This window comes from Pseudomonas sp. DSV-1 (assembly GCF_035830915.1).
Classification (GTDB): domain Bacteria; phylum Pseudomonadota; class Gammaproteobacteria; order Pseudomonadales; family Pseudomonadaceae; genus Aquipseudomonas.
On record NZ_JAYMYG010000001.1, the window covers coordinates 3,188,452 to 3,244,200 of the forward strand.

The 55,749-nt window shown below is 57.1% G+C and carries 58 protein-coding genes, 1 tRNA gene and 4 pseudogenes (2 of these 63 cut by a window edge); 28 read left to right on the forward strand and 35 right to left on the reverse strand.

Annotated elements, in window-relative coordinates; genetic code table 11:
* From VSQ83_RS14855 to VSQ83_RS14865, 3 genes and pseudogenes are all read left to right on the forward strand, one after another.
* A protein-coding gene (locus VSQ83_RS14855) for an MBOAT family O-acyltransferase (protein ID WP_326427724.1) crosses the window boundary here: on the forward strand, positions 1-362 show its 3' portion. 1,141 nt of this gene lie to the left of the window's left edge; only the last 362 of its 1,503 coding nucleotides appear in the window; its start codon lies beyond the left edge, outside the window; the stop codon is at positions 360-362.
* Positions 363-574: 212 nt separating this feature from the next.
* Positions 575-1,426, forward strand: a complete 852-nt coding sequence (locus tag VSQ83_RS14860) for a hypothetical protein (RefSeq protein WP_326427116.1) — start codon at positions 575-577, stop codon at positions 1,424-1,426.
* 66 nt (positions 1,427-1,492) lie between these two features.
* A pseudogene (locus tag VSQ83_RS14865) lies at positions 1,493-2,304 on the forward strand (integrase core domain-containing protein); the annotation flags it as partial.
* A gap of 852 nt (positions 2,305-3,156) precedes the next feature.
* Here the strand turns inward: VSQ83_RS14865 and VSQ83_RS14870 are convergent.
* Positions 3,157-3,405 carry a hypothetical protein gene (locus tag VSQ83_RS14870; protein WP_326427117.1) on the reverse strand — a complete coding sequence of 83 codons (249 nt, stop codon included), beginning with the start codon at positions 3,403-3,405 and terminating at the stop codon, positions 3,157-3,159.
* A gap of 619 nt (positions 3,406-4,024) precedes the next feature.
* Between VSQ83_RS14870 and bcsZ the strand changes: the two genes are divergently transcribed.
* The 4 genes from bcsZ to VSQ83_RS14890 are packed head-to-tail and all read left to right on the forward strand — an operon-like array spanning position 4,025 to position 10,373.
* Complete coding sequence (gene bcsZ, locus VSQ83_RS14875; RefSeq protein ID WP_326427118.1) at positions 4,025-5,221, forward strand: cellulose synthase complex periplasmic endoglucanase BcsZ; 1,197 nt, start codon at positions 4,025-4,027, stop codon at positions 5,219-5,221.
* Positions 5,203-9,027: a cellulose biosynthesis protein BcsC gene (locus VSQ83_RS14880; protein WP_326427119.1), complete on the forward strand. Its 3,825-nt coding sequence runs from the start codon at positions 5,203-5,205 to the stop codon at positions 9,025-9,027. Before bcsZ ends, VSQ83_RS14880 begins: the two co-directional genes overlap by 19 nt.
* A gap of 15 nt (positions 9,028-9,042) precedes the next feature.
* Positions 9,043-9,708 (forward strand): SGNH/GDSL hydrolase family protein, encoded by a 666-nt coding sequence (locus VSQ83_RS14885; protein WP_326427120.1) that lies wholly within the window; start codon positions 9,043-9,045, stop codon positions 9,706-9,708.
* Positions 9,708-10,373 carry a cell division protein FtsQ gene (locus VSQ83_RS14890; protein ID WP_326427121.1) on the forward strand — a complete coding sequence of 222 codons (666 nt, stop codon included), beginning with the start codon at positions 9,708-9,710 and terminating at the stop codon, positions 10,371-10,373. The genes VSQ83_RS14885 and VSQ83_RS14890 overlap by 1 nt, the downstream gene beginning before the upstream one ends.
* A gap of 56 nt (positions 10,374-10,429) precedes the next feature.
* Here VSQ83_RS14890 and VSQ83_RS14895 read toward each other — a convergent pair.
* The 8 genes and pseudogenes from VSQ83_RS14895 to VSQ83_RS14930 all read right to left on the reverse strand — a co-directional run.
* Positions 10,430-10,543 (reverse strand): annotated as a pseudogene (locus tag VSQ83_RS14895) (DNA adenine methylase); the annotation flags it as partial.
* Between the two features lie 150 nt (positions 10,544-10,693).
* Positions 10,694-11,218 (reverse strand): lysis system i-spanin subunit Rz, encoded by a 525-nt coding sequence (locus VSQ83_RS14900; RefSeq protein WP_326427122.1) that lies wholly within the window; start codon positions 11,216-11,218, stop codon positions 10,694-10,696.
* A pseudogene (locus VSQ83_RS14905) lies at positions 11,215-11,749 on the reverse strand (glycoside hydrolase family 19 protein). Before VSQ83_RS14905 ends, VSQ83_RS14900 begins: the two are co-directional and overlap by 4 nt.
* Before the next feature lie 57 nt (positions 11,750-11,806).
* Positions 11,807-12,850, reverse strand: coding sequence for a phage late control D family protein (locus tag VSQ83_RS14910; protein WP_326427123.1), 1,044 nt, complete (start codon positions 12,848-12,850; stop codon positions 11,807-11,809).
* A 74-nt stretch (positions 12,851-12,924) separates the two neighbouring features.
* Positions 12,925-13,131, reverse strand: a complete 207-nt coding sequence (locus tag VSQ83_RS14915; RefSeq protein ID WP_326427124.1) for a tail protein X — start codon at positions 13,129-13,131, stop codon at positions 12,925-12,927.
* A complete protein-coding gene (locus VSQ83_RS14920) occupies positions 13,106-13,951 on the reverse strand; it encodes a phage tail protein (protein ID WP_326427125.1) in 846 nt (281 codons plus the stop codon). The genes VSQ83_RS14915 and VSQ83_RS14920 overlap by 26 nt, the downstream gene beginning before the upstream one ends.
* Positions 13,952-13,960: 9 nt before the next feature.
* A complete protein-coding gene (locus tag VSQ83_RS14925) occupies positions 13,961-14,536 on the reverse strand; it encodes a hypothetical protein (protein WP_326427126.1) in 576 nt (191 codons plus the stop codon).
* A 7-nt stretch (positions 14,537-14,543) separates the two neighbouring features.
* Positions 14,544-15,050, reverse strand: a complete 507-nt coding sequence (locus VSQ83_RS14930; RefSeq protein WP_326427749.1) for a hypothetical protein — start codon at positions 15,048-15,050, stop codon at positions 14,544-14,546.
* Here VSQ83_RS14930 and VSQ83_RS14935 point away from each other — a divergent pair.
* A pseudogene (locus VSQ83_RS14935) lies at positions 14,961-15,323 on the forward strand (integrase); the annotation flags it as partial. The gene VSQ83_RS14930 and the pseudogene VSQ83_RS14935 overlap by 90 nt on opposite strands.
* Before the next feature lie 87 nt (positions 15,324-15,410).
* Here the strand turns inward: VSQ83_RS14935 and VSQ83_RS14940 are convergent.
* From VSQ83_RS14940 to thrS, 9 genes are all read right to left on the reverse strand, one after another.
* A tRNA-Pro gene (locus VSQ83_RS14940) sits at positions 15,411-15,487 on the reverse strand.
* A gap of 79 nt (positions 15,488-15,566) precedes the next feature.
* A complete protein-coding gene (locus VSQ83_RS14945) occupies positions 15,567-15,923 on the reverse strand; it encodes a MerR family transcriptional regulator (protein ID WP_019829202.1) in 357 nt (118 codons plus the stop codon).
* On the reverse strand, positions 15,904-16,206 hold the full coding sequence (gene ihfA, locus VSQ83_RS14950) for an integration host factor subunit alpha (RefSeq protein ID WP_002553164.1): 303 nt from the start codon (positions 16,204-16,206) through the stop codon (positions 15,904-15,906). The genes VSQ83_RS14945 and ihfA overlap by 20 nt, the downstream gene beginning before the upstream one ends.
* Positions 16,207-16,209: 3 nt before the next feature.
* On the reverse strand, positions 16,210-18,588 hold the full coding sequence (gene pheT, locus VSQ83_RS14955; RefSeq protein ID WP_326427127.1) for a phenylalanine--tRNA ligase subunit beta: 2,379 nt from the start codon (positions 18,586-18,588) through the stop codon (positions 16,210-16,212).
* A gap of 26 nt (positions 18,589-18,614) precedes the next feature.
* Positions 18,615-19,631, reverse strand: coding sequence for a phenylalanine--tRNA ligase subunit alpha (gene pheS / locus VSQ83_RS14960; protein ID WP_019829200.1), 1,017 nt, complete (start codon positions 19,629-19,631; stop codon positions 18,615-18,617).
* A gap of 109 nt (positions 19,632-19,740) precedes the next feature.
* A complete protein-coding gene (gene rplT, locus VSQ83_RS14965) occupies positions 19,741-20,097 on the reverse strand; it encodes a 50S ribosomal protein L20 (protein ID WP_003442184.1) in 357 nt (118 codons plus the stop codon).
* A gap of 28 nt (positions 20,098-20,125) precedes the next feature.
* The gene (gene rpmI / locus VSQ83_RS14970) at positions 20,126-20,320 is read right to left on the reverse strand and encodes a 50S ribosomal protein L35 (RefSeq protein WP_003442181.1); all 195 of its coding nucleotides are present in this window, start codon (positions 20,318-20,320) and stop codon (positions 20,126-20,128) included.
* A 59-nt stretch (positions 20,321-20,379) separates the two neighbouring features.
* Positions 20,380-20,931, reverse strand: coding sequence for a translation initiation factor IF-3 (gene infC, locus VSQ83_RS14975; protein ID WP_171970586.1), 552 nt, complete (start codon positions 20,929-20,931; stop codon positions 20,380-20,382).
* The gene (gene thrS, locus VSQ83_RS14980) at positions 20,931-22,853 is read right to left on the reverse strand and encodes a threonine--tRNA ligase (protein WP_326397700.1); all 1,923 of its coding nucleotides are present in this window, start codon (positions 22,851-22,853) and stop codon (positions 20,931-20,933) included. The genes infC and thrS overlap by 1 nt, the downstream gene beginning before the upstream one ends.
* Positions 22,854-23,217: 364 nt before the next feature.
* Here thrS and VSQ83_RS14985 point away from each other — a divergent pair, with 364 nt between their 5' ends.
* Positions 23,218-23,520 (forward strand): hypothetical protein, encoded by a 303-nt coding sequence (locus VSQ83_RS14985; RefSeq protein WP_133076153.1) that lies wholly within the window; start codon positions 23,218-23,220, stop codon positions 23,518-23,520.
* Between the two features lie 293 nt (positions 23,521-23,813).
* A complete protein-coding gene (locus tag VSQ83_RS14990; RefSeq protein WP_003179963.1) occupies positions 23,814-24,026 on the forward strand; it encodes a cold-shock protein in 213 nt (70 codons plus the stop codon).
* A gap of 73 nt (positions 24,027-24,099) precedes the next feature.
* Here VSQ83_RS14990 and VSQ83_RS14995 read toward each other — a convergent pair whose 3' ends face one another.
* Both VSQ83_RS14995 and VSQ83_RS15000 read right to left on the reverse strand, forming a co-directional pair.
* Positions 24,100-24,408, reverse strand: a complete 309-nt coding sequence (locus VSQ83_RS14995; RefSeq protein ID WP_133076152.1) for an I78 family peptidase inhibitor — start codon at positions 24,406-24,408, stop codon at positions 24,100-24,102.
* Positions 24,409-24,567: 159 nt separating this feature from the next.
* On the reverse strand, positions 24,568-24,873 hold the full coding sequence (locus VSQ83_RS15000) for a hypothetical protein (protein ID WP_133076151.1): 306 nt from the start codon (positions 24,871-24,873) through the stop codon (positions 24,568-24,570).
* A gap of 165 nt (positions 24,874-25,038) precedes the next feature.
* Here VSQ83_RS15000 and VSQ83_RS15005 point away from each other — a divergent pair, with 165 nt between their 5' ends.
* Positions 25,039-25,239 (forward strand): hypothetical protein, encoded by a 201-nt coding sequence (locus VSQ83_RS15005; protein ID WP_019829192.1) that lies wholly within the window; start codon positions 25,039-25,041, stop codon positions 25,237-25,239.
* 17 nt (positions 25,240-25,256) lie between these two features.
* On the opposite strand, the gene VSQ83_RS15010 is transcribed toward VSQ83_RS15005, so the two are convergent.
* The 7 genes from VSQ83_RS15010 to VSQ83_RS15040 are packed head-to-tail and all read right to left on the reverse strand — an operon-like array spanning position 25,257 to position 32,218.
* Complete coding sequence (locus VSQ83_RS15010; RefSeq protein ID WP_219261075.1) at positions 25,257-26,285, reverse strand: nucleoside hydrolase; 1,029 nt, start codon at positions 26,283-26,285, stop codon at positions 25,257-25,259.
* A 23-nt stretch (positions 26,286-26,308) separates the two neighbouring features.
* Positions 26,309-26,713 carry a D-ribose pyranase gene (rbsD, locus tag VSQ83_RS15015; protein ID WP_133076149.1) on the reverse strand — a complete coding sequence of 135 codons (405 nt, stop codon included), beginning with the start codon at positions 26,711-26,713 and terminating at the stop codon, positions 26,309-26,311.
* Complete coding sequence (gene rbsK, locus VSQ83_RS15020) at positions 26,710-27,630, reverse strand: ribokinase (protein ID WP_326427128.1); 921 nt, start codon at positions 27,628-27,630, stop codon at positions 26,710-26,712. The genes rbsD and rbsK overlap by 4 nt, the downstream gene beginning before the upstream one ends.
* A 10-nt stretch (positions 27,631-27,640) precedes the next feature.
* Positions 27,641-28,675: a LacI family DNA-binding transcriptional regulator gene (locus VSQ83_RS15025; protein WP_326397696.1), complete on the reverse strand. Its 1,035-nt coding sequence runs from the start codon at positions 28,673-28,675 to the stop codon at positions 27,641-27,643.
* A 3-nt stretch (positions 28,676-28,678) separates the two neighbouring features.
* The gene (locus tag VSQ83_RS15030; protein WP_326427129.1) at positions 28,679-29,656 is read right to left on the reverse strand and encodes an ABC transporter permease; all 978 of its coding nucleotides are present in this window, start codon (positions 29,654-29,656) and stop codon (positions 28,679-28,681) included.
* A complete protein-coding gene (locus tag VSQ83_RS15035; RefSeq protein ID WP_326427130.1) occupies positions 29,653-31,209 on the reverse strand; it encodes a sugar ABC transporter ATP-binding protein in 1,557 nt (518 codons plus the stop codon). The genes VSQ83_RS15030 and VSQ83_RS15035 overlap by 4 nt, the downstream gene beginning before the upstream one ends.
* Before the next feature lie 55 nt (positions 31,210-31,264).
* Entirely contained in the window at positions 31,265-32,218 is a 954-nt protein-coding gene (locus VSQ83_RS15040; protein WP_133076144.1) for a sugar ABC transporter substrate-binding protein, read from the reverse strand.
* Positions 32,219-32,659: 441 nt separating this feature from the next.
* Between VSQ83_RS15040 and VSQ83_RS15045 the strand changes: the two genes are divergently transcribed.
* From VSQ83_RS15045 to lpxO, 8 genes are all read left to right on the forward strand, one after another.
* On the forward strand, positions 32,660-33,742 hold the full coding sequence (locus tag VSQ83_RS15045; RefSeq protein ID WP_133076143.1) for an asparaginase: 1,083 nt from the start codon (positions 32,660-32,662) through the stop codon (positions 33,740-33,742).
* A gap of 174 nt (positions 33,743-33,916) precedes the next feature.
* A complete protein-coding gene (locus tag VSQ83_RS15050) occupies positions 33,917-34,168 on the forward strand; it encodes a DUF1654 domain-containing protein (RefSeq protein WP_326427131.1) in 252 nt (83 codons plus the stop codon).
* Between the two features lie 4 nt (positions 34,169-34,172).
* Positions 34,173-34,862: an endonuclease I family protein gene (locus VSQ83_RS15055; RefSeq protein ID WP_326427132.1), complete on the forward strand. Its 690-nt coding sequence runs from the start codon at positions 34,173-34,175 to the stop codon at positions 34,860-34,862.
* 158 nt (positions 34,863-35,020) lie between these two features.
* On the forward strand, positions 35,021-35,734 hold the full coding sequence (locus VSQ83_RS15060; protein ID WP_133076139.1) for a GntR family transcriptional regulator: 714 nt from the start codon (positions 35,021-35,023) through the stop codon (positions 35,732-35,734).
* Complete coding sequence (locus VSQ83_RS15065) at positions 35,731-36,735, forward strand: ADP-ribosylglycohydrolase family protein (RefSeq protein WP_219261071.1); 1,005 nt, start codon at positions 35,731-35,733, stop codon at positions 36,733-36,735. Before VSQ83_RS15060 ends, VSQ83_RS15065 begins: the two co-directional genes overlap by 4 nt.
* Positions 36,736-36,831: 96 nt before the next feature.
* Positions 36,832-38,295, forward strand: coding sequence for a purine-cytosine permease family protein (locus tag VSQ83_RS15070; RefSeq protein WP_133076135.1), 1,464 nt, complete (start codon positions 36,832-36,834; stop codon positions 38,293-38,295).
* Positions 38,288-39,241 (forward strand): PfkB family carbohydrate kinase, encoded by a 954-nt coding sequence (locus tag VSQ83_RS15075; RefSeq protein ID WP_133076134.1) that lies wholly within the window; start codon positions 38,288-38,290, stop codon positions 39,239-39,241. Before VSQ83_RS15070 ends, VSQ83_RS15075 begins: the two co-directional genes overlap by 8 nt.
* Positions 39,242-39,409: 168 nt before the next feature.
* Positions 39,410-40,309 (forward strand): lipid A hydroxylase LpxO, encoded by a 900-nt coding sequence (lpxO, locus tag VSQ83_RS15080; protein WP_326427133.1) that lies wholly within the window; start codon positions 39,410-39,412, stop codon positions 40,307-40,309.
* Between the two features lie 17 nt (positions 40,310-40,326).
* Here the strand turns inward: lpxO and copD are convergent, their stop codons facing one another.
* Together copD and copC are read right to left on the reverse strand one after the other, a co-directional pair.
* The gene (gene copD, locus VSQ83_RS15085; protein WP_326427725.1) at positions 40,327-41,178 is read right to left on the reverse strand and encodes a copper homeostasis membrane protein CopD; all 852 of its coding nucleotides are present in this window, start codon (positions 41,176-41,178) and stop codon (positions 40,327-40,329) included.
* A 4-nt stretch (positions 41,179-41,182) separates the two neighbouring features.
* Complete coding sequence (gene copC, locus VSQ83_RS15090; protein ID WP_219261068.1) at positions 41,183-41,557, reverse strand: copper homeostasis periplasmic binding protein CopC; 375 nt, start codon at positions 41,555-41,557, stop codon at positions 41,183-41,185.
* A 117-nt stretch (positions 41,558-41,674) separates the two neighbouring features.
* Between copC and VSQ83_RS15095 the strand changes: the two genes are divergently transcribed.
* Positions 41,675-42,220, forward strand: coding sequence for a histidine phosphatase family protein (locus VSQ83_RS15095; RefSeq protein ID WP_133076129.1), 546 nt, complete (start codon positions 41,675-41,677; stop codon positions 42,218-42,220).
* A gap of 1 nt (position 42,221) precedes the next feature.
* Here the strand turns inward: VSQ83_RS15095 and bkdR are convergent, their stop codons facing one another.
* A complete protein-coding gene (bkdR, locus tag VSQ83_RS15100; protein ID WP_016781430.1) occupies positions 42,222-42,710 on the reverse strand; it encodes a Bkd operon transcriptional regulator BkdR in 489 nt (162 codons plus the stop codon).
* A gap of 206 nt (positions 42,711-42,916) precedes the next feature.
* Between bkdR and VSQ83_RS15105 the strand changes: the two genes are divergently transcribed.
* The 7 genes from VSQ83_RS15105 to VSQ83_RS15135 all read left to right on the forward strand — a co-directional run bounded on the left by VSQ83_RS15105 (position 42,917) and on the right by VSQ83_RS15135 (position 50,309).
* The gene (locus tag VSQ83_RS15105; RefSeq protein WP_133076128.1) at positions 42,917-44,149 is read left to right on the forward strand and encodes a 3-methyl-2-oxobutanoate dehydrogenase (2-methylpropanoyl-transferring) subunit alpha; all 1,233 of its coding nucleotides are present in this window, start codon (positions 42,917-42,919) and stop codon (positions 44,147-44,149) included.
* A gap of 4 nt (positions 44,150-44,153) precedes the next feature.
* The gene (locus VSQ83_RS15110; protein ID WP_019826497.1) at positions 44,154-45,209 is read left to right on the forward strand and encodes an alpha-ketoacid dehydrogenase subunit beta; all 1,056 of its coding nucleotides are present in this window, start codon (positions 44,154-44,156) and stop codon (positions 45,207-45,209) included.
* A complete protein-coding gene (locus VSQ83_RS15115; RefSeq protein WP_219261066.1) occupies positions 45,210-46,499 on the forward strand; it encodes a dihydrolipoamide acetyltransferase family protein in 1,290 nt (429 codons plus the stop codon).
* A gap of 2 nt (positions 46,500-46,501) precedes the next feature.
* Positions 46,502-47,890 carry a dihydrolipoyl dehydrogenase gene (gene lpdA / locus VSQ83_RS15120; RefSeq protein ID WP_133076125.1) on the forward strand — a complete coding sequence of 463 codons (1,389 nt, stop codon included), beginning with the start codon at positions 46,502-46,504 and terminating at the stop codon, positions 47,888-47,890.
* A 241-nt stretch (positions 47,891-48,131) separates the two neighbouring features.
* A complete protein-coding gene (locus VSQ83_RS15125; protein ID WP_133076123.1) occupies positions 48,132-49,514 on the forward strand; it encodes a nucleobase:cation symporter-2 family protein in 1,383 nt (460 codons plus the stop codon).
* Between the two features lie 158 nt (positions 49,515-49,672).
* On the forward strand, positions 49,673-49,933 hold the full coding sequence (locus tag VSQ83_RS15130; RefSeq protein ID WP_133076122.1) for a helix-turn-helix domain-containing protein: 261 nt from the start codon (positions 49,673-49,675) through the stop codon (positions 49,931-49,933).
* Between the two features lie 43 nt (positions 49,934-49,976).
* Positions 49,977-50,309, forward strand: a complete 333-nt coding sequence (locus tag VSQ83_RS15135) for a DUF6388 family protein (RefSeq protein ID WP_326427134.1) — start codon at positions 49,977-49,979, stop codon at positions 50,307-50,309.
* A gap of 104 nt (positions 50,310-50,413) precedes the next feature.
* Here VSQ83_RS15135 and VSQ83_RS15140 read toward each other — a convergent pair whose 3' ends face one another.
* From VSQ83_RS15140 to VSQ83_RS15160, 5 genes are read right to left on the reverse strand one after another with little or no spacing between them, the layout of a single operon-like run.
* Complete coding sequence (locus VSQ83_RS15140) at positions 50,414-51,004, reverse strand: ATP-binding cassette domain-containing protein (RefSeq protein WP_133076119.1); 591 nt, start codon at positions 51,002-51,004, stop codon at positions 50,414-50,416.
* Complete coding sequence (locus VSQ83_RS15145) at positions 50,997-51,788, reverse strand: ATP-binding cassette domain-containing protein (protein WP_326427135.1); 792 nt, start codon at positions 51,786-51,788, stop codon at positions 50,997-50,999. The genes VSQ83_RS15140 and VSQ83_RS15145 overlap by 8 nt, the downstream gene beginning before the upstream one ends.
* On the reverse strand, positions 51,788-52,594 hold the full coding sequence (locus VSQ83_RS15150) for an ABC transporter permease (protein ID WP_133076117.1): 807 nt from the start codon (positions 52,592-52,594) through the stop codon (positions 51,788-51,790). The genes VSQ83_RS15145 and VSQ83_RS15150 overlap by 1 nt, the downstream gene beginning before the upstream one ends.
* Positions 52,591-53,574 carry an ABC transporter permease gene (locus VSQ83_RS15155; protein ID WP_326397684.1) on the reverse strand — a complete coding sequence of 328 codons (984 nt, stop codon included), beginning with the start codon at positions 53,572-53,574 and terminating at the stop codon, positions 52,591-52,593. Before VSQ83_RS15155 ends, VSQ83_RS15150 begins: the two co-directional genes overlap by 4 nt.
* Entirely contained in the window at positions 53,559-55,139 is a 1,581-nt protein-coding gene (locus VSQ83_RS15160; protein WP_326427136.1) for an ABC transporter substrate-binding protein, read from the reverse strand. The genes VSQ83_RS15155 and VSQ83_RS15160 overlap by 16 nt, the downstream gene beginning before the upstream one ends.
* Before the next feature lie 252 nt (positions 55,140-55,391).
* Here VSQ83_RS15160 and VSQ83_RS15165 point away from each other — a divergent pair, with 252 nt between their 5' ends.
* Positions 55,392-55,749: the 5' portion of a hypothetical protein gene (locus VSQ83_RS15165; protein ID WP_133076113.1), read on the forward strand. Its footprint extends 134 nt past the window's final position; the window shows 358 of its 492 coding nt (coding positions 1-358); its start codon is at positions 55,392-55,394; its stop codon lies beyond the right edge, outside the window.

Sequence of the window (55,749 nt, forward strand, 5' to 3'; positions counted from 1 at the left end):
TGGTTGTGATCGCATGGGTGTTCTTTCGCGCTGACACCATTCATTCCGCAGAGGTGATCATTACTGCAATGGCCGGCCTACAGGATGCGGTTTCTTGGGAAACCGTATTCAATACATTGAGCGCACATACATTTATCGGCTACCTGACCGTCTCACTGGTAATAATCTGGGTATTCCCCAACACTTACGAAATACTGAACCTTTTAGAGAAAAACATCACAGTAGATGATCACGAAAGACGGAGAACCAGTTCAATGGTGAGTGTGACCGCCGGGGTAATTTGCGTTGCGCTAATAGGCACCAGTCTACTGTCTACCTTCGGAACAAATGTCATCAGCCCATTCTTATATTTCCAATTCTAACCATGAACCCATATAGATCTTTCGCTTTATCCGTGGCCGGCGCATCAGTGATAGCGTTCGGCGCCTACTACTGCGCATTCGTTTACCAGCTTGGCGCACCCATCCCGGCCTCCTACGATGTGGCGAACTGGATATCCCTAAAGGAAAACACCGCCCAAAACACTGCGGGGCGCCGCGTTCTTCTCGTCGGTGATTCAAGTGGAGTTTTCGGAATGGATAGCCCGCAACTGGAAAAGGAGCTTGGGCGACCTGTCGTCAACATGACATTGCATGGCGGGCTACCGCTGGATTGGATAACAAATTTTGCCGAGCGTAACGTCAGATCTGGCGATATCGTAATTATGCCCCTGGCATGGCCTTACTACTTTCGTGACTTCGATACACCGGAAGACTGGATGATTGATCAAATCGTCGCTTGGGACAGGGATTACTTTGATTCAATGAGCCTGTTGAAAAAGCTCAAGTACTTATCAGCGGTTAACCCCCAACGCCTGTACGACAATTTAAAAATCAAGATCAAAGCCAAAAAAACACTAAAAAACTTTCCGCTGCGGAAAATTCTATCGCCGCAAGAAGCGCTAAAGCAATATCAAGAACAGCATGGTGGATCGACCACCCAATTCTCGTACAGCTACCTGAACATGAATAAATATGGTGACATGTTAAACACCTGTGGCAACGTCACATCTGCCATAAGCAGCCTTCAAGTAGCACCAGACTCAAAAGTCAATACAAAAGCCCTACAACTCCTGAAGGAAACGGCTACAAATATTGCCAGCCTTGGCGGGACTTTATATATAGTACCGTCTATCACAGTATCAGATTCACAGTCGCAACAACCCCATTATGAGCAAGCCCTTAACAGCATGTTAAATCAGGTAAAGGCGTCGGGTGTAAACGTATTAGGAGAGGCCAAGGAGTTTTATTTCCCTCCTGAAGCCTTTTTTGATACGAACTTCCATCTAAATTGTTCTTATCGAAGTGCCCGTACCAAAGCCCTTGCGAACATCCTGAAGCCTGAACTGAAAGATGTTGCGGGTACTAACGCGCCCGCTGGATTGTAAAGCGGCAGGTAATCCCCCTGAAAAAGTACTCATCATAAGTAGAATTTTCCCCTGACCGGATCAAGGAAATTTTGCGTGAAGACATCGCGGCGACGAGAGATGGCGCAGGAAGCAGTTCGCTCAGGTCGGTGAAGCATCAAATTATCGTGCCTGGCTTTCAGGGTTAGCCTCTCGCGCTATCGTTTACTGCCGCGTTTGGCGCCAAAAAACGCCGAGATCTCCGATAAACTGATTCAGCCCACGTAGAACCAGCGTACTGGGGATTTCGCTTGTGCTTTATGTACCTGATCAACGTGAGAGGCTATCGCTGCAACCACAAGCGGGTATATCGGATTTACCGCGAGCTGGAACTAAATCTGCGTATCAAAAAGCCTAAGGCACTGGCCGTTCCCGAGGCGACTAACCAGTGCAGATCGATGAGCTTCATGCACGATCAATTAGCGGACGGAAGCAGCTTTCTGGTTTTCAATCTGATTGATGACTTCAACCGGGAAGCCCTGAGTATGAAAATTGATTTGTCGCTCCCCTCTGAGCGCGTAGTGCGGGCATTGGATCAGGTTATCGAATGGTGCGGAAAACCACAGGAAATCCGCAGTAATAATGGCCCCGACTTTATTAGCGCCAACCTCACTGGCTAGGCCGAGAAACAGGGTATTCGTTTGGAAAATATTCAGCCAGAGAACCCGCAGCAGCAAAATGCTTACGTCGAACGCTATAACCGGACGGTACGCTAAGACTGGCTTGGCCATTACTTGTTTGAATCGATAGCTGAAGTTCAGGACTATGGGACGAGTTGGATCTGGACATACAATCACGAGCGCCCGAATATGGCTCTTGGAGGAATAACCCCCAAACAGAAATTGGCCCAGGTGGCCTGACCTCTACATATGGCGAATGCTAAAAATGGGGGGGATTACCTACAAAGGCCTCAAAATGCGGACTCAAAACAACGCTGCTGTACATGCAACTCTCCCATGTGATTCACCTGACTACCAATAGGGAGTAATTTTCAGAGCAGCTGCGTTCAAGTCGCATCGATGAACGGCAGCCAACAGCCACGCTCATCGAGAAGCCGCCACCCTCTTCAGAGATGGGTGTGACCAAGAAAGTACGGCATAACCACGAATTCATAGCAGCCCACGAATCGGGGGGGATTTAGTGGTTTTTTTTCGCAGGCATGAAAAAGCCCAACCTGTGAAGATTGGGCTAAGTCATTGAAAAATATGGTCGGGACGGAGTGATTCGAACACTCGCCCCCTAGCACCCCATGCTCTCTCGTAGAAACTCATAAGCTATTGTAATTAATAGAAAAATACAATTTTGTATGATGGCAAAATGTCCAGCTATTCGTGCTTAGGCAAACGGTAATCCGTGGCCTGCAGGCTGGGTTTTGCGCAGATTTCAGCGGGCCGTCATGCTAGAAACAGCCCCAAGCACTGCTGCTAGTTATGTTTGGCTTCAGTGTTGCTGTAGCAAAATTAAAGCAGCCAGTGAAACTTAGTTGAAACTGCTACCTAAGCGCTCTCCCCCGATCCGTGCAATCAAAGATTGTGCGAAGTTGGAGAATTGGCTCAAAGCTGATCCTAAGAAGGATCTTAGTGACCGTCATTACGCCCGTCAGATGGCCGGTAATCCGTGACACCCAGGTAGCAAAGGTCAAGACCGCCAAAGGCGACCACTCAGCCCCGTACTCGACGGGTTTTTTTCTGCGTTTCAGTCGCAGTGACGACTCATAGTTCAACCGCAAAGCCTCGTACGCCGAGCCCTTCGGCAAAGTGACCAACCGCCGTCAGGCTGGCCCAGGTACGAATCGCCTCCCGCCTCGACCGTACCAGAATCAGGCGGGCGTGCGGCCCGCCCAGACGAACTGAAAACGTCCATTTCGTCCGGCTCGCATCGCGCCCAACGACAAACTCCCGAACGGCGTTCTGCGGCACCAGGTGCTGCAGCGCGTCTTCGTGAATCCCTTCGCCGATCACAGCAGCAGCGCCTGTACCCGCGCCTGCGCGGTGTCTTCAAATAACAGGTACAGGCTTTCAATCTCCGCCGGCTTAAGCGCTTCCAGCGCCTCTCCAGTTTCCACAGTGAAGCGCAAGCCTTATCGATTTTTAATCGGCGGCGCCGCCATTCGCATCGATCAGTGATGCAGCCTCATCTACGGTGTGACGCATGATGTCGCTCCGTCATATGACTCATCACTATATCGTCTTGGGCGCGTTAGGTGAGGGGGGCCGATTCAGTTCATATTCTGACAGCGTGTGCATTTACCCTCGGATAATAGTCATAAAAATGGCGATTATCCGTTCATCGGATTGATTTAATCTAAATTATTCAAAATAATGGCACAATCATTTTGATATCACGGGCTGTGTCCGATAGCATATAACTAGAAATACAAGGTCAAGCTATCGTCGACCTTTTTTCGTCTTAAAACTGTAAATCGGGTGAGTAGGGGTAGTGAGTGAGACCAGCAGATGACATTTCAACACTATTTAACAAGCTGGGTGCCAACCCGCCCCACCGCTTCAGCTTGGACATGGCCGAGGTGACCAACCTGATCTACTTGTCGCTGCGTGCTCGTGCAAAACGGTGGTTAGCATGAGCCCGCTGGGTAGTTTGGCCCTGGTAGCACTCGGCACGGTGATGTTTGCAGGCAATGCGCAGTCGCAAACCTGCGACTGGCCGCTGTGGCAGAACTACGCCAAGCGCTTCGTGCAGGACGATGGACGGGTACTGAACTCGTCCATGAAACCCAGCGAAAGCAGCTCGGAAGGGCAGTCCTATGCGATGTTCTTCGCCCTAGTCGGCAACGATCGTGAAAGCTTCGATAAGCTGTGGACCTGGACCAAGGCCAACATGTCGGGCTCTGACATCAGCCAGAACCTACCCGGTTGGTTGTGGGGCAAGAAAGCCGATAGCACTTGGGGCGTCATCGACCAGAACTCCGCCAGCGACGCTGATTTGTGGATGGCCTACGCGTTGCTCGAAGCGGCTCGCGTGTGGAGTGCACCGCAGTACCGCACCGACGCGCAATTGTTGTTGGCCAACGTTGAACGCAACCTAATCGTGCGTGTGCCAGGCCTGGGCAAGATGCTGCTGCCAGGCCCGGAGGGCTACGTGCATGCGGGCGGTTTGTGGCGTTTCAATCCGAGCTATCAAGTACTTGCACATCTGCGTCGCTTCCAGAAAGAGCGGCCGAACGGCGGTTGGAGCGAAGTCGCCGAAAGCAACGCGCGGATGCTTGCTGACAGCGCCAGCAACCCCCATGGCCTCGCGGCCAACTGGGTCGGCTACCGCGCCACCAGCGCCAACACCGGGCTGTTTGTGGTTGACCCGTTCTCCGATGATCTGGGCAGCTACGATGCGATCCGCACTTATATGTGGGCCGGCATGACCGCCAAGGGCGATCCATTAGCCGCGCCGATGTTCAAATCACTGGGCGGTATTTCACGCGCGACGGCTGCATCGGCTAGTGGCTTTCCACCGGAAAAAATCCACGTCCTGACCGGTGAAGTCGAGAAAAACAACGGCTACACGCCGATGGGGTTCGCGGCTGCCACCCTTATTTTCTTCCAAGCCCGCGGCGAAACCGCCCTAGCGCAGCGGCAAAAGGACAAGGTCGACGAGGCGCTCACCAAAGCCCTGGATCCTTCGGCTCCAGACAGTGCGCAGCCGATCTACTACGACTACATGCTCAGCCTGTTCAGCCAGGGCTTTACCGATCATAAGTACCGTTTTGAACAAGACGGTATGGTCAAACTTTCCTGGGAGGCCGAGTGCGCCGTCACACGCTAGCCATTGCCATTTTCGCTGCCTTAGCCTCGACCACCAGCTTTGCTGAAACCAGCGACCCGCAATCCCTGCTGATCGAGCAGGGCTATTACTGGCAGACTAAAAAGAACCCCGAACGCGCCCTCGAAACGTGGCAGAAACTGCTGCGCCTGAGCCCTGATCAGCCAGATGCGTTGAGCGGTATCGGCCTGATCCAGGTGCAACAGAACCGCCCGGCTGAGGCGCAGAAGTACCTGGCCCGCTTGCAAGCGTTGAGCCCAATACCGCGCCAGGCCTTGCAGCTGGAGCAAGACATCACCGTTGCCGTTCCCGACAACGCAAAGTTGCTCGAGCAGGCTCGTGAACTGGGTGAGCCGGAAGCCGAGCGTGAACAAGCAGTGGCCTTGTACCGCAAGATTTTCCAGCACCGCCAGCCTCAAGGTTTGATCGCCCGTGAGTATTACAACACCCTTGGTTTTACCGCCAAAGGTACCAATGAGGCCATCGTCGGTCTGCAGCGCCTGAGCCGTGAGCGTCCCAATGATCCAATCGTTGCGCTATTCCTCGCCAAGCATCTGGCGCGCAACCAAGCCACGCGGCCTGACGGTATTCGTGCCCTGGCCAAGCTGGCATCGAACAACGATGTGGGTGGTAACGCCGATGAGACCTGGCGCTTTGCGCTGATCTGGCTCGGCCCGCCGAAGCCGGACCAGGTGTCGCTGTTCCAACAGTACCTCACCGCGCATCCGGATGACGCCGAGATTCGTGCGCTGATGAACAAAGGGATCACCATAGGTAAAGGTGGCGGTACATGGCAGCGTGATCCACAGATGACCAAGGCCTTCAAGGCGCTGGATGACGGCGATCTGAAAACTGTCGAGCTATTACTGACCGCGCGCCTTGCGCAAAAACCCAATGACGTGGATGCCCTTGGTGGAATGGGCGTGTTGCGCCAACAACAAAAGCGTTACAGCGAAGCGGAAAGCTACCTTGTCCAAGCCTCGCACTTGCCCGGCGGTGCCGCGTGGAAATCCGCCCTGAATGACGTGCGCTATTGGAACCTGATCAGCCAGAGCCGTGACGCACAGCGCGTCGGCCACAGCGCTCAGGCCCGTGACCTAGTGGCCCAAGCCGAACGCCTGAATCCTGGCCTGCCTGGCGCGGCTGTCACGTTGGCGGGTTTCCAATTCCAGGACAATCAGTTCGATGCTGCCGAAACCGGCTACCGCAAGGTGCTGGCCAGTCATCCAGAGGACCTGGATGCCTTGAGTGGCTTGATCAACGTGCTGTCCCAATCGGGCCAGCCGGATAAAGCTTTGAAGCTGATCGATTCGGTGTCTCCGACCCAGCGCGCGAAGTTCGCACCTAGCGTGAAAATCAACGCATTGCGCGCCACACAGATTGGCAAACTGGCCGAGCAACGCGGTGATGTAAAAGGCGCACAAGCCGCCTATCGTCAGGCCCTCGATGCAGATCCGGAAAGCCCTTGGACGCGTTTTGCCCTGTCGCGCATGTACCTGCGCGACGGCCAGATCCGCAACGCACGTGCCTTGATCGACGGCTTACTCAAGACTCAACCCAACGAGCCGGATGCGCTGTACACCAGCGCCATGTTGTTGGCGCAATTGAGCGAGTGGGATCAGGCCGAGACCACTTTAGGGCGTATCCCTACGGCGCAGCGCACGGCGGACATGAACGAGCTCGCGGTGGATATCGCGCTGCACCAGCAGACCGGCGTCGCCATCGAAACCGCTCGCCGTGGCCAGCGCCCGGAAGCCTTGGCGTTGCTGGGGCATTCTGAACCGCTGACCCGCAATAAGCCTGAGCGTGTGGCTGTGCTGGCCGCCGCTTATGTGGACGTCGGCGCTGTGCAGTATGGCTTAAACATGATGCAGAATGCGGTTGAAAACAACACCAACCCTACCTCCGACCAGAAACTGCTGTATGCCAACGTACTGCTCAAGGCCAACAAATACAGCGAGGCGGGCGAGATCCTACGCGAAGTACAGGGCCAGCCTTTAACCGAAACCGGGCGCCAGCGCTACGACGACTTGATCTACCTGTACCGGGTCAAGCAGGCCGATGCCCTGCGCGCGAAGAACGACCTAGTGGCCGCCTACGACATGCTGTCCCCGGCACTGGCCCAGCGTCCCAACGACGCTCTGGGCGTTGGAGCCCTGGCGCGGATGTATGCCGCCAGCGGTAATGGCAAGAAGGCCATTGAGCTGTATACGCCGCTGATCCAGCAGAACCCGAACAACGCACACCTGCAACTTGGCCTGGCGGACATCGCCCTGAAGGTTAATGACCGCGGCTTGGCACAAAGCGCCAGTGATAAGGCGCTGGCTCTGGAACCGGGTAACCCGGAGATCCTGACGTCGGCCGCACGCATCTATCAAGGCCTGGGCAAGAACAGCGAAGCCTCTGAATTGCTGCGAAAGGCCCTAGCGATTGAAACCGCGATGAAAGCCAAGACCCAGGTAGCCCAGGCTGACGCCTCAAGTACTTCGTACAACCCGTTCGTGGGTGTGCTAGGCCAGCGTCGCCAGGTTAATAACCTGACGGTTTCTGGCACCATACCGCCACCGATCGACGCGCCGACCAAGTCCGTGGCGTCCAACGATCTGAGCGACCCGTTTGTGCCACCGTCGAACATTGCTTCTATCGACAACTCCGAGCTGAGCCCGGCGCGCCGAGCACTGGATAACATACTTCGCGACCGGACCGATTACGTGGTGCAGGGTTTGAGCGTACGTAGCAACAACGGCGAGAAAGGCTTGAGCAAAATCACTGATGTTGAAGCTCCGTTTGAAGCGCGGATGCCGGTGGGAAATAACACCTTAGCGCTGCGGGTGACGCCGGTGCATTTGACGTCTGGTGCGGTAAAAGGTTTCGGAGCGCAGCGCTTTGGCGGTGGGACCAATGATGATCTGGGTAAGCAAAGCGACAGCGGCGTCGGGTTTGCGATCGCTGTAGAGAATCCTGATCAAGGGTTGAAGGCGGATCTGGGGGTCAGCCCGATAGGTTTTACTTACCATACATTGATCGGTGGCGTGAGTGTTGCGCGACCGTTTGAGGCGAATTCGAACTTCCGCTACGGCGCGAATATTTCTCGCCGCCCAGTGACCGACAGTATGACCTCATTCGCCGGCTCAGAAGATAAGCGCACTGGTGAAAAATGGGGCGGTGTGACCGCTAACGGCGGTCGTGGAGAGTTGAGCTACGACAACCAAGAGCTGGGTGTTTATGGCTATGCCTCGTTACATGAAATGCTTGGTAACAACGTAGAGGACAATACCCGTCTGGAACTGGGCAGCGGCATCTACTGGTATCTGCGCAATACCCAACAGAACACTCTGACCTTGGGCATCAGTGGTTCGGTGATGGGGTTCAAGGAAAACCAGGGTTATTACACCTACGGTCATGGCGGTTACTTCAGCCCGCAACGTTTCTTCTCTCTAGGCGTACCGATCCGTTGGGCCCAGAGCTTCGACCGTTTCAGCTACCAAGTAAAAACTTCGGTAGGCGTGCAGCATATCGAACAAGATGGCGTCGATTACTTCCCGGGGCACAGCGATCTTCAAGACAGCCAGACCGTGGGTAATCGCACCTATGCCAGCGACAGCAAAACCGGCCTCGGCTACAGCCTCAACGCTGCCGCCGAATACCGCCTCAGCTCGCTGTTCTACTTGGGTGCAGAACTCGTTGTCGACAACGCCCAGGACTACCGCCAGTACGTCGGCAGTGCTTATCTGCGCTATTTGTTCGAAGACCTGAGCGGGCCTATGCCATTGCCGGTCAGTCCCTACCGGGCCCCTTATTCCAACTGATTAATAGGAGCATTAATGCCTGTTTCTGCGATTGCCGGCCTAACCATGCTGGTATTGGGCGAAAGTCATATGAGTTTTCCCAATTCGTTGCTCGACCCGCTGCAAGACAACCTCACCAAGCAAGGCGCAGTGGTTCACTCCATCGGTGCCTGCGGTGCAGGTGCGGCGGATTGGATTGTGCCGAAAAAAGTCGAATGCGGCGGCGAACGTACGCCCACCGGCAAGGCCGTGATCTATGGCAAGAACGCCATGAGCACCACGCCGATCCAAGAGCTGATCGCCAAAGACAAACCCGACGTGGTTGTGTTGATCATCGGCGACACCATGGGCTCCTACACCAACCCGGTATTCCCTAAAGCCTGGGCCTGGAAAAGCGTGACGTCGCTGACCAAGGCCATCGCTGAAACCGGCACCAAATGCGTGTGGGTAGGCCCGCCATGGGGCAGGGTCGGCTCCCAGTACAAGAAAGACGACACTCGTACCAAGCTGATGTCGTCGTTCCTGGCCAGTAACGTGGCACCGTGCGCATACATCGACTCGCTGACCTTCTCCAAGCCGGGCGAGTGGATCACCACCGACGGCCAGCATTTAACTATCGACGGTTATCAGAAGTGGGCCAAGGCGATCGGTACTGCCCTAGGTGACCTGCCACCATCGGCCTATGTTAAAGGAAGTAAATAATGAAACGGATATCTGTGGGCCTGTTGACTTTGCTAGCTAGCGTCAGTGCCTACAGTGCCGACATCCCGTTGTACCCGACTGGTCCAGAGCAAGACGCGGCGTTCCTGCGGTTTGTCAACGCCACCCTCGGTGAGTTGAAGCTGGTGGCGGACGGCTCCAAGGCCAACCTGGTGTTGAGCGGTGACAAAGCAGTGTCGGAGTTCCTGCCGGTGGTCGGTGGCGACAAACCGATCAAAGGCGTGTTGAGCAGGGCTGGCAAAAACACAGACTTCTCCGTGAAAGTGGCGCATGGCGAATTCGCCACAGTGTTTGCACTGGCCGACGCTAAGGGTGCCATGCGCCAATTGGTGGTACGCGAAGTTCCAGACGACTTCAATGCGCTCAAGGCTTCCCTGGCGTTTATCAATGCCGACGCCACCTGTGCCGATGCCGGTCTGGAAGCCGTGGCGCAAAAAGCTGAGCTGTTCAAAAAGGTCGCTGAAGGTGCATTGCAGCGGCGTATGATCAACCCGGTGGAGTTGTCAGTGCAGCTCAAGTGCGCCGGTGCGCCGGTGGACCAGCCGCTGACGCTCACCCTTAAGGCGGGCGGGCGCTACAGCGTGTTGGCCGTTCCTTCAGACAAGGGCTCGAAGTTGCTGTTCGCCTCTGACGCACTCGTTAACTGATCGAGCCCAACACTACCATATGGCCATGTCGTCCATCGTACACGGTGTAATTGCTAACTCGCGCCACCGGCGAAGACTTCGACGTAACATTCGTGGGGTGGGAACAGGGGAATAAGGCGGTCGGCCAGACGGCGTTTGCCGCCCATCCAAGGAATGATGGGTGAAGACATAATGTGCAAGACCTTTTCTGTATGGATTGACAGGTGCTAGGCTCGCTCCGCTTTGTGCACGAAGCAGGAGCCTTGACTGGGCTTGCAGGAATTGTCTGCGGGTTTGGTGGCCGGACTGGATGTTGACGCATCCAGCTTCGGCCGCTCCTTTTACTTTGTGCCTGATACTTCTTTGGCATAGGCCTGACAGGCCTGCAGCGCGATCAATCCTTGGTCGCCGTCGCCGGTGATTCCGATAATTCGTTGAGCATGCGCTGGGTCAAGTTGGGCTCTACGGGCGCCATAAACCACACCGCCGGCGCCGGTGGTAGTTTGCACTGCATCACAACCAGTTCCGGCGGCGTCGAGTTTGACTGACAACCGCAGGTCAGCAGTAGCAAGGCGATCACGCAGGCGTGCCTGTTTAGTTTTTTCATCAGTAAGGGTTCTGTAATGGGCTTGGTCGCTGGCTGCCAGCCATTGCTCCAGGGCAAGGCGCTTGCCCTGCTCCGCCAGATTTTGTGCGGAATTGGCATTGGCTAGATTGGTTCGCTCGGTTTGGTGGTCAGCTTCTTTGGCGGCCAACTGCTGACCGTAGGCGTTAGCCTGCCAAGCCCATGCGGCCCATGCGCTGCCAGCCATCAGGGCAAGGTTGACCAGCAGCACCCCGCCCCACTTCACAGCATCGATCTTCACGCCAACACCTTGAGCGCACGGGCATACAGCGCCTGACGATCCTCCGCGCCATTCTGGCCACCATTGATGCGCTGAGTGATCTGGTCGAACCGGCCAGCGTCAGCCAAGGTGTTGAGCCCCCTGCTCGCCCAGAACCATGCCGCCGACATACAGGCGTGCTGTGGCTTCTCCAGCAGCTCGGGCTGCTTAATCAGATCAATGCCCAGCGCTTCGCCGCACGCCATGTAGTTTGCCCGACCGGTGATTTGGATCAGACCACGCCCTCGGTACTTGGAGCCGTCGCCCGCCACGGTATTACCCAGGTCTTTGCGGCCTTCATATCTGGCTTGGGCGGCCGTTGGCCCCCAGATTTCTTTGACGTATTTCAGTTGGCCAGACTCGTGGCGCAATTTGCGCTATAAACGCGGCCACGCGCTTGGAGCCAATGATCTGGTAACGCACCATCGCGGCGTTGAGTACCGGCACAAAAACGCTGGCAACTGGACCAGCGTTGGGGAGAATCTGCAGGAGTTGTTGCTGGGTAATCGACATAAGTGGCCCTTACGAAAAAACCCGCACAAGGCGGGTTGTATGAGGTCGGTTTGGGGGTTACAGCTCGATGACTTGTAGCGGCGCCTTAACCTTGGCTTTCTTGCCTTTGGCCTTGGCTTTGCCCTGTTTCCCGGCATTGCATTCGACGGTGGTACTCCAGCCGCTTTGGGTGAAGACCTGCTCGACCGAGTCCACCAGGTACTCGCCATCAAGACCGGTTTTAAAGCCTTGGGCGTTGATGCTGCGCTCGGCAAACAGGTCGGTGCGCCCGGGCATTTCCAGACGCACCGCAGCGGTGGAGCGGTTGAAAGCGGATAGTCGGGCCTTGGCCGCTTGTTCGGCGGCTGTTTTGTTGGGGTATATATGGCGATCGGTATGTACAGGCGGTAGTCCGACCGGAGCGTCTTCGTTGTCCAAGGTAATGATGGCCAACTTTCCGGTTTTCTTGTTTTGATGCTTGGTGCTGACCGCTTTGTGGGTGCTGCGATCCGCGAGGCGGAATTGCCAGCGGCTTACATCGCTACGGGTCAGGGTGATCGCCCCCAGTGCCTTGCCGCTTGCGCTCTGTCCGGCCTGGCGTTGCAAGACCAATAGCTTGCCGTCGGCCACTTTGGCCGTGCAGTCGTATTGCTTTGCCAGCCGGGTGATAAAGTTAAAGTCCGATTCGCTGAGTTGGTCAGCCCGGGGCACCGTGGTGGTCACCGGACAAACTGGAGACCAACCATTACGCGCGGCCACGTCCTTGACGATGCTGGCCAAGCTGACGTTCTCCCAACTACCGCTGCGGGTGGATTTACCGCTGCCCCGCATGTCGCTGGCCTTGCCCCGGATTACCAGTGTGTCCGGAGGGCCGGACAGCTCTACCTCATCCACGGTGTAACGCCCAAGGCGGGTCAGAGCGGTACCGCTGTAACCGAGAAACACCTCGATACTGGCCCCGCGACTTGGCAGTGATACTGCGCTATCGCGGTCATCGATACGCAGCTCAAAGTCGTCTGACTCCATACCGGGTTTGTCCGTTGTCCGCAGTAACAGCAGGCGGTCATTAATCAGCGAGGTGATGTCTGCACCGTCTGCGACGAGGCGAAAGGTTGGTGTCATAGGTAAATACCAAGCAAAAAAAACTCGCCTGATAGGGCGAGCTAAAAATAAGCGTTACGCGTAACGAAAGATGATTAGCTCCACAGCATCACCACCTCATTACTCGGGGCTGGCAGATCCGGTAAGTAGATAACCACCCCTGCCCTATACGGCTGCACCTCATCGGCCAGCCCTTGATTGGCATCGAGCACAGTTTCTACTGTGCCGTTGAGGTGGCCGTAATACTGCTGGCAGATCGTGTCGAGCACGTCGCCGCTAGCGGTTCTGCAGGTCGTCGCCATAACGTAAAAACTCTAGGGTAAAGGCTTGTTTGCGCGGGATGCCGCCTTGCAGGAAGGCGCCCTGCTCTTCTTCGATGCTTTTCAGGCACCAGTTGCCCAGGACGTCGCCGTATCCGGTGGTCAGGCCCAGCGGCTGCAGTTCGCCGCCGATACTGCGTAGTGTGTCCAATTGCTTGAGCCCGCCTTTGAAGCCCGGGTAAATCGAGCCTTTGAGCTTGATCCGCTCTTCGCCCATGCCGATGGCTTGTTGTTCTGGTCGACGCGTCAGGCGCTCTTGCGATGCCCAGCGAAAATCGGTCGTGCGACTCAGTTCCTCAAAGGCGGCTGTGTCCAGGTTGAAGTAGTAGGGTTGTGATTGCGGTTTGAACGGCTGGATGATCAGCAGGTACGGGAACGGTTTTACCGCTTCGGCGGCCGGGGTGGTGTCCGCCCCAAAAGCTCCGGTCGGAATAATGTTGGCCAGCGACGGGCTGATGTTGCCTGCAATGTTATTGATCGCCGTAGCGGCCCTGCCCACTTGTTCTTGGAGCACGCCGAGGCGTTCTTCAATGAGCGACGCCGCCCGTGTGGCCTTGTTGTAGGTGGCCACCACTGTCCCGACCTTGGACTGGGCCGCACTGATCCCGCGTATCAGGCGCTGAACCTTGGCTCCCGTCTCAGCGCTGACAAAGGGTAGATCGTCCAGTCCGTTGGCGGCACCAGTGATCTCGTTGATGGCGCCATTGACCGGGCCAAGCATACCGTCAAGGCTACGGCGTCCGGTTTCGCCTGCGGCTGTAAGGTAGCTCAACCCCAACTGCAGCTGCGCCATATAGGCCATGTACGCTCCTTACCCCACATGCGGGGCGTCATATAAGTTACGGCTCGACATCTGCTGGCCGATTTGTTCCATCTGCCGCTGCAGGTGCGGTTGGAGTTCCCGGGCCAGTGCGGCCGGGTCTTTGACATCGCCTTTCACGGTGATTTGAAGCGGCGCATTGATGTCGATTTTCTGATCGATCTTTGGCGGTTCGACTTTGAGCACCGGCTCAACTTTCGGTGGCATGGCCAGTGGCCCCGTGGCTGACGCGCTGGAAAACGAACGCACGACATCCCCCATATTGGTTGCCCCCGGCAAGCCACGGGTTAAGCGCGGATCAAATGCCTGTGCATTGACTGTGGGTGCCGACGTTTTTTGATCCACTGAACCGAACCACGATTTACCCAGGCTCGCGCCGATGGACTCACCGCCCATGCTGCCGAGAATGCCGCCGACTACCCCGCCAATTGCGGTACCCAGCACCGGTACTACGGAGCCGATGGCAGCACCTGCAGCCGCTCCGGCCATATTCCCTGCTGCAGCACCGTAGCCTTCGGCCTGGGCGTCCTGCGTTTCGGCATTTTGGTAGGTGTCGAGCAAACGCATGCCGCCTTCAAATAGCGCAGCGCCGGGGATTGGGCGGACGAGGTCCGCCACCTGCCCGACGCGTGCCGTTGCGGTTACCTGCGCAACTGCGCCGACGGCCACATCTGCCTGCAGCGCCACCCGCCCCATAACCACCTATGGCCGCCGCGTTGACCAAAAACACCTTCTGCGGCCCCGACTCCTCACCTTCGCCGGTGCTGGCTTCTCGGAACACGTCCAGCACCTTGAGCCCAACATCAACCGGGTTAAAGCCCTTACCCTCGCCCTCTCCACTGTCCCCGTCCTTTTTGCCACCTAGCGCCTTCAGTCCAATTTCAGCCAGAGCCAGCACTTTCGAGCCTTTGATGTCCGGTGCGCTGTTGCCAGCATCTTCGGCGTTGGTGACAAAGACTCTCTGCACCGCATTACTGTCACGACCACCCAAGACAACATCGCCTCCCCTTTCCTGATTCATCGCAAGCCGCAACGACTGCTGCAGAAGCAGGCGTAGGCGCAAGCGCAGACCAAAGAGCATTGGACGAAGGTTCAGGATCGCTTTCTAACGCGCTCTTTTAAAGAGGCGCGGGAACTTGCTGGCTGTTATGCGGATTGGAAAGAAGAGGAAATGCCGGGTTTTCACGAAGTGCGCGCGCTGTCGCTGCACCTGTACAAAAGAGCCGGTAAAGATGGTCAGGCTATTGCGGGCCATGCCAGCGAGACCATGACCAAGAACTACCAGAAAGACCACGCCGATGTGATCTGGTCGGATGCGGTTCCGGACCTGAATATCAGCGAAATCACTGGATAGTTTTGCGCGCATTTTGCGCCAGTTTTGCGCAGGCCAGAAACGAGAAAGGGGATCAAGCACCTAAGTACTTGATCCCCTTACAGAATATGGTCGGGACGGAGTGATTCGAACACTCGACCCCTAGCACCCCATGCTAGTGCGCTACCGGACTGCGCTACGCCCCGACTAGGCGTTACAACTTGCTAGTACGTCGAGAAATATACCTTAAGCTTTTGAAATACGAAAGTATTTTAAACGCTGTAGTTACTTTCTAAGGACCAGCAAAACATCTTCCAACTCGGAAATGGTTTGGCGAATTAATTGCTTGTACTGGGTGGTGTCATCTTTGGCTTCATCCCCAGAGAGTCGCAAGCGCGCTCCTCCAATGGTGAACCCTTGATCGTAAAGCAGTGCACGAATTTGCCGGATCATCAGCACATCCTGACGCTGATAATACCGGCGATTTCCGCGACGTTTCACAGGGTTGAGTTGAGGAAACTCTTGCTCCCAATAGCGCAGCACGTGCGGTTTTACCGCACAGAGCTCGCTGACTTCGCCAATGGCGAAGTAGCGTTTGCCTGGGATCGGCGGGAGCTCGTCGTTATGACTTGGTTCCAGCATAAGCCTCTACTCGGGCCTTCAACTTCTGCCCTGGACGAAAAGTGACTACACGGCGAGCCGTGATCGGGATTTCTTCTCCCGTTTTCGGATTGCGGCCTGGCCGCTGTCGCTTGTCACGCAGATCAAAATTGCCAAAACCTGACAATTTGACTTGCTCGTTGTCTTCAAGAGCGTGCCTGATTTCTTCGAAAAACAATTCCACCAATTCTTTGGCTTCTCGTTTATTCAGGCCCAACTCTTCATAAAGACGTTCCGCCATTTCAGCTTTCGTCAGAGCCCCCATACGTCACTTCCTTAACGTGGCGTTCAACCTTTTTTCAAGCGAGGTGAGAATATTTTGCGTCGTGGCGTTCACCTCATCGTCATTAAGAGTGCGCGATGGATGCTGCCAGGTCAAGCCAACTGCAAGGCTTTTTCTATGCGGATCAATACCTTTACCCTGGTAAACGTCAAATAACCTTAGCTCCGTGAGCCACTCGCCTGCATTTTCACGAATTACATCCAGTACAGCACTGGCTGCAACGTCACGATCGGCCAACAACGCCAAGTCACGACGCACTTCAGGAAAGCGCGATAACTCATGGAATTTAGGCATTTTACCTAGCGCCACTTCAGCCAAAACCAGCTCGAAGACAAACACTGGCCGATCAAGGCCGAGGTTTTTTGACAGCTCCGGATGAATGGCACCGACATAGCCGACTTCTCGACCATCACGTTCAATACGAGCGGTCTGGCCTGGGTGTAGTGCAGGATGCTTTCCTGGCACGAAACTGAATGAATCCAGTGCACCAGCAAAACCCAAAACAGCCTCTACATCCGCTTTGACGTCAAAGAAGTCAACGACTTCGCGCCCTTGCGCCCAACCCTCAGGAAGACGACTGCCGCAAACTACACCTGCGAGCATCGGCTCTTGCTTAAGACCTTCAAGCTGACCTACAAAACGTAAACCACTTTCGAACAGGCGAACGCGATCTTGCTGACGATTCAGGTTGTGCTGCAATGACTTGACCAAGCCTGGCCACAACGAGGCGCGCATAGCTGCCATGTCGTTTGAGATCGGGTTTGCCAGCAACAGTGGCTCAACACCCGGGCTGAACAGTTCGAACTGTTTCGGGTCGATGAAACTGTAAGTAATCGCTTCCTGATAACCACGCGCTACCAGCAGACGACGCAGCTCAGGCAGGTCGCTGCGTGCTTCAGCCTTGGCTTGCGGTGCAAGTCGGGCCTGCGGATAACGAACCGGCAGGCGGTTGTAGCCGTACAGGCGGGCCAGCTCTTCGATCAGGTCAACTTCCAGGCTGATATCAAAGCGATGACTAGGCACTTCTACGCGCCACTGCCCTTCACCTTCCGCGGTAATAGTCAGGCCCAAGGCGCTGAGCAGTTGCTCAACTTCCGCCAAGTCCATTTCCATGCCCAGCATCTGGCTGATACGAGCCGCACGCAAAGTGATCGGCGCAATCGATGGCAGATACTGCTCATTCACGGTTTCGATGATCGGGCCGGCTTCGCCGCCAGTGATCTCCAGCAGCAGGCCAGTAGCGCGTTCCATCGCTTCACGGGCCAGCTTCCAGTCAACGCCACGCTCGTAGCGGTGCGAAGCGTCAGTGTGCAAACCGTATGAGCGGGCCTTGCCAGCGACAGCAATCTGATCAAAGAAAGCACTTTCAAGGAAGACATCGCGGGTTTTGGCTGTTACACCGCTGTGTTCGCCACCCATTACACCTGCAATCGCCAAGGCACGGGCATGGTCTGCAATCACCAGTGTGTCGCTACGCAGGGAAACTTCCTGGCCGTCGAGCAAAACCAGCTTCTCGCCTTCTTCAGCCATGCGCACACGAATGCCGCCATTGATTTCGGCAAGGTCAAACGCATGCAACGGTTGGCCCAGTTCCAGCATCACATAATTGGTGACGTCGACAGCCGCATCGATGCTGCGCACATCGGCGCGGCGCAAACGCTCAACCATCCACAGCGGCGTTGGCCGGGACAGGTCAACGTTGCGGATTACACGCCCCAGGTAACGCGGGCAAGCAGCAGGAGCCAGAACCTCGACAGAACGGACTTCGTCATGTTCAGCCGGTACAACAGCCACAACAGGGCGAGTCACTGGTGCCGCGTACAAAGCGCCGACTTCACGAGCAAGACCTGCAAGCGAGAGGCAGTCACCTCGGTTAGGGGTCAGATCTACTTCAATACTGGCGTCTTCGAGGCTCAGGTAAACCCGAATATCTTCACCCACTGGAGCATCTGCAGGCAGCTCCATCAGGCCGTCGTTGCCTTCACCCACCTGCAGCTCTGCTTGCGAGCACAACATGCCGTTTGACTCGACACCACGCAGTTTGGCTTTCTTGATTTTGAAGTCGCCTGGCAGCTGGGCGCCGATCATGGCGAACGGAATCTTCAGGCCTGGACGCACGTTAGGCGCGCCACAAACCACCTGAAAAGTCTCAGAACCATTGCTGACCTGGCAAACACGCAGCTTGTCGGCATCGGGGTGCTGCTCAGTGCTCAGCACCTCGCCCACGACCACACCACTGAATACACCGGCGGCCGGCGAAACGCTGTCGACCTCAAGACCGGCCATCGACAGACGAGCAACCAGCTCGTCGCGACCTACCTGCGGGTTTACCCAACCACGCAGCCATTGTTCACTGAATTTCATCCTGCTCTCCTAAGAATTCGTTACGACTAGCGAAATTGCGCGAGGAACCGCAAGTCGTTGTCGAAGAACAGACGCAAGTCATTCACGCCGTAACGCAGCATCGCCAGACGCTCAACGCCCATACCGAAGGCAAAGCCCGAAAACTCTTCCGGATCGATTCCGGACATGCGCAGCACGTTCGGGTGAACCATGCCGCAGCCCATGACTTCCAGCCAGCCCGTCTGCTTGCAGACACGGCAACCTTTGCCGCTGCACATCACGCATTCCATATCCACTTCAGCGGAAGGCTCTGTGAACGGGAAGTACGACGGACGGAAGCGCACGGCCAGTTCTTTTTCGAAGAACACCCGCAAGAACTCTTCGATAGTCCCTTTCAGGTCCGCGAAGTTGATATCGCGATCTACCAGCAGGCCTTCAACCTGGTGAAACATCGGCGAGTGGGTGATATCGGAGTCGCTACGATACACACGGCCCGGGCAGACAATGCGGATCGGCGGCTGCTGCGATTCCATGGTGCGGACCTGTACCGGCGAGGTATGGGTGCGCAACAACATGTTTGCATTGAAATAGAAGGTGTCATGCATCGACCGGGCCGGGTGATGGCCTGGGATGTTGAGCGCTTCAAAGTTGTGATAGTCGTCTTCGACCTCAGGGCCTTCGGCAATGCCGTAGCCAATATGTGTGAAGAACTGCTCGATACGCTCCAGAGTCCGGGTAACCGGATGCAGACCGCCTGAGGTCTGGCCACGACCAGGCAGGGTCACGTCAATGGACTCGGCAGACAGTTTGGCGGCTAGATCAGCCTCTTCAAACAGTGCCTTGCGTGCATTGAGAACCTCTGTGACACGCTCCTTGGCAACGTTGATCAGGGCACCCACCTGCGGACGCTCTTCTGCCGGCAGATTGCCCAAGGTCTTCATCACCTGAGTCAATTCACCCTTTTTGCCAAGGTATTGAACCCGGATTTGCTCCAGGGCATTGATATCTTCAGCGCTTTGCACAGCCTCTAGTGCTTGAGAGACCAGCGCATCCAGGTTTTCCATGTACAGACTCCAGATACAAAATAGGGGAAGAGCTTGAAGGCTCTTCCCCTATTTAAGACGTTTAGCACCTGGGCTCACACAGGCAAGCCCAGGTGAATGTCGGGGATACTTAAGCCAAGGTGGCTTTAGCTTTCTCGACAATCGCAGCAAACGCCGCTTTTTCGTTCACTGCCAGATCAGACAGAACCTTACGGTCGATCTCAATGGAAGCTTTTTTCAGGCCGGCGATGAAACGGCTGTAAGACAGACCGTTGATACGTGCACCAGCGTTGATACGAGCGATCCACAGAGCGCGGAACTGACGTTTTTTCTGACGACGGTCACGGTAGGCGTATTGGCCTGCCTTGATTACCGCTTGCTTGGCAACACGGAATACGCGTGAGCGTGCGCCGTAGTAGCCTTTAGCCAGTTTCAGAATTTTTTTGTGACGTTTACGGGCGACAACGCCACGCTTTACACGAGCCATGAGTTACTTCCTCTATTCTTGACCGAAATTAGCAAAGGCGCAGCATGCGCTTCACTTTTGCCACGTCAGACGGATGCAGCAAGCTGCTACCGCGCAATTGACGCTTACGCTTAGTCGACATTTTGGTCAGGATGTGGCTCTTGAAAGCGTGCTTGTGCTTGATGCCGTTAGCAGTTTTCAGAAACCGCTTAGCAGCACCACTCTTAGTTTTCATCTTTGGCATGTTCGGTACTCCGCATTCAGTTGATAAACATAATCAAAAGGCCTGCCGTGCCCTAGTGATTACTTCTTCTTTTTCGGGGCGATGACCATAATCAGTTGGCGTCCTTCCATCTTAGGATGCTGTTCGACGGTCCCGTATTCAAGCAGGTCACCTTCAACCCGCTTCAACAGTTCCATACCCAGCTCCTGGTGGGCCATCTCACGGCCGCGGAATCGTAAAGATACCTTGGCCCTGTCCCCATCACTCAGGAAACGTACCAGGTTGCGCAGTTTTACCTGGTAATCCCCTTCCTCCGTCCCTGGACGAAACTTGATTTCTTTAACCTGGATCTGTTTCTGGTTTTTCTTTGCAGCGGCAACCTGTTTCTTCTTTTCGAAGATAGATTTGCCGTAGTCCATCAGCTTGCAAACTGGGGGTACTGCATCAGCGGAAATTTCCACCAAATCCAGTTTGGCCTCTTCAGCTTTAAGAAGCGCGTCTTCAATTGACACAATCCCAAGCTGCTCGCCTTCAGCCCCAATTAACCGAACCTCGCGTGCCGAGATATTCTCGTTGATCGGGGCTTTCGGTGCAGCTCGTTTATCTTGTCTCATTTCACGCTTAATAATAATTACTCCGAATCATGGCGACCACGCCGGGAAACCGCTTGTGCGAGGAATTCAGCGAATTGCGCGACGGGCATCGAGCCCAGGTCAGCACCTTCACGTGTACGCACAGCGACAGTCTGCATCTCGACTTCCCGATCTCCGATAACCAAGAGATAAGGAACCTTGAGCAAAGTATGCTCGCGGATTTTAAAGCCGATCTTTTCATTTCTCAAGTCAGACTTGGCACGAAATCCGCTCTGATTGAGAGTTTTTTCAACTTCAGCAGCAAAATCTGCCTGTTTATCAGTGATATTCATGATCACTGCCTGAGTCGGCGCTAGCCACGCAGGGAACGCACCTTCGTAATGCTCAATCAGAATTCCGATGAAGCGTTCGAACGATCCGAGGATCGCACGGTGCAGCATAACGGGTTGCTTGCGACTGTTGTCTTCAGACACATATTCTGCGCCAAGACGGATCGGCAGGTTGAAATCGAGCTGCAGGGTACCACATTGCCAGACACGACCCAGACAATCTTTCAGAGAAAATTCAATCTTGGGCCCGTAAAAGGCACCCTCGCCCGGCTGCAAATCATAAGCCAGGCCAGCGCTATCAAGGGCTGAAGCCAATGCGCTTTCAGCGCGATCCCACAGTTCATCAGAACCAACGCGCTTTTCAGGACGCGTCGACAGTTTGAGCTCAATGTCCTTGAACCCGAAGTCTGCGTAGACATCCAGCGTCAGCTTGATAAAGGCAGCAGACTCAGCCTGCATCTGTTCTTCGGTGCAGAAAATATGCGCATCGTCCTGCGTAAAGCCTCGAACACGCATGATGCCGTGCAAGGCACCCGACGGCTCATTACGATGGCAAGCGCCAAATTCCGCCAGACGCAGTGGCAGCTCACGGTAGCTTTTCAGGCCCTGATTGAACACTTGCACGTGGCAAGGGCAGTTCATCGGCTTGATCGCGTAATCGCGGCTTTCCGACTGAGTCGTAAACATGTTGTCGGCGTAGTTGGCCCAGTGCCCGGACTTTTCCCACAAGCTGCGATCTACTACCTGGGGAGTCTTGATCTCCAGATAACCGTTTTCGCGCTGCACTTTGCGCATGTACTGCTCAAGCACCTGATAAAGCGTCCAGCCATTAGGGTGCCAGAACACCATGCCCGGAGCTTCTTCCTGGGTGTGGAACAGACCAAGACGCTTGCCGATTTTACGGTGATCGCGCTTTTCAGCTTCTTCAATGCGCAGGACGTATGCCGCCAGCTGCTTCTTGTCAGCCCAGGCAGTGCCGTAGATACGTTGCAGCTGCTCGTTTTTCGCATCGCCACGCCAGTAGGCGCCCGACAGCTTGGTCAGCTTGAACGACTTCAGGAAGCGAGTGTTCGGGACGTGAGGCCCGCGGCACATGTCGACGTACTCTTCGTGAAAGTACAGACCCATGGCCTGTTCGTTCGGCATGTCTTCGATCAAGCGCAGCTTGTAGTCTTCACCACGAGCGGCAAACATCTCGATCACTTCGGCACGCGGAGTCACTTTCTTGATGACGTCGTAATCTTTTTCGATCAGCAGCTGCATGCGCTTTTCGATTGCAGCCATGTCATCCGGAGTAAACGGACGCTCATAAGCGATATCGTAATAAAAACCTTCGTCGATAACCGGACCGATCACCATTTTGGCCGTCGGAAACAGTTGCTTGACTGCATGGCCAACCAAGTGGGCGCAAGAGTGGCGAATAATCTCCAGCCCCTCTTCATCCTTGGGCGTGATGATTTGCAGGGTGGCGTCGTTTTCAATCAGATCGCAGGCATCCACCAGCTTGCCGTTGACCTTGCCGGCCACGGTAGCTTTAGCCAGGCCAGCGCCAATCGAAGCGGCGACCTCGGCAACTGATACTGGATGATCGAAAGAGCGTTGACTGCCGTCGGGAAGAGTAATAGTTGGCATGGCGCCTCCTCTCCTAGTGGTGACCCCTACCAAAGGTCACGTGGGTTGGGATGAGCCAGTACGCGATTCGGTGGTATGCCTGCCTCACAGTGGCAGGAGCCTTGCGGCCAACCTAAAACCGAACCAGAGTGACTGGAGTTCAAATCAATAAGGTTAATGGCATTGCCCTGCAACTCTGAGAGCATGCAAACACACAAAATAGCCAAGGGCGGCATGCTAGCACAGATGCACGCGCCCTGTTATACGCACTGCCCTGCATCCAAAATAAAGGGAGGTTTTTTACAGATGGGTGAACTTGAGCTGCACTAACCTCTCAGATACTCAGTGATACACACTCGGTTTTAATGCTTACAAGGAGCATCTTATGCGCATGATCCGCTTACTCGCCTTCGCAGCACCTTTGGCAATGCTGTTACCCCTGAGCGCCCAGGCCGACAACTGGCCAGCCGGCGCAAAAAAAGACTACATGAAGGACTGCGTAGCGGCGGCAAGCCAAAGCGTCGACGTAAAGACAGCCCAACAGCATTGCGCATGCGGAGCGGACAAGTTGTCCGAGAAGTTTTCGACTGCCGAAATCCAGCAACTGATGAGCAAGACAACCCAGCCGAGCGCAGAGCTTAGAACCAAAGCTCTGGATGCAATACAGGCCTGTCGAGCCACTAAATAGCCCTCATTCCCATGACGAATCGGGACCTGATTGAGGGCAAAACAGGCCTAAAAACCTGTTTTGCGTAAAAAACATGCATTCGGGCGTGCTTTTTTTTTAAGTGTTTTCAACCCTCAACCCCCCGTAAAACGGGGGTTTCGAGAGTTTTGAACAGTAAAAGAAAACGAACATTGCAGCAATCTTCAGCTCAGGGGGGCTCCCAAAGCGCACATTTCGACTATGATACCTCGGTGTGCCCAGTTGGCCTGAGCAGCACAGTACTACTGAAAATATAAGTTTCTTGGAGATACACCATGTCTAATCGCCAAACCGGCACCGTAAAATGGTTCAACGATGAAAAAGGCTTCGGCTTCATCACTCCTCAAGGTGGCGGTGACGACCTGTTCGTACACTTCAAAGCTATCGAAAGCGACGGTTTCAAAAGCCTGAAAGAAGGCCAAACCGTTTCCTTCGTGGCTGAGAAAGGCCAAAAGGGTATGCAAGCTGCACAGGTTCGTCCGGAGTAAATCTCCCTCGAACAAAAAAACCCCGTCCATGTGACGGGGTTTTTTATGCCTGAAACAAAGCCAGCCGTGCTGCTTAGCCGCAGTTCACGCGGGTAATGACTGCATTGTCGTCAGTATTAAGATTCAAGCGGTCCGAGCGATACTCGAGCGTCATGATGTCGTGCGGTGACAAGAGGCGTGCATTCTGCGCTCCCGCCTTGACACGAGCCTGCTCCAGGAGCTGCGCCGACGCTTTTTGGCCAATCACAAATGCTGCAGCTTTAGCATCGCAACGACTATGCCCTGCCTCAGTGACGGGGTCCTTATCCGAATTCGACGTGCTGCACCCTGACAGCGCTACGACCGCCAACAACGAACCCAATGACACTAGCTTCCAAGACATGAAGCCTCCTTAAAATAAATAGTCCGAACCCTTGCGACAGCTATATCGCAATTAGGTTTCATGGTGCCTGATAGCATCTTCTGATTGCTCAACGCACGAACAAGTGTGCCCGAGCAGGCATTTAACGCGCACACCCAATCATTGCCAAATATGTGGGAATCAGTACACATCAATGTAGTCAAATGGCGGATTAGGCCAATTGTCTTTAAGGGCATTGGAGATCTGCATCACCCAGACCTCATCACTTGCCGCAACTTTCCCGACATAGCCTGAACCTGCCGCCCATGTCTCCAGCCTGAAAAGCAGCCCGTCGATGTCTACACCGCCCACCACACCCGATGAAATGTAGGCAATACCCGCCTTGGTCACGCGCAACTGCGTATGTGCATCGTCACTGGCCGAAGCCAGTAACTGACGTACAGCAGCAAGGGTTAAACCTTCAGGGTCGTTAAGATCAATTTGCATGGCCTGCACCACTCTTGAAAAGTGCAAGTGTGGCATGCAGCATGGATCTCATGGGAAAGTTGAGGCCTCAAAATATCAGTCACACTATTTACGGTGGTCTCGTGATAGCTTCGGGACGACTTTTTGCTAAAATCTCTTTCCCACGCCCCTTATCATGAGCACCCAATGACAACAGTCAGCATCGATGCAGATATCAAGGCCAAATGGCATCAAGGGCAATGTTCCTACAGCCCTGGCAGCCCTGAAGAGCTGGCCATCATCGGCATCGACCTTTTAGTCAAGGAGCTTGGGACAGAGGCTGCCCGAGCTTTTGTCAGCCAGGTTTTCGAAAAGTACAAACCGACTGAACTGTCGAAACTGACCTGACACTGCGCCCCGTCAAATCACTTCAACCGGCCCAGGCGCGTCGTCAGCAAATCGAAAAAACCTTGCGCGTCGCCGTTCTCGACCCAAAAGGCGTTTTTGGGTTGGTTCAAGGTGTTGTACCAGTCAGCAATTGTCTGACCAAAGGTGGGGCCTTCACGGGTATCCACGACCAGATTGACCTCACGCCCGGAAAACAGCCCCGGATTCAGCAGGTAGGCAATAACACTGGCATCGTGGACAGGCCCACCCGGCAATCCGTAGTGCGCCATATCCCCTTTGACATATTCATTCAGAATATCGCCGACCAGTTTTCCAGCCGTATTGCCCAACGCCGCGATCTGCTTGAGACGGGCCTCGCTGGTCAGAATCTTGTGCGTCACATCAAGTGGCACATAGGTCAGTTTCACACCGCTCTTCAACACTACCTCTGCAGCATGGGGATCAGCATAAAGGTTGAACTCGGCGACCGGAGTAATGTTGCCCCCGTTGAAGTGAGCGCCGCCCATGACCACGACTTCCTTGATTCCCCGAGTAATGTCAGGCGCCTGGATCAAGGCCAGCGCCAGGTTTGTCTGTGGGCCGAGCATGGCGATGGTCACACTGCCAGGCTTGGCAGCACGCAGTGTCTCGATCAGGTAGTTAACCGCATTGGCTGGCTCAAGCCCTTTTGCAGGCTCATGGACAGGCACACCTGTCACACCTTCCTGACCATGAATGTTCTCGGCATAAATCGGGGAACGCACCAAAGGCTTGGGCGCCCCGGCATAAACAGGCACGTCTTCACGCCCTGCCCACTCCCGGGCCAGACGGGCATTACGCGAAGTCTTGTCCAGCCGCACATTACCGGCCACGGTTGTGATTGCCCGCACATTCAGTTGCTCGGGCGAAGCCAGGGCCAACAGCAGCGCAACAACATCGTCAGCACCGGGATCGGTATCGATAATCAAATCAATCGTGTCTGCGGCTTGAACACTTGAGATCGTGATGGCGGACAAGAAAAGGACACTCCTTAGCAATGGCTGAACAATCTGTTTAAAGCGCGACACGACCAACTCCCTGTAAAAATCATTCAAAAGGTTACGCCTGAGACCAGGGCAATATTGCTATACGGACGACACTCTCCAGTACGAACGATCACTTTTGCCTGCAAGCACAGCTCCTTGAAAGCGCTGTGAGTAAGCGTAAGCCTCGAACCCAACTCGCCCGCACTGGCAAGCGCCTCGATGCACATGAGAGCCGGACAAGGTGCGAGCAGTAGCTCACTGGCCAACACATGGCTTTGCACCTGCATCTCGCTGAGCAAGGTACGCAAGGTACTGGCGACATCCGGAATGCCCTGGGTCAGAGCCAGATCAATCAGCTCTACCCCCTTGGGCACCGGCAATCCGGCATCTGCAATGACCACGATGTCGCCATGCCCAAGCGAAGCAACAAGCCGCGACAAAGCAATATTAAGCAGGGGTGTTTTTTTCATGGTGTGGCAAAGCCCTGGACATCACGCAATGAGGGAATGGAAGGCTGAGCGCCCGCACGGGTTACCGACAAGGCTGCAGCGACTTGAGCAAAGCGAATGGCGTCGTCTTGATCCATGCCCGCCGCCAACCCGGCAGAAAATGCCCCGACAAATGTATCGCCTGCCGCCGTGGCATCCACCGCTTCAACCTTGGGAGCAGCAAAGTGCGCAACACGCTGCGCACTGACAAACAGGGCGCCCTTGGCCCCCAGGGTCACAATCACCTTGCGCGCCCCAAACTCGACCAACCGGCGAGCAGCCAGTTCCGCCGATTCAAGTGAGTCGACGGTCACGCCACTCAGCGCCCAGGCTTCACTTTCATTGGGAATCAGATAATCGATGGCGCCGTACCAGTGCTTGGGCAACGGACCACTCGCAGGCGCGGGATTAAGAATCACGATTTTATCCAGTTCTCGCCCACGACCAAGGACGCAGCCGACAGTCTCCATCGGCACTTCAAGCTGACAAACAAGTACTTTCGCGCCTTGCAGCACCTGATCACACGCCTTGATATCTTCAGGTTCAAGACAACCATTGGCTCCCGCCACGACCACAATCGTGTTCTGGCTGCCGGCATCGACCGTTATCAGCGCCACACCGCTTGCAGTACCGGGCACGGTGCGTACGGCCAGGCAATCAATCCGGTCAGCCAGCAGCCCTTCACGCAACTGCACGCCATAGGCGTCACCACCGAGACACCCGACCATGGCCACGCGGGCCCCCAGGCGCGAAGCGGCCACCGCCTGGTTCGCGCCCTTGCCTCCGTGCACGGTGCCAAAAGACTGCCCGAAAACCGTTTCTCCCGGGCGAGGCAGTCTCTCGGTACGCGTGACCAGATCCATGTTCAGACTGCCAACCACCACTACATTTGCTTGCATGTATCGGCACTCATCCATTGATATTTTGGGGATACTTAAAAGGTGCCTCGACATAGGCTCTGGTGGACTCTCGCAACACGATGTCAGGCTTCACGATCCGCTGCTCTACCGCTCGCTCGGGCGATGCAATGCGGCGCAGCAAGAGTTGTGCTGCCATTTCGCCCAATTGCAGAATCGACTGCCCGACCGTCGTCAACGACGGATAGACATAACGACTCATCTGCACATCATCAAAGCCAATGACCGACAACTGTTCCGGCACCCGGATGTTGCGCTCCGCTGCGGCCCGCAATACACCAATCCCCATCATGTCGTTGCAGGCAAAGATAGCCGTGGGCCGATTGTGCTCCAACAGGCCGACAGCGGCCTGATAGCCACCCACACTGCTGAAGTCGCTCTCGACCATCCAGCGCTCATCCGCGATCACACCCGCCTCTGCCAAGGCCCGCAGATACCCGGCCGTGCGCAGCTGCGCTACACGGGTGATTGCCGGCCCACCAATACAGGCAATGGCACGGTGCCCCAGGTCGAGCAGGTGACGTGTAGCCAGATACGCCCCAAGCTCGTGATCGATTCGCACCAGATCAGCCTCGACACCCTCAAGGCTGCGGTCGACGATGACCATCGGCGTTCGAACCCCGACCAGCCCGCTTGCCATGCCCAAGTCGCCACCGGCAGAAGCGACCACCAGGCCGTCCACCCGTTTTTCAAGCAGTACCCGCAGGTAATTGCGCTGCTTCTCAGGATCGTCGTCGCAGTTGCACAAAATCACGCAGTAATTGTTGCGCTCGCAGTAGTCCTCAATCCCACGCGCCAACTCGGCAAAGTACGGATTCAGGCTATTGGCAACCAACAGACCGATAGTCGCCGTGGTTTTAGCTTTCAACGAGCGCGCTACAGCGCTGGGGACATAGTCGAGGCGCGCGATGGCCTCCTCGACCTTCAAGCGAACCGGCTCGCTCACTGGGCGCGTTTTATTCAGAACATGGGAAACCGTCGTGTACGAAATGCCCGCCATTGCCGCGACATCTTTAATAGTTGCCATCGCTTAGTTCCGTCGCTGTGCACGTTGACTGCGGTAGGTGTCCAATACCACTGCTATCACTATGACAGCACCGGTAATGATACGCTTCGTAGGCTCAGTCGCGCCGATTTGAGCGAGTCCTGCGGCCAATACCGAAATAATCAGCACACCGAAAAAAGTACTGATGACCGAGCCACGCCCGCCCATCAGACTCGTACCACCGATCACCACCGCCGCAATAACCTGCAACTCAAGACCCGAGCCGGCATTGGGATCCGCAGCCTCCAGCCGGGAGATCTGGAACAGCGCCGCAACCCCTGCCAGTAATCCCATCACGCTGAAGACCAGGATCTTGTAGGGCTTGGGATTGATACCGGCCAGACGCACTGCTTCTTCGTTGGTCCCGATGCCTATCAGGTAGCGACCAAACACCGTGCGTGTCAGTACCGCTTGAGCAATCACGATAATCAGCAATGCAATGATGAACGAGGGCGAAATCCCGAAGGCAACCGGGTTCGAAAGCCAGGCGAAAGCATCACCTATATAGGCTGTGCGCGAACCTGTCATTTGATAGGCCGCACCCCGGGCCATCTCCAGCACCCCCAGCGACACAATAAAAGAGGGGATTTTCCAGGCCACCGTAATTGAGCCCGTAATCGTACCCGCAAGGGCTGCACACCCCATGCCCAGCAACGCGGCAGGCATCACGCCCCAGCCCCAGCCCAGAATCGCGACACTGACCGCTGACGCGGCCAGGGCCAATACCGACCCAACCGACAAATCGATGCCGCCGATAATCAATACAAGCGTCATGCCCACAGACAGCACCATCAAATCCGGGATCTGATTGGCCAGGGTGCTCAACGTGTCATAGGAGAAAAAGTGATCACTGAGGCTGGAGAACAGAATAATCATGGCCAGCAAGGCGCCCGCCAATCCCAGATATGTGCCCGTTCCGTAATAGTTGTGTGCATTTTTTTGCGGCACGAGGGTGGCTTTCATGAGGCTTCCTTTGGCGCGGCTTCTGCGAGCAACGCATCTCGTTTTTGATAACCGGCAAAGGCTGCTGCCAGTAACTGTTCCTGGCTCCAGCTGTCACGCTCGAAGGTATCTATCAGACGCCCCGCAGACAGCACGCCGATGCGATCACAGATCAACATCAATTCTCGAAGGTCGCTCGACACCACGACCAGCGCCTTGCCTTTGCGCGTCAACTCGCCCAACAGTCGGTAAATATCGAACTTGGCACCGATGTCGATACCGCGAGTGGGTTCATCAAACAGCAGGACCGTACAATCGCGCTCCAGCCAGCGGCCAATAACCACTTTCTGCTGGTTGCCGCCGGACAATTGCGACACCACTTGTTCCGGGCCGCTGCTGCGGATCCTCATTGCGTCGATCTGGCGCCGGGCCAGCGCGGCTTCCTGCTGACCATTCACCACCCCCGTGCTGGAGATACTGTGCATGTTGCCCAGGCTGATGTTGGCACTGATCGACTGGGCCAATAGCAAGCCCTCGCCCTTGCGGTCCTCCGTAATCAGGGCGATACCCTGCTTCACGGCATCAGCCGGCGAGCGGATACTGACCACCCGCGTCGGCGAGCCCACCGCCACGGTACCGCTATCGGGCAGGTCAGCACCGTAGATCAATCGCAAAAGCTCGGTGCGCCCTGCCCCGATCAGTCCCGAAATACCAAATATTTCACCCTGTCTTACTTCAAACGAGACATCTTGAACCTTGTTCGAGCGGCCGATCCCACTCACTTTGAGGGCCGTTTCACCCAATGTGCGCGGCCCCAAATCCAGTTGGTCTCCCAACTCACGGCCCACCATCAGATTGACCAGTTGCTCGCTGCTGTAATCGGCAATGGGTTCGACACAGACCAGACAACCGTCGCGCAGTACGGCAATCCGCTGCGCTACACGCGCCAGCTCTTCAAGTCGATGGGAGATGTACACAATCGCCACGCCGCGGGCCTGAAGCCGTTCGATTTGCACAAACAGCATTTCAACTTCACGGGCCGTGAGCATCGCGGTGGGCTCATCCAGGATCAGGACATGACAGTCCCCAATCAGGTTGCGGGCGATTTCGACCATTTGCTGGTGGCCAATCCCCAGCTCCCCGACCAGGGTGTCGGGATCTATCGCCTCCAGCCCCACCTGGGCCATGGCCTCAATGGCCGACGTGCGTAATTGCTTGCGGCTGATCCACCCCATGCGGCTGGGCAGGTTATCCAGAAACAGATTTTCCGCCACTGTCAGTGTGGGCAGCAGGTTCAGCTCCTGCATGACCATGCGCACGCCCTGCTTCTCGGCGTGGGAGCGACTGCCAGGGGCATAGGCCTGGCCATTGAATTGCATCTGACCGAGAGTCGGAACTTCCAGGCCACCGATAATTTTCGACAGGGTGCTTTTTCCGGCGCCATTTTCACCCGTCAAGGCCAGCACTTCGCCGCGATACAGCGACAGATCGATATCGGCCAGCACCGCCTGCTGTGTGTACGTTTTACCAATCCCGCTGACCGTGAGGACCACGCCGGCATCAGGAGCAGACATATCATTTCTCCCGGCACCCGCCCTATCGGACGGGTGCCTGCGACACCGAGTGGAATTACTTGTTGATGACCAGTTCGACAGGGGTATCGATGACACCGTCCTTCAGGTTTTCAACCGGCTCTTTCTTGACCAGCTTGAGCGCGGTTTCAATGCCAAAAACCGCCTGCTTGGCTGCAGCCTGGTCGGCCGTGGCTAGCACCCGGCCATCTTTGAGCATCGGTTTTATCGCATCGATATTGTCATAGCCGACCACTTGAACCTTGCCGACCTTGCCTGCTGCACGGATGGCCGACACCGCGCCCAGTGCCATGCTGTCATTACCCGCGAGGATGGCCTTGAGGTTGGGGTACTCGCTGAGCATGCCTGCCGCGACCTTGTTGCCACCGTCGATTTCCCAGTTACCCGACTGCACCGGCACAATTTTCATACCGGCGGCGGTCATGGCGTCCTTGAAACCTGCCGTGCGCATTTGTGCATTGGTGGTGGTCGATACACCCTCAATGATCCCTACTTCATCGCCCGCCTGGAGTTTTGTCGCCAGGTACTCACCCACTTCACGGGCGCCCTGGCGGTTGTTTGGCCCCACAAACGGCACGTCGATGCCTTTGCTTTTCAACACGTCGGGGTCCAGCTGGTTGTCAATGTTGACCACCACGATCCCGCGGTCCTTGGCTTTCTTGATGGCCGATACCAAAGCCTTGGAGTCCGCCGGTGCAATCACCAGCGCATCGACCTTGGCGATGATCATCTGATTGATGATGTCGATCTGGCCTGCTGTGTCGGTTTCGTTCTTGATCCCGTTGGAGACCAGGTCGAAACTGGCCGCATGGGCTTTTTGATAGTCCTCACCACCCTTTTGCATCGTGACAAAGAACTCGTTTGCCAACGACTTCATCACCAGCCCGACTTTGGGTTTTTCAGGCGTATCCGCATAAGCGACAGGGAGGGTAAGGGATGCCGCAGCCAGCATGGCGACAGCGAGGAGGCGTCCAGCAAATGGCAGCTTCATGGAAGTAACTCCGATCTTATGATTATTGTGAGCAACGTCCTGCTCGCGCTACGCCTGACTGCCAAAAGCCGTGTGACTGGCAATAGGTCATGATTCATGAACCTGCCAGGGCTGGTTCAAAAAACGCCGCGCAAACGTTTGCTTGAACCTCACTATGGAAAGCCGGCTGTTATTTGTCAATGTGAAAAAAGGACGATGCCAGACCGGCGGTCATTCGAATCTCCGAACGCAAAAACCTTTTTTGTTCGGGAAACCGTACCAATTCAATACAAAAAATTTCATGCGTTTATTTTTACCTTATAAATCAACGGCTTATCATAGATGCCGAGCGAGCGTGTACTGGCATAAATAATGCTCCCCTACACCGCTCACGGCCAATGGATCACTTGTGCCGTGTTTAGTGTGCGAACACCGGCACACTCACTAATAAGAGAAAAAACAATGAAAAATGCTGTGTTGAAAACCATCGTTCCGGGCGCACTGGCCCTTCTGCTTGCACTGCCAACGATTGCTCAGGCGCAAGAAACCGCCACCAAGCCCAATGTCGTCATTCTTGCTACAGGCGGCACCATTGCCGGTGCAGGCGCAAGCGCTGCAAACAGCGCAACGTACACCGCTGCCAAAGTGGGTATCGACAAACTGATTGCCGGTGTTCCCGAGCTGAGCCAACTGGCAAACGTTCGTGGCGAGCAGGTGATGCAAATTGCATCCGAGAGCATCACCAACGAAAACCTGCTGCAATTGGGCCGCCGTGTAGCCGAGCTGGCTGACAGCGATGATGTCGACGGCATCGTTATCACCCACGGCACCGACACCCTGGAAGAAACCGCTTACTTCCTGAACCTGGTCGAAAAAACCGACAAGCCAATCGTCGTGGTCGGCTCCATGCGTCCGGGCACCGCCATGTCGGCTGACGGCATGCTGAACCTGTACAACGCCGTTGCCGTTGCCGGCAGTAAAGACGCCCGTGGCAAAGGCGTACTGGTCACCATGAACGACGAAATCCAGTCCGGCCGTGATGTCAGCAAATCCATCAACATCAAGACCGAAGCATTCAAGAGCCCTTGGGGCCCACTGGGCATGGTCGTTGAAGGCAAATCCTACTGGTTCCGCTTGCCAGCCAAGCGTCACACCATGGATTCGGAATTCGACATTAAAGACATCAAGAGCCTGCCAAACGTAGGCATCGCCTACTCCTATGGCAACGTCGATGACACCGCCTACAAGGCATTGGCACAATCCGGCGCCAAAGCCATCATCCACGCGGGCACCGGCAACGGTTCGGTATCTTCCCGCGTTGTTCCGGCCTTGCAAGCACTGCGCAAGGATGGCGTACAGATCATTCGCTCTTCCCACGTAAACAACGGCGGGTTCGTACTGCGTAACGCAGAACAGCCTGACGACAAAAACGATTGGGTTGTAGCCCACGACCTGAACCCACAGAAAGCCCGCATCCTGGCGATGGTCGCACTGACCAAGACCCAGGACAGCAAAGAGCTGCAGCGGATGTTCTGGGAGTACTGAGTCGCACGCGTCAGCGCTCGCGGTTTGAACTCGAAAAGGCCGTCTCCCCCCGGGAGGCGGCCTTTTTATTTGGCGCTGAATAACCACCGGATGTACCCGCCCGCGCACCAAACAGTTGCCAAATCTTACACAGTTAAATACTGTATGCGCATACAGCACACCAAGGATCGCATCATGGCTAAAAAAGCGGCGAAAGCGCCTACCCTACCGAGCCCCTACGAAATCTTCGGCGCACGCATACAAAAAATCATCAGTTCGCCCAAAGCCCAAAAAGACAAAATGGCGGTGCTTGATCGACTCGAAGGCGACAATCCCGAGTTCTGGGAACGCCTGCTGGAAGAAATTTCCGAAAACGACAACGTCACCGTTGCCCATCGCGATGATGGCAGCGTCAATATTTTCTGGACCGTGCTTGAGGAAGACTGAGTCAATGAGGTTTTGTTTACTGGCACTGGTCAGTCTTTTTACCGTTGCAAGCGCACATGCTGCTGCCCCACAAACCTTCAGCGAAGCCAAAAAAGTCGCCTGGAAACTCTACGCACCCCAGTCCACCGAGTTTTACTGCGGTTGCAAATACAACGGCAACCGCATCGACCTGAAAGCCTGCGGCTACGTCCCACGCAAAAATGCCAACCGTGCTGCTCGTATCGAGTGGGAACATATCGTTCCTGCCTGGCAAATCGGTCATCAGCGCCAGTGCTGGCAAAGTGGCGGGCGGAAAAACTGCACCCGTCACGACCCTGTATTCAAAGTGGCCGAAGCTGACCTGCACAACCTGGTGCCCAGCATTGGCGAGGTTAACGGGGATAGAAGCAACTTCAGCTTTGGCTGGCTGCCCGAGAAAAAGGGCCAGTATGGTTCGTGCCTGACACAGGTCGATTTCAAATCCAAAAAGGTCATGCCCCGCCCCAACATTCGCGGCATGATCGCTCGTACCTACTTCTACATGAGCAAGCGCTATAACTTGCGCCTTTCAAAGCAGGACCGGCAGCTCTACGAAGCCTGGGACAAGTCCTATCCCGTTCAGTCCTGGGAGCGTCAGCGCAATCAGGCGGTGGCATGCGTGATGGGTCGCGGCAACGAGTTCGTTGGCCCGGTCAACCTCAAGGCCTGTGGCTGAAACCCCTCTGCTCGACTGCAACAGCCTTGAGCCCTGATGTCAGCGCAGGCTCAAGGCGTTTCTCCTGCCATTGAATGTCCACCAACAGCCAATGAATTATGGCTTTTTCAGGGGGGCGCACATTGCCGAACCTGCATTGCTGAGCTATTACTTGCGGGATGATCAAACAGGTTCGATTTACTAAAAAACAACGGGTGGTCGACGAACTCGTCCATCGTATCGAAAGCGGGCTCCTGGCAGACGGACATCTGCTACCGGGAGAAGACCAATTAGCTCAAGAACTGCGGGTCAGCCACAGCACGTTGCGCGCAGCACTGGCCGAACTGGAAAGGCGAAAATATATCGCTACGCGAACAGAAGGCGGCGCCATCGTCACGTATGACGGTATTACGCTGGACCAAAACAACGGCTGGACCCAGGCGCTGGCCAATACGGGCGCCCGCATCCACACAGAACTGCTTCGACTTGAGGCCATCGAGCGCCCGGATCTGCTCCATCAATTGGGCTTGAGTCAGTTTGTCATCCTGGAGCGACGACGCCGTCGGGACGATGGCACCGCGATTTCGCTGGAGCGCTCCTTCATGCCCGCCACGGGCGGCCTGGAAGGCCTGCCACGAGTAGGGCTGATCGACGACTCGCTCACCATCACCCTGGCGGCCTACGGCTTTGTCGGCGACCGGGGCGATCAATGGATTGGCGCCGAACCTCTCAATGAAGAAGACGCGCTATTGCTTGGACGCCCTGCCGGAACCGTTTTCCTCAAGGCCCTGCGCACCACTTACGACCGCCACGGACGTTTCATGGAACTGGTCGAAAGCTGGCTTGATCCGGTGCACTTTCGCATGTACCACTCGTTTGGAACGCCCACATGACGCCCACTGACCGGGCGCTTGGCGCGTTTTACGGCCTGGCACTGGGTGACGCACTGGGCATGCCGACCCAGTCATTCAGTCGGGGGCAGATTGTGGCCCGGTTCGGGCACATCACGACACTTGAAAACGCCCCGGCCGATCAACCCATTGCGCCGGGCATGGTGGCGGGCTCAATCACCGACGACACCGAGCAAGCCATTCTGGTGGCGCAATTACTGGTGGAAGGCAAAGGCAGCATTGACCCCGACCAGCTTGCCCGGCGCCTGATCAGTTGGGAGTCCGCCATGCAGGCCAAAGGCTCTCAAGACCTGCTCGGGCCCTCCACCAAGCGCGCGATAGAGATGATCCTCGCGGGCCACAGCCCCGAAGAGTCAGGCCGCTACGGCACCACCAACGGCGCCGCCATGCGAATCGCCCCGGTGGGTATCGCCAGCGATATTTCCCATCCGGAACGTTTTATCAAAACCGTTATTCAGGCGTGCCAGGTCACTCACAACACCAGTCTGGGGATTGCCAGCGCAGCCGCCGTCGCCGCCGTGGTCTCCAGCGGGATCAATGGCAAAAAACTGGAGCACGCCCTCAATGCGGGCACCGAAATGGCGTTCATCGCCGAGCATCACGGCCACTGGGTTGCGGGCGGCCGCATGGGCCCGCGCATTCGCTGGGCCAGACACGCAAGTACCGAGTGCAACCCTGACAATATTGGCGACTTGTTGTATGACGTGATCGGCACATCAGTCGCATCCCAGGAATCTGTCGTCGCAGCGTTCGCCCTCGCACAGCGCGTGGCAAACGCCAGCATGAGCAGTTTTGACGCCCTGTGCATGGCCGCCAGCCTTGGCGGCGACACCGACACCATTGCCGCCATTCTCGGCGCCATGCTGGGCGCCTGTGGTGGTCTGGATCATTGGCCAGCGGCGCTGATCGAACAGATCACCGAGGTCAACAGCCTGCAACTGGAACCGTTGGTCCACCAACTGCTGGCCCTTCGTAACCCATAAGCAGCCTGCCTAGATCAGCAAAGCGACTGGCCTTGCAGTCCAGCCCTGGACACACCCTGCTGATAACGAGAACAACCGCATCAGGAGCCACTCTCCATGACACCTCCTAACGCCGGGCACAGTGCCGGGCAACTGGAAACACGCGGCATAGAGCCCGTTCCCGAAAATGAGTGCCACGGCAACCCCCTGCAACTGTTCTGGGTCTGGTTTGCAGCCAATATCAGCATTCTCGGCTTGCCACTGGGTGCGACTCTGGTGGCCTTTCATCAACTGGCCATTTGGCAGGTCGTCATCGTCGCCCTGATCGGTGCTGCCGGCTCGTTTGCCGTGGTCGGCGTGATCTCCATTGCCGGACGACGGGGCCGAGCACCAAGCCTGACGCTGTCGCGAGCGATCTTCGGGGTACGTGGCAATATTGGCCCCACACTGGTTTCACTGATTTCACGTATAGGGTGGGAAACAGTGAACACCACTACCGCCGCATTCGTGCTGCTTGCACTGTCCTCCATCGTATTCGACACCCCTGCACAAGCCAAAAACGCACCGGGGCTTACCCTGCTGTTTATCGGCATTTTCACGCTGCTGACCCTAAGCGTTTCCGGACTGGGGCATGCAACGCTGCTGCTGATCCAGAAATGGGCAACCTACGTGTTCGGCGCGCTCAACTTGCTGGTTGGCGGTTTTCTGTGCGCCACCATCGACTGGCAAAGCGTATTCAACACCCGCCCTGCCCCCATGAGCGCGGTCATTATCGGGATCGGCATCATGGCTGCTGGCACCGGCATTGGCTGGGCCAACGCCGGGGCTGACATGTCGCGCTACCAGAAGCGCAGCGTCAGCGCCTCGCAACTGGTCGCCTGCGCGGCCTGGGGGGCCGGGATCCCACTGGTGTTGCTGATTACCCTTGGCGGCTTGCTGTCTGTCGGCAACCACGACCTGGCTTCCGCCACCGACCCTATTGCCGCGATCCGCAACATGCTGCCCTCCTGGATGGCCATTCCCTACCTGCTAAGCGCATTTGGCGGCCTGTTACTGTCCAACCATCTGTCAGTGTATTCGGCAGGCCTGACCACCTTGACCCTGGGAGTGAAGATCAAACGGGTTCAGGCCGTCGTCGTCGATATCGTGGCGATTTCTTGTGGCTCGATTTACTTCATGTTGTTTGCTGGCAGCTTTTACGGCCCCTTCATCACCTTTATCTCACTCACCGCCATCCCGATTACTGCCTGGGTGGCCATCTTTGTCATCGACCTTGTTCACCGCCAGTACTACAGCGCCAAGGACCTGCTGGACGTCAGCGCCAACAGCGCCTACTGGTACAACGGCGGCATTGAATGGAGAGCATTGGGAGCATGGGCGCTGGCCCTGGTACTGGGCTTTTGCTTTACCCGTGTGGGCAGCAGTGACGCAGACTGGTTTGTCGGACCACTGGCCGACTCCTGGTTGGGTCATAACGGTTTGGGCTGGGTCGTGACATTCGTCGTGGCTGGTGGCTTGTACGCATTGCTGGGCGGTGCCAAAGACCGTCGCCAACCTGCATCGGATAACGCCCATGTCTAGATTGCTGCATACCGGCCAGGTCATCGTCGATCTGGCAATGGCACTCGACACTCTGCCCCGTTCCGGTGGCGATACATTGGCCCACAGCGCCCGCTTTCACGCAGGCGGCGGTTTCAACGTGATGGCCGCGGCCCAGCGCAATGGACTACAGACTGTGTACCTGGGGCGTCATGGCAAGGGCCAGTTCGGTGAGCTGGCCCGCCAGGCCATGAAGACCGAAGGCATACAGATGGCCTTGCCCATCGACCCGCACAAGGACACCGGACTGTGCGTAGCCCTCACTGAAGCCAGCGCTGAGCGCACATTTATTTCCTGCATCGGTGCCGAAGGCGGGTTATCCGCCCAGGACCTGGATCACGTCACCGTCCAGCCTGACGACTACGTGTATGTCAGCGGTTACAGCCTGCTCCATCCAGACAAGGCCAGGCCGCTATTGAGCTGGATACAGGGCTTGTCCCCCAGCGTACATCTGTCGTTCGACCCCGGTCCCTTACTGGCCGATATCGATCCACACCTGCTCAACCTCCTGTTGCCCCGCCTCGACCTCTGGACCAGCAATCGGAGCGAAGCTCAGGTCTTCACCAACAGTTCCTCCCTGGCGGACGCCCTGACCCTCCTGCCTGCACGCCTGCCCAACCAGTGCCTCACGGTTGTGCGCGATGGGCCGCAGGGCTGCTGGATCAACGAGGGCCACGGCCCGCAGCACATGGCCGGATTCAAGGTACAGGCCGTCGACAGCAACGGTGCCGGAGACACCCATGCCGGCGTGATGATTGCCTCATTGGCGGCCGGTTGCAGCTCGGCGCATGCGGCTACACGGGCCAATACCGCAGCAGCGCTGGCCGTCACCCGCCACGGCCCCGCCACAGCACCGGGCGCCGACGAGGTGGATGCTTTCCTGAGAAAAATAGAAAACCCCTACCCGCAACACGACCAAAGACTGTAAGCAGATATGTTCAAAAAGATCATGAAAAGCTGGAAAATGCGCAAAGTGCTGCACTAACCTTACGCCTTGGCTCCCATCAAGCGACACCAGCGCCCGATAACTCCTACAGGATGTCGGGCGACTTGCGTGTATGCAGGGCTGCGTTTCACCTGACTTGTGACGATACTTTTGAAACTCATCATTATTGCTGTCTATGTTTTGTCCATCGCCTATGTCCACCTGCGGGGCTCTGTGCGCCATAAGCTGGGACGTCAGCTGAGCGATCACTCCACCTTTCTGGCACCCATCAACTGCTTTCTGTACCTGTTCTCCAAAGTACCGAGCCAGCCGTACCTCAAACCTTCAGACTTCCCCGAATTGCAGCCCCTGCAAGCCCATTGGCAGGAGATCCGCGAGGAAGCGCGAAACCTGATGCAAGCGGGCCAGATCAAACGCTCCGAACAGCCGAACGACGTGGGGTTCAATTCGTTCTTCAAAAGTGGCTGGAAGCGGTTTTATCTGAAGTGGTACGGCGACAATCACCCGTCAGCGATCGAACTGTGCCCGCGAACCATTGAGTTGCTCAACGGCATTGGAACCGTCAAGGCCGCCATGTTTGCCGAGTTGCCACCCGGCTCGAAACTGGTACGCCACCGCGACCCTTATGCAGGCTCGCTGCGGTTTCATTTGGGCCTGGACACACCGAATGATCCGGGCTGCCATATCAATGTCGACGGCCAGAGCTACGTCTGGCGTGACGGCGAAGTCGTGATGTTTGACGAAACCTTTATTCATTACGCCGAAAACACCACCGACAAGAACCGCATCATCCTGTTCTGCGATGTCGAGCGCCCGATGAAATATCCCTGGGCCAGCGCCTTCAATCAGTGGTTCAGCCGCACGGTCATGGCCTCTGCCAGCTCACCCAACGGTGCCAGTGATAAAACCGGTGGCCTGAACCGCGCGTTTACCCGGCTGTACAAGATCCGCCTGCGCGGCAAGGAGCTGAAAAAGCGCAACCGCGCACGTTACTACCTGGAGAAATGGCTGGTGTTTGGCGGTTTGCTGGCCATTTTTTTACTGGTCTAGGCTTGTAGCCGCCGTACTTAACCCACCACCAACGGCGGCAAAGTGCCAAGCAACGAAACCGCTGCCACTGCCGCCAGTCCAAACAGCCACTCAAAGGCAACACTGCTGCGCAACATTGCGATGTGCCCCAGGCGGCTCATGACCAGATTGAACAGCGCCAGCAGCAGCATCACCCCCACCAGAGTCACTTTGATCAACAGGATCAGTGCGAACCCTTCAAACAATGGCGTGAGCCAGAACGCTCCGGTCAACACCCGGGTGTTGATCAGCCCGGTCAGAATGATCCCGGCAACCAGCACAAACCCCAGGTTGCTGAAGCGATGCAAAACCGTGGTCACGGCTTGCCCGGCCGGGCGTCCAAGGATCAGCAGCAACCCCATCAGGCCACCCAGCCAGGTGGCGACACACAGCAGGTGAATCAGTTGATTGAGCATCAACAATTGACCGCGCCAGCCATCCAGCATCGCGCCGTGACCAACCGGCGCCAACGTGGCCAGCAGCAACAGGCTCAGCAACCCTGTGAGGTAAAAACGGACGGGGGCATACAAGGTGATCAGCAACAGAACGCAGAACACCAGATGAAAGGCCCAGACCTGCCCGAAAAACGTGCTGCCCAGCACCAGCCACAACGTGGCGGGCTCCAGGGTTTCGGGCCAGCTACCGGCCATCGAATGGGTGGTCAACAGTAGCCAGGCCACGCCACTGCCAAGCCCGACCCATGCCAGGACGCGATTGACCTTGCGCAGCTGTTGATCAATCTCGACTGATGGCCAGGCACCCAACAGCAAGGGCCTGAAAGCACAGGCCCCGAACATCAGCAGCACAGCGCAAAAATGCACAAAACGGCAGATGACCATTTCACTGACAATCAACTCAGTTGCTCACCGTAAAGCTGTAATCGCCGGTGCTTTTGTGAGTGTCGACCGACACTGCATTCCACTTCACCTGATAGGTGCCCGCTGGCAGCGGCTGGGCCGGGGTCACGATCAGAACTTTCTTGTTGGCAGGCTCGGTCTTGATGCTGCTCACTGCAACCGGCGCCTGGTCACGGGTCACAACGACCTTGGTGAACGCCTGCTCCACACCCTCGGTAAAGACCAAACGCAGTTCGCTGGCACGGTTGACGGTGCTACCGGCAGCGGGCGTCGACTGTTCCAGATGGGCATGGGCAAACGCCGCGCTGGCACCGGCCATCAGTGTCAGCAATGCAGCGGTATTGAGGACTTTTTTCATTAGAGCAGCAGCCATTGCACAGTACCTTGAGAGTGAAATACGCGGTCATAATACTCGCCTAAACTGATTGAAGGGCGAGCGCACGCAACAACCCGGAACCAGACCCGACGCCTCCCCCGCAAGGATCCCAGCATGCCCACACGCCTGAGTTTTATCTGTCACGCCCGCACTGAAGCCCAGCGCCTGGGCCGCTTCGCACTGGATGAACCGGCAGAACCAAAAGGCTTGCTGCTGGCAGCCGAACTGAGTGCGAGGCTGAAAAAACCGGTACGCATACTCTGTGCGCCCGAAACCCGGACCTTGCAAACTGCCCAGGCCCTGGGCGGCGAAATAGAAATCGTACCCGCCCTGGGAGACTACGATGTCGGCGACTGGCAGGGGCTGCGTCTGTCGGACCTGCAACAGAGCATGCCGCAAGTCCTCACAAACTGGATCAACAACCCGTTTTCAGTGCCCCACGGCGGCGAGTCCGTGCAAGACCTTTGCCTGCGCGTCAGCGCCTGGCTCGATGAGTTTCGCGAAGAGGGCCACTTTGCCGTGGTGACTCATCCCTTTGTGATCCGTGCCGCCATTTTGCATGCACTCGCAGCGGACACGTCCTCCTTCAACCTGATTGACGTAGAACCGCTGTCGGTGGTTGACCTGCGCTTCAATGAACGCTGGCGGCTGCGGGTTTGAATCACTCCTCCAGCGTTAGCCCGCCCGGTGGCAGCGGCAAGGCGGTTTTGTAGCGCACCTGTTTGAGGGCGAAGCTTGAACGGATATTGGCCACACCCGGAACCTTGGTCAAAAAGTCCATCATGAAGCGCTCCAGTGCCTGAATACTGGGCACCAGCACCCGGATCAGATAGTCCGGGTCGCCTGCCATCAAATAGCACTCCATGACTTCATGGCGATCGGAAATCGCCGCTTCAAAATGCTGCAGGGCCTCTTCGACCTGTTTCTCCAGGCTGACATGGATAAATACATTGACGTGCAACCCCAGCATATCGGCGTCGAGCAAAGTCACCTGCTCACGGATCAGGCCGCGCTCTTCCATCGCCTTGACCCGGTTGAAGCACGGCGTCGGCGACAGATTGACCGAGCGCGCAAGGTCCGCATTGGTGATGCGCGCATTCTGCTGAAGGCTGTTGAGAATCCCGATATCCGTTCGATCCAGCTTACGCATGAGATAAAAACACCTGTTTTTTATGTTTATAAAGAATTCTTATCCTTAAATACTTCAAAGCACAACGAACTACAGAGAAATATTCTTCAGCGTCAGGAATATGATTGTTGTAGGACAAGATCTTGGTCTTATATCAGACAGATCTTCGACGTTTCACCTAGCTCCCGCGCCTAATAAACACGACAAGATCGAGCGTAGAGAAAGCCATGAATGAATATGCACCGCTGCGCCTGCACGTTCCCGAACCGTCTGGCCGCCCAGGCTGCAAGACCGACTTCAGTTACCTGCGCCTGACCGATGCAGGTCTGGTACGCAAACCCCCCATCGACGTGGAACCTGCCGACACGGCTGATTTGGCCAAGGGCCTGATTCGCGTGCTCGATGATCAGGGGCAAGCCCTTGGCCCGTGGGCCGAAGGCGTTTCAACCGACGTGTTGCGTGCGGGCATGCGCGCCATGCTCAAGACCCGCATTTTCGACACCCGCATGGTGGTCGCCCAGCGCCAGAAGAAAATGTCGTTCTATATGCAGAGCCTTGGCGAAGAGGCCATCGGCAGCGCCCAGGCCCTGGCCTTGAATATCGACGATATGTGCTTCCCGACCTATCGCCAGCAAAGCATTTTGATGGCCCGGGACGTACCCCTGGTCGACCTGATCTGTCAATTGCTGTCCAACGAACGCGATCCGCTCAAGGGTCGGCAATTGCCGATCATGTATTCGGTACGCGACTACGGCTTTTTCAGCATTTCGGGCAACCTGGCGACCCAGTTCGTACAAGCCGTTGGCTGGGGCATGGCCTCGGCGATCAAGGGCGACACCAAAATCGCCTCAGCCTGGATTGGCGACGGCGCCACTGCCGAATCCGACTTCCACACCGCCCTCACCTTCGCCCACGTCTACCGCGCCCCGGTGATCCTCAACGTGGTGAATAACCAGTGGGCCATTTCGACCTTCCAGGCCATTGCCGGCGGCGAGTCCACCACCTTCGCCGGGCGCGGTGTGGGCTGCGGCATTGCTTCGCTGCGGGTTGATGGCAACGACTTTATCGCGGTGTACGCCGCCTCGGCCTGGGCTGCCGAGCGGGCCCGACGCAATCTGGGGCCGACCCTGATCGAGTGGGTCACCTATCGCGCAGGCCCGCACTCCACTTCTGACGACCCATCCAAGTACCGTCCTGCCGATGACTGGAGCCACTTCCCGCTGGGCGATCCGATTATTCGTCTCAAGCAGCACCTGATTGCCACCGGCAACTGGTCGGAAGAAGAGCACGCTGCGGTCAGTGCTGAACTCGAAGCCGAAATCATTGGCGCGCAAAAGGAAGCCGAGCGTTTCGGCACCCTGGCCGGCGGTCAAATACCCAGCGCCGCGACAATGTTCGAGGACGTGTACAAGGAAATGCCCGAGCATTTACGTCGGCAACGTCAGGAATTGGGGTTATAACCAGATGAACGACAACAATAAAATTCAGATGGAGAACGCCGTGAGTACCAGCACCATGACGATGATCCAGGCCCTGCGCTCGGCCATGGATGTCATGCTTGAGCGCGACGATAACGTGGTGGTCTTCGGCCAGGACGTGGGCTACTTCGGCGGCGTATTTCGCTGCACCGAAGGCCTGCAGGCCAAGTACGGCAGCTCGCGGGTGTTCGACGCCCCCATCTCCGAAAGCGGGATCGTGGGCGCTGCCGTGGGCATGGGGGCTTATGGCCTGCGCCCTGTGGCCGAAATCCAGTTTGCCGACTACTTCTACCCGGCTTCCGACCAGATCGTTTCCGAAGCGGCGCGTCTGCGTTATCGCTCCGCCGGTGAATTTATCGCCCCGATGACCATTCGCATGCCCTGCGGCGGCGGGATCTACGGCGGCCAGACCCACAGCCAGAGCCCGGAGGCCATGTTCACCCAGGTCTGCGGCCTGCGCACCGTGATGCCATCCAACCCCTACGACGCCAAAGGGCTGCTGATTGCCGCCATCGAGAACGATGACCCGGTCATCTTTCTGGAGCCAAAACGCCTGTACAACGGCCCGTTCGACGGCCATCACGACCGTCCTGTCACCCCGTGGTCGAAACACCCGGCCAGCGCCGTACCCGACGGCTATTACACCGTACCGCTGGACTGCGCCGCCATCGTGCGCCCCGGCACCGAAGTCACCATCCTGACCTACGGCACCACCGTCTATGTGGCGCAAGTGGCTGCTGAAGAAACCGGCATCGACGCTGAAGTCATCGACCTGCGCAGCCTTTGGCCCCTGGACCTGGACGCCATTGTCACCTCCGTCAAGAAGACCCGCCGTTGCGTTGTCGTGCACGAAGCCACCCGCACCTGCGGTTTTGGCGCCGAGCTGATCGCACTGGTCCAGGAGCACTGCTTCCACTACCTGGAAGCACCAATCGAACGCGTCACCGGCTGGGATACGCCGTATCCCCATGCTCAGGAGTGGGCCTACTTCCCCGGCCCGGCGCGAGTGGGTGCTGCTTTACAACGGGTTATGGAGGTCTGAATGGGTACGCACGTTATCAAGATGCCGGACATTGGCGAAGGCATTGCTCAAGTTGAACTGGTGGAATGGTTTGTCAAAGTCGGCGACATGGTCAGCGAAGACCAGGTAGTGGCCGATGTCATGACCGACAAGGCCACCGTGGACATTCCCTCCCCCGTGGCCGGCAGAGTGCTGGCCCTGGGTGGCCAGCCCGGCGAAGTCATGGCCGTGGGCAGTGAATTGATCCGCATCGAAGTCGAAGGCGCGGGCAACCTGCGTGAAAGCGCCCAGCCTGCTGCGGCACCAGCACCAGCACCAGCACCTGCCGCCGCCCCTAAAACTGCGCCACAAGCCCGGGTCGAAGTTGCCGTGGTTTCGGCGCCCGCGATTAAAACCGCAGCGGTGCTGCGGGTCGCGCCTGTTGCCCGTGAAGCCAATGAACGCCCGCTGGCCTCCCCGGCCGTGCGCAAGCGCGCCTGGGATGCCGGGATCGAGTTGCGCTTTGTCGTGGGCAGCGGCCCTGCTGGCCGTGTGCTGCATGACGACCTGGATGCCTATCTGGCACAGGACTCCAGCCCCGCCGCCGCACCGGCCAGTGGTTACGCCAAACGCAATGACGAGCAGCAGATTCCGGTCATCGGCCTGCGCCGCAAGATCGCCCAGCGCATGCAGGACGCCAAGCGCCGCGCTGCACACTTCAGCTATGTCGAGGAAGTGGACGTCACCGCGCTCGAAGAACTGCGCGCCCAGCTCAATCAAAAATGGGGCGACAGCCGCGGCAAACTGACCTTGCTGCCATTTTTGGTACGGGCAATGGTTGTCGCCTTGCGTGACTTCCCGCAGATCAACGTGCGTTACGACGACGAAGCCCAGATCATCACCCGCTTTGGCGCGGCGCACATCGGCGTAGCAGCGCAAAGCGATGCAGGCCTGATGGTGCCCGTGGTTCGCCACGCCGAAACCTTGAACCTGTGGGGCGCCGCCGATGAAATCGCACGCCTGGCCAACGCCGTGCGCACCGGCAAAGCCACCCGTGAAGAACTCTCCGGCTCCACCATCACGCTGACCAGTCTTGGCGCGCTGGGCGGCATTGTCAGCACCCCGGTGGTCAACCTGCCCGAGGTGGCGATTATTGGCGTTAACCGCATCGTCGAGCGCCCTGTCGTGGTCAAAGGCCAGATCGTGGTGCGCAAAATGATGAACCTCTCCAGCTCCTTCGATCACCGCGTGGTCGATGGCATGGACGCGGCGCAATTTATCCAGGCCATGCGTGGCTTGCTCGAACAACCTGCCACCCTGTTTCTGGAGTGAACATGCAGCCAACACAACACACCACGCTGCTGATTATCGGTGGCGGCCCTGGCGGCTATGTCGCGGCGATCCGTGCCGGTCAGCTGGGGATCCCGACGGTCCTGATCGAAGGCCAGTCCCTGGGCGGCACCTGCCTTAACGTCGGCTGCATTCCGTCCAAGGCGTTGATTCACGTTGCCGAGCAGTTCCATACCACCCAGCGCTACAGCACCAACAACTCGCCGCTGGGGATCAAGACCCAGGCACCGACCCTGGACATCGGCCAGAGCGTGCAATGGAAAAACGGCATCGTTGATCGCCTCACCTCCGGCGTGGGCGCACTGCTTAAAAAGCATGGCGTCAAGGTGATACACGGCTGGGCCAGGATCCTCGACGGCAAGGCCGTTGAAGTCGACGGACAGCGCATCGAATGCGAACACCTGCTGCTGGCTACCGGCTCGCAGACCGTCGACCTGCCGATCCTGCCCATTGGCGGAGCGATTATTTCGTCCACCGAAGCCTTGCAGCCCACCGCCATTCCCAAGCGCCTGACCGTGGTCGGGGCCGGATATATCGGTCTGGAACTGGGTATCGCCTACCGCAAGCTCGGCGCCGAAGTCACTGTGGTCGAGGCTCGTGACCGAATCTTGCCGACGTACGACAAGGATCTCACGCTGCCGGTGGCCGAATCCCTCAAGGCTCTGGGCATAACCCTGTACCTGTCCCACAGTGTCGAGGGTTTCCAGGCCAGCACCAAAACCCTTTCCATGCGCAACGCCATGGGCGAGAGCCAGACCCTGGAAACCGATCAGGTGCTGGTGGCTGTCGGTCGTCGTCCGCGCACTCAGGGCTTCAACCTTGAAACCCTGGCACTGGCCATGAACGGCCCGGCCATTCGCGTCGACAACCGTTGCCACACCAGCATGCGCAACGTGTGGGCGATTGGCGACCTGACCGGCGAACCGATGCTGGCTCATCGGGCAATGGCACAGGGCGAAATGGTTGCCGAGATCATTGCCGGTAAACAGCGCGAGTTCAGCCCCACGGCCATCGCTGCCGTGTGCTTTACCGATCCGGAAATCGTCGTGGTGGGTAAAACCCCGGCAGAAGCCGAGGCGGCGGGACTGGACTTTATCAGCGCCACCTTTCCGTTCTCAGCCAATGGCCGGGCCATGACCCTGGAATCCAAGACCGGGTTTGTGCGGGTCGTGGCGCGCCGTGACAACCACCTGATCGTCGGCTGGCAAGCTGTGGGTGCGGGGGTTTCGGAGTTGTCGACTGCCTTTGGCCAGTCAATGGAAATGGGCGCCTGCCTGGAAGACATTGCAGGCACCATTCACGCCCACCCGACACTGGGTGAAGCCGTGCAAGAAGCCGCCCTGCGCGCATTGGGGCATGCGTTGCATCTGTAAGGGGTGCATTTGTAGTTGCTGTCGAGGCATGAGGCTGCGATCGGCGACGGAGTCGTCGTAAATTCAGGTTGTGCGGTATGTCTGTCGGCACGGGGCTCAGGATTTACGATCGCTTCGCGACCGATCGCAGCCTCGTGCCTCGTCAGCGACTACAGGCATCCAGCATTGCTCCAGCAATCCAGCGCTGGGCGTAATGGCCCAAGACCAGTAGAATCGCGCTCTTTTTTCCAGGGCGCTCGCCATGACCTCTCTCAACACCCCGCCTGAAGCCGAGTCCCAGACCAGCGAGCTGGTCTTCGGTCTTGAAGACCGGCCCAAGCCATGGATCGGCTTTCTGGCCGCTCTGCAACATCTGCTGGCGATCATCGTGCCTATCGTCACCCCCGGCCTGCTGATCTGCCAGGCGCTGGGTGTGTCCAGCCGCGATACCAACCTGATTGTCTCCATGTCGCTGGTCATCTCCGGCATCGCAACGTTCGTTCAGTGCAAACGCTTCGGCCCTTTCGGCGCCGGGTTGCTGATCGTGCAAGGCACCAGCTTCAACTTTGTCGGCCCGCTGATTGCGGGCGGCGCACTCATGGTCAAGCAAGGCACCCCAGTTGAAGGTGTGATGGCGGCGATCTTTGGCGTGGTGATTGCCGGCTCGTTTGTAGAAATGGGTATCTCCCGCGTTCTGCCCTTTGTAAAACGCATGATCACCCCGCTGGTCACCGGCATCGTGGTGCTGATGATTGGCCTGACCCTGATTAAAGTCGGCCTGATCAGCATGGGCGGCGGCTTTACCGCGATGGCCAACGGTACGTTCGCCAACGGCGAAAACCTGATGCTGTCGGGCGTGGTGCTGGCAATCATCGTTATCCTCAACCGCATCCCGCTGGTATGGATGCGCAGTTGCGCCATCGTCATCGCGCTGGCCGTGGGCTATGCACTGGCGGGTTATCTGGGCCGCCTGGATTTCACCGGCATGCACGAGGCAGAACTGTTCCAGGTGCCAATGCCGTTGCACTTCGGTCTGGGTTTCTCTTGGTCCCTGTTTATTCCGATGCTGGTGATTTACCTCGTGACCTCCCTGGAAGCCATTGGTGACGTGACCGCCACCAGCAAAGTGTCGCGCCAGCCGGTCGAAGGCCCGATCTGGATGCAACGGATCAAGGGCGGCGTACTGGTCAACGGTGCCAACTCGTTTCTGGCGGGCATTTTCAACACCTTCCCCAGCTCGATTTTCGCCCAGAACAATGGCGTGATTCAGCTCACCGGTATCGCCAGCCGCCATATCGGCGTATGGATCGCCGGCATGCTGATCCTGCTGGGGCTGTTCCCAAGCGTGGCAGGCGCCATTCAGGCCGTGCCCGAGCCGGTATTGGGCGGTGCCGCCATGGTGATGTTCGGTGCCGTAGCGGCCTCGGGGATCAACATTCTGGCCAGCATCCACCTGGACCGTCGCGCCCTGCTGATCATTGCCGTCTCCCTGGCCTTGGGTCTGGGTGTGTCCCAGGTGCCCGAGTTCCTCGCCCACATGCCCGCTGCCCTGCGCAACGTGCTGGAATCCGGCGTGGCCACAGGCGGCATCTGCGCGCTGCTGTTGAACTGGTTCCTGCCGCCAGTCGAGAAAAACCCGGCGTAGTCAGCACTCTGAAAAAGGCAGGACCGCCTTGCGCCGTCCTGCCTTTTTTTTGTCTGAAATCAGCCAACCTGCAGGGGCTGTTGACGGCTGACCTTTCCCTCTTACACAGCTTGAATTAATCTTTGCATGACGACCATGTTCCTATTCAGGTTACGCACATGAGTACCTACGGAAAACGCCTCAGAGAAGAGCGCCTGCGCCTTGATCTGACACAGCAGCAACTGGCGCTGGCCGGAGGAATCGGTCGCAACACGCAAAGCCTGTATGAGCGGGACCTGAGCCTGCCCCGAGCCGATTATCTGGCGTTGATCACCCTGCTCGGTATTGATGTGCTCTACATCCTGAACGGTCGCCACACCCTGTATCGCCCCCCCTCTGCCACTGTGCCTGCTGGCAATGGACAGCTCACCAAAAACTGATCTTGAACTCAGCAACATGACCTTATTCAATCAGGAGTCTTGTGTGACCGAACCCGGAACAAACCATCAAAAAGCCCTTGATCGCTTTCTCGCCGAACACCCGGAGCTGGCCGCAGAACTTGAAACGTTAAACCCGTTGGCTGCCCGCGCTGTCGGCCAGTCGATGAAGGAGTATCGCCAGGAACGCTTGAACGAAGCCTTTGAGGCCGAGGCCGAGCGCCTGGGCTTTTTTGCCTGGGAACTGACCCTGCAATTGACCAGTGCAAATGCCGAAGAATTCGAGGCCCAGCGTCTTGAGGTTCACCGCGAAGTGGCGCAAATGGCGGGCATGGACTGGGCAGAATATTGCGAACTACATGGCCTTGAAAGGCGCTGATTTCATAGGTTCCACACGTCACCTGAAACACCGCAGCACTTGCATCGCGAGCAAGCCCGCTCCCACAGGGGGGGTGCGGTGCGGCTACAGGATTTACGCAACATTCACTGCGCCACCCAAATACTCGAACATACCTTCTCCAGCAGCGCCTTGTTGTGGCTGAACACAATCAGCCCCAACTCACGATGCCTGGCCTCTTCCAGCAAGACTTGCCAGACCTGGGCCTGAATATGCGGGTCCAGCTGGGCAGTGACTTCGTCAGCAATCAGGTAGCGGGTGCGCGGATCAAGGGCCCTGAGCAAGGCGATACGCGCCAGTTCGCCGCCCGACAACTCATCCGGACGCCGCGTCAGCCAGCCGGGATTTACGGCCAGGCGCGCCAGCCAGGCAGCGTCCGGCGACCAGGCATCGCGCAGGCTTTCGCCCGTGGTGCGATAAGGATTGAAGGTCTGCTCGGGATGTTGCGGCACTAACTGGACCGGGCAATAACCCTTTTGCGACAGGGGCTTGCCATCCACAGTGACCCGGCCCGAGGTTGCCGACTGCCATTGCGCCAGCACCCGGCCCAAGGTGGTTTTCCCATAGCCGCTGGGCGCCGAGATGCCCTGACGCTCTCCCGGCCGGACGTGAAACGACACCGAATCCCAAAGCCGGCGACCGTCCTGCACGATACTCAATTGCTGGACTTCAAGCATATTCAGGCACCCTGCGCGCCAGGAACTGCTGCTCGGGCAACGCCGCCCACAGCGACTGCAACCAAGGACTGCCACCGTTCTCCCGTAGCTCTGTCGCACTCAGGGTTTCGTGCAGTTCGCCCTGGTGCAATACGGCGATCCTGTCGGCAAAACGTGCCGCCAGCGCCAGATCATGGGTAACCCACAATATGCCGCGCCCCTGCAGGCAAAAACCCTTGAGCTGAGTCAGCAACTGACAGGCGTGCTCGTCATCCAGCCACGAGGTGATCTCGTCAGCGAGGATATAACGCGTAAGGGTCAGGGCCGCGCAACTGGCCAGCACGCGCTTGGCCATCCCGCCCGACAGAGTACGCGGAAACTCATCCACCAACTCCGGCTGCAAGTTGTAGTGCCTGAGTTGCTCAGCCACATCCCCCATTCCCAGCCTGGCTCCGCTCAAGCGTGCGGCACGCATCAATTGCGGCCCGACCTTGATCAGCGGATTCAAGGCGCTGACGCCCTGGGGCACATAACACACCGTTTTACCGCGCTGATCGACCTTGCCGGCATCATCCAGTACCTGCCCGTCGAGCACTATGTCACCGCGACAGCGCATGTTTTCGGGCAGCAAGCCCAGGGTGCTTTGCAACAGCAGGCTTTTACCCTCACCGCTGGAACCCACCAGCGCCACCAGCTCGCCGGGATGAACCTCAAGGGAGATATTGCTTAGCAATGGATGCCAGGTTTTGTGGCCCAGCCAGTGGTAATGAGCAACATCGATCGAAAACTGGTCGAATTTGAGCATCAGGTAATCCTTATCCAGAGCTGCTGCAATGCTCGTGCAAATTGGTCAAACACCAACACCAGACTCACCAGGATCAAACCCGGAAAAAACGCCAGCCACCAGGCACCACTGCTCAAATACCTCAGCGCATCGGCCAGCAACAGGCCCAGGGACGGGTCATGGGGTGCCAGGCCAAAGCCCAGAAAGCTCAACGCCGCCGAATGCAAAACTGCGTGGGGGAACATCAACAAGGTCCCGATGATCCACTGCGGCAACAGCAAGGGCAGCAAGTGATGGCGCCAGCGGTAGAAGTTGCTGTTGCCCAGGCGGTGCGAGAGCATCACGAAATCCGTCTCACGGATACGCAGGATCTCGCCACGCAGGATCAATGCCAGCCGCGGCCAGTGGGTCAGGGCCACCGCCAGGATCACCCCCTGTTTGCCACCGCCCAGGGTGAAACAAATCAGCACCAGCAACAATAAATGCGGCAACGCCAGCATGCTGTCGATAAGGCCGCGAATCAGGTAATCCAGGGTTTTGTTCAGCGCACACAAACTGGCGGCCAGCATGGCCAGAAAACCACTGCTGAAGGCCGCGGTCAGGCCGATCTGCAGGCTGGTGGTCATCCCCTGAAAGCACCGTAGCCAGAGATCGCGTCCCAGGCTGTCGGTACCAAACCAGTACTCGGCCGACGGTGGCAGACGCCGCGCCAGCAGGTCCATGGAGACATCAACATTGATGATCGAAATGCCATAGGCGATCAACACCAGCAATATCAATAGCGAGAGGCAGAGCCTGAGCAAGGCGCGATTCGGATCGTACGTCATGACTGGCGCGCCGCCCCACGGTTGAGGCGCAATAACAGCGCGTTGGCAATGCTGTTGCCGGTAAAGACCAGCACCGCGCAAAACATCACAATCCCCATCAACAACGGAATATCACCGCGCAACCCTGCATCAATCGTGGCCTGCCCCAGGCCTGGATAAGCGAATACTTTTTCAGCCAGCAACGAGCCCCCTATCAACTCCCCCACGGATGCAAATTGCAGACACACGGCAGGGGTCAGGGCATGGCGCACGATATGGAAGTTGATCAAAGGCCAGCCCTTATCGCCCTGGGCACGGGCGTACCGTATGAACTCGCTGTTCATCACCTCGGCCACCCGCGAGCGGGTATGCAGGGCGATATTGCCTACGCCCAGCATGCCAAGCGCCAGCATGGGCAGAATCAAGTGCCTGAGCTTGTCGCCCCAGGTGGCGGTTTCGGCATTACTGCCAGGGGTCCAGGCGCAGCAGATCGGCGCCCAGTTGAGGGTTACGGCAAACAGCGACAGGAGCAACAGGCCAATCCAGAAGGTCGGCAGGGAGGCGAGCACATAGGACAGGGTCGAAATCAGCCGGTCAGGCCAACGGTTCAAGTAGCGCCCTGCCGTCAGGCCCAGGACCATGCCGACGATGCCGGAAAACAGCCAGGCCGAGAACAGCAGTGCGAATGAGGTGGCGAAGCGCTCGCCGATCACCTGCGAGACCGGCGCGTTATAGAGCATCGAGTAGCCAAAATCCCCTTGCAGCATTTGGCCGAACCAGCGCAAGAAGCGCTCCCACAACGGCAGGTCGAGCCCCCAGCGCGCGGCAATCAACGGGTATTGCTCGGGCGGCACGTGCAGCAAGTCGTTGCCTATATAGGCGCGTATCGGGTCCACCGGAGAAAAGCTGAGCAACGCAAAGGTGCCCGCTGCTGTCACCAGCAGCAAGCCCATCAAACGCACAACGAAGAGCGAGAGCCCGCGTATCACTTGCAGGTCCATTTCCAGCCATCGATGCTGTTGAGCAGCGACCAGGACCCGTGGATTTCCGGCGCGCCTTTGCCCAAATCCACACACTCATCGGCCAGATAGGTGTGTTGCACGTTCAGTAGCCAGGCCCAGGCCGCATCGCCTTTGACGCCAACGCCGGTCTTGCCGTCCCACTCCACTTGCTGCCAGAACGGCACCGCCTGCTGCCAGGTCGGCGCATCCAGTGCTTGCTGGAGATGCTGATCGACTGCCGGATTTTTGTAATAGCCGGGGTTGTAGTACTCGACGCCCGCCGCCTGGCTGCTGTAGTGGTGGTAAAGCTCCATCGGGTCAAGACTGCCCCAGCCAAAGAGCGTCGGATTGGCGTGCATATTGCGCTCGACGGTCTCCCAACTGCCGGACTTCAGGTCCACGTCGATACCCACGGGTTTGAGCATTGAACGCACGGCCTGGGCCAGGTCACGACGGGTGGCATCGCCACTGGCGTACCACAGGGTGATTTTGGCCGGCTGGCCATTTTTCTCACGGACACCGCTGGCGGTTTCTACCCAACCGGCCTGATCCAGAATCTGCTTGGCCTTGGCGATATCGCCGTCCTTGAAGGCCGCATCCGGGTTAGCCCACGGCAAGCCCTGGACGCCGGAATACGCCGGCACAGCATGCCCTTCGAGAATCTGATCGGCGAGCAGTTGACGATCGATTGCATAGTTGATGGCTTTGCGGATGGCGACATCTGCCGTCACATCATTGCCAATGGGATAACCGTGGGCATCTTTTTTACCCGAGGCGATGGTCGGCATCACAATGCCACGGTTTTCAACGCTGGGGCGCACCCACAGTTTCATGCCGGGTGCCAGAGTCACTGCCAGCGAAGGGGCAATGCGCACAATGCCCAACTGCTTGCTTTGGGCGGCAGCAAAAGCGCTGTCTTCATCAAGGAAAACAAACACCAGTTTATTGAAATCGTTCTTTTGCCCCGCGTAGAACGGGTTGGCCTCAACAATCAACTGCTGGCCCGGCTGATAACTGACCAGTCGATAGGGCCCTGCGCCAATCGGCTTTTGCGCGTAGGTTTTGGCATCGTATTTGTCCGCCGAAACAATACCCAACGAGCCGAGCACATTGACGAAGGTGCTTTGCGGCGCCTTCAGCTCGATACGCACGGTGAGTGGATCAACCGCCTCGGCCTTGAGGAAGTTACCCATGTCGACCTTGCCGCCACTGGCCGCCGCATTGTTGTAGGTGTAGGCCACATCCTTGGCTGTCAGGGGAGAGCCGTCAGAGAACTTGAGGTCGGGCTTGAGCTTCAGGGTCCAGGTCTTGCCATCGTCACTGGCCTGATAATCGCTTAGCAGAAAACTGCTCCAGGACAAGTCTTCGTTCTGCTTGAGCAACGGGCTGTGCAACAGCAAGTAACTGCCGTGGCTCCATCCCAACATAGGGTCAAAACCCTCGGTCGGCTCATCGCCAATGGCCAGTTGCAAGGTGCGGGCCTGCGACGAATAAGCCGGCGCTGCCATTACACTCAGCAAAGCAGCCGCCACCAAGGTGTTACGCATCCATGCAGTCTTTGACATCAATCCTCCCGATCAGAAATAGGCTCGCCCAGACAGCCTGAAAAGCGGCTATGCGCACGTCATCGCGCCCAACAGTAATAGCAGTCTGACTCTAAATAGCCAGTTATCCATCTGATTTTTTAGGGTTTTTCCGGCCTTCTGGCATCACTTTGTAACAATTGTCCCAGGTCAGGTTCCAGCCGTATGACTGTGCTATACCAATGGGGAAGATTATTCAGTCACGGTAAACAGACTCAACTGACAGAGGTTCGCATGTTCAAAGGATTAGCCGGTCACCTCAAAGATAAAAACGTCCACTCGATCAACGCCCTGCCGTCCAACAACATTGAACTGTTCGACTGCTATACCGGTTTGATCCTGGGCCATCTTTACCGCAACTTCCCCTTGCCGATCACCCTCACTGCAGAGAGTTTTATCGATTACAAAACCCTGGGCGACCGCGACCGCGAAGCCCTGGAAAAGGAAGAAAACCTGTTCCTGGCCACCGTCAAATGGCTGGCCGATATCGGCTACATCCACTTCGACGGCATGTCCGGAGTGGCGTTTTACGAAGTCGTACTGACCAACAGCGGGCTATTGATCTTGCGCGCCTACCCTGAAGGCACCGACT

Bases quoted from the DNA above. Each gene is read 5' to 3' on its own strand.
- VSQ83_RS15005 (WP_019829192.1), top strand. From the start codon at position 25,039: ATGACAACAGTCAGCATCGATGCAGATATCAAGGCCAAATGGCATCAA.
- rbsK (WP_326427128.1), bottom strand. From the start codon at position 27,630: ATGCAAGCAAATGTAGTGGTGGTTGGCAGTCTGAACATGGATCTGGTC.
- VSQ83_RS14990 (WP_003179963.1), top strand. From the start codon at position 23,814: ATGTCTAATCGCCAAACCGGCACCGTAAAATGGTTCAACGATGAAAAA.
- ihfA (WP_002553164.1), bottom strand. From the start codon at position 16,206: ATGGGGGCTCTGACGAAAGCTGAAATGGCGGAACGTCTTTATGAAGAG.
- VSQ83_RS15070 (WP_133076135.1), top strand. From the start codon at position 36,832: ATGACACCTCCTAACGCCGGGCACAGTGCCGGGCAACTGGAAACACGC.
- VSQ83_RS14915 (WP_326427124.1), bottom strand. From the start codon at position 13,131: ATGGCGACGACCTGCAGAACCGCTAGCGGCGACGTGCTCGACACGATC.
- pheS (WP_019829200.1), bottom strand. From the start codon at position 19,631: ATGGAAAACCTGGATGCGCTGGTCTCTCAAGCACTAGAGGCTGTGCAA.
- VSQ83_RS14985 (WP_133076153.1), top strand. From the start codon at position 23,218: ATGCGCATGATCCGCTTACTCGCCTTCGCAGCACCTTTGGCAATGCTG.
- VSQ83_RS15025 (WP_326397696.1), bottom strand. From the start codon at position 28,675: ATGGCAACTATTAAAGATGTCGCGGCAATGGCGGGCATTTCGTACACG.
- VSQ83_RS15095 (WP_133076129.1), top strand. From the start codon at position 41,675: ATGCCCACACGCCTGAGTTTTATCTGTCACGCCCGCACTGAAGCCCAG.
- VSQ83_RS14890 (WP_326427121.1), top strand. From the start codon at position 9,708: ATGAAACGGATATCTGTGGGCCTGTTGACTTTGCTAGCTAGCGTCAGT.
- VSQ83_RS15150 (WP_133076117.1), bottom strand. From the start codon at position 52,594: ATGACGTACGATCCGAATCGCGCCTTGCTCAGGCTCTGCCTCTCGCTA.
- VSQ83_RS14910 (WP_326427123.1), bottom strand. From the start codon at position 12,850: ATGACACCAACCTTTCGCCTCGTCGCAGACGGTGCAGACATCACCTCG.
- VSQ83_RS15130 (WP_133076122.1), top strand. From the start codon at position 49,673: ATGAGTACCTACGGAAAACGCCTCAGAGAAGAGCGCCTGCGCCTTGAT.
- copC (WP_219261068.1), bottom strand. From the start codon at position 41,557: ATGGCTGCTGCTCTAATGAAAAAAGTCCTCAATACCGCTGCATTGCTG.
- bkdR (WP_016781430.1), bottom strand. From the start codon at position 42,710: ATGCGTAAGCTGGATCGAACGGATATCGGGATTCTCAACAGCCTTCAG.
- VSQ83_RS15035 (WP_326427130.1), bottom strand. From the start codon at position 31,209: ATGTCTGCTCCTGATGCCGGCGTGGTCCTCACGGTCAGCGGGATTGGT.
- VSQ83_RS15140 (WP_133076119.1), bottom strand. From the start codon at position 51,004: ATGCTTGAAGTCCAGCAATTGAGTATCGTGCAGGACGGTCGCCGGCTT.
- VSQ83_RS15060 (WP_133076139.1), top strand. From the start codon at position 35,021: ATGATCAAACAGGTTCGATTTACTAAAAAACAACGGGTGGTCGACGAA.
- rpmI (WP_003442181.1), bottom strand. From the start codon at position 20,320: ATGCCAAAGATGAAAACTAAGAGTGGTGCTGCTAAGCGGTTTCTGAAA.
- bcsZ (WP_326427118.1), top strand. From the start codon at position 4,025: ATGAGCCCGCTGGGTAGTTTGGCCCTGGTAGCACTCGGCACGGTGATG.
- VSQ83_RS15030 (WP_326427129.1), bottom strand. From the start codon at position 29,656: ATGAAAGCCACCCTCGTGCCGCAAAAAAATGCACACAACTATTACGGA.
- VSQ83_RS14995 (WP_133076152.1), bottom strand. From the start codon at position 24,408: ATGTCTTGGAAGCTAGTGTCATTGGGTTCGTTGTTGGCGGTCGTAGCG.
- VSQ83_RS15110 (WP_019826497.1), top strand. From the start codon at position 44,154: ATGAACGACAACAATAAAATTCAGATGGAGAACGCCGTGAGTACCAGC.
- VSQ83_RS14920 (WP_326427125.1), bottom strand. From the start codon at position 13,951: ATGGCCTATATGGCGCAGCTGCAGTTGGGGTTGAGCTACCTTACAGCC.
- VSQ83_RS15125 (WP_133076123.1), top strand. From the start codon at position 48,132: ATGACCTCTCTCAACACCCCGCCTGAAGCCGAGTCCCAGACCAGCGAG.
- VSQ83_RS14945 (WP_019829202.1), bottom strand. From the start codon at position 15,923: ATGCTGGAACCAAGTCATAACGACGAGCTCCCGCCGATCCCAGGCAAA.
- pheT (WP_326427127.1), bottom strand. From the start codon at position 18,588: ATGAAATTCAGTGAACAATGGCTGCGTGGTTGGGTAAACCCGCAGGTA.
- VSQ83_RS15045 (WP_133076143.1), top strand. From the start codon at position 32,660: ATGAAAAATGCTGTGTTGAAAACCATCGTTCCGGGCGCACTGGCCCTT.
- VSQ83_RS15155 (WP_326397684.1), bottom strand. From the start codon at position 53,574: ATGGACCTGCAAGTGATACGCGGGCTCTCGCTCTTCGTTGTGCGTTTG.
- VSQ83_RS15105 (WP_133076128.1), top strand. From the start codon at position 42,917: ATGAATGAATATGCACCGCTGCGCCTGCACGTTCCCGAACCGTCTGGC.
- VSQ83_RS15145 (WP_326427135.1), bottom strand. From the start codon at position 51,788: ATGCTCAAATTCGACCAGTTTTCGATCGATGTTGCTCATTACCACTGG.
- VSQ83_RS15055 (WP_326427132.1), top strand. From the start codon at position 34,173: ATGAGGTTTTGTTTACTGGCACTGGTCAGTCTTTTTACCGTTGCAAGC.
- VSQ83_RS15000 (WP_133076151.1), bottom strand. From the start codon at position 24,873: ATGCAAATTGATCTTAACGACCCTGAAGGTTTAACCCTTGCTGCTGTA.
- VSQ83_RS15160 (WP_326427136.1), bottom strand. From the start codon at position 55,139: ATGTCAAAGACTGCATGGATGCGTAACACCTTGGTGGCGGCTGCTTTG.
- VSQ83_RS15115 (WP_219261066.1), top strand. From the start codon at position 45,210: ATGGGTACGCACGTTATCAAGATGCCGGACATTGGCGAAGGCATTGCT.
- VSQ83_RS15040 (WP_133076144.1), bottom strand. From the start codon at position 32,218: ATGAAGCTGCCATTTGCTGGACGCCTCCTCGCTGTCGCCATGCTGGCT.
- rplT (WP_003442184.1), bottom strand. From the start codon at position 20,097: ATGGCTCGTGTAAAGCGTGGCGTTGTCGCCCGTAAACGTCACAAAAAA.
- thrS (WP_326397700.1), bottom strand. From the start codon at position 22,853: ATGCCAACTATTACTCTTCCCGACGGCAGTCAACGCTCTTTCGATCAT.
- lpdA (WP_133076125.1), top strand. From the start codon at position 46,502: ATGCAGCCAACACAACACACCACGCTGCTGATTATCGGTGGCGGCCCT.
- VSQ83_RS15075 (WP_133076134.1), top strand. From the start codon at position 38,288: ATGTCTAGATTGCTGCATACCGGCCAGGTCATCGTCGATCTGGCAATG.
- VSQ83_RS14885 (WP_326427120.1), top strand. From the start codon at position 9,043: ATGCCTGTTTCTGCGATTGCCGGCCTAACCATGCTGGTATTGGGCGAA.
- VSQ83_RS14930 (WP_326427749.1), bottom strand. From the start codon at position 15,050: ATGCTCTTTGGTCTGCGCTTGCGCCTACGCCTGCTTCTGCAGCAGTCG.
- rbsD (WP_133076149.1), bottom strand. From the start codon at position 26,713: ATGAAAAAAACACCCCTGCTTAATATTGCTTTGTCGCGGCTTGTTGCT.
- VSQ83_RS15050 (WP_326427131.1), top strand. From the start codon at position 33,917: ATGGCTAAAAAAGCGGCGAAAGCGCCTACCCTACCGAGCCCCTACGAA.
- VSQ83_RS14925 (WP_326427126.1), bottom strand. From the start codon at position 14,536: ATGCGTTTGCTCGACACCTACCAAAATGCCGAAACGCAGGACGCCCAG.
- VSQ83_RS14860 (WP_326427116.1), top strand. From the start codon at position 575: ATGGATAGCCCGCAACTGGAAAAGGAGCTTGGGCGACCTGTCGTCAAC.
- VSQ83_RS15065 (WP_219261071.1), top strand. From the start codon at position 35,731: ATGACGCCCACTGACCGGGCGCTTGGCGCGTTTTACGGCCTGGCACTG.